Consider the following 57,671-nt stretch of genomic DNA (forward strand, 5'->3'; position numbering starts at 1 on the left):
CATCGCCTGGAATGGCTATCAAAGGTGCGAGGGGGCTTGCCCCCGATAGCGGTGCATCAGCTAAAAAATACACAGGCTGACACTCCGCCATCGGGGGCTTGCCCTCTCCCACCTTTAGATCAGTTGCTTACATTTACATCAGCGCAAGGCGCGACGTAGGACCTTGCCCACGGTGGTCTTGGGCAGTTCGGTGGTGCGGAATTCCACGTAACGCGGCACTTTGTAGCCGGTCAGGTATTCCCGGCAGTGGGCAAGGATTTGCTCCTGGGTCAGGCTCGGATCCTTGCGCACCACGACAATCTTGACCTTCTCTCCGGTCACGCCGTCTTCCACGCCAATCGCCGCCACTTCGGCCACGCCGGGGTGCAGGGCCACCACGTCTTCGATTTCGTTGGGGTACACGTTGAAGCCCGAGACCAGGATCATGTCTTTTTTACGATCCACCAGGCGGATATAGCCGCGCTCGTCCATCACGCCGATGTCGCCGGTGGCCAGCCAGCCCTCGGCGTCCAGCACTTCGGCGGTTTCCTTGGGGCGCTTCCAGTAGCCCTGCATCACCTGTGGGCCGCGTACTTGCAGCTCACCCTGCTCGCCGATGTCAGCCACTTCGCCGTCCTCGCGCATAAAACGCACCCAGGTGGAAGGCAACGGCACGCCGATGCTGCCGGTGAATTCCATCTCGCGCATGCGCGAAATATCGATGGGGCTGATGCTCACTACCGGCGAACACTCGGTCAGGCCGTAGCCTTCGATGATCGGCAGCCCGGTGACTTCCTTCCAGCGCTTGGCGACTGCGGTGTGCGTGGCCATGCCGCCGGCGATGACCATGCGCAGATCGGAGAAGTCCCGCGCGCAGAATTCCGGGTTCTCCAGCAACCCGTTGAACAGCGTGTTGACCCCGGCGATGCCGTTGAAGCGCTCCTTGCGCAGGATCATCTGCACTCGCTTCACGTCCCGTGGGTTGGCGATCAGGATATTACGCCCGCCCAGGCACATGAACATCAGGCAGTTCACCGTCAGGGAAAAGATGTGGTACAGCGGCAGCAAGGTCACGTTGGTTTCCTGCTTGTCCTGATCCAACTGGTCCCCGACCCACGCCTTGGCCTGCAACAGGTTGGCGATGATGTTGCGATGGCTGAGCATCACGCCCTTGGCATCCCCCGTGGTGCCGCCGGTGTATTGCAGAAACGCCAGATCATCCAGTTGCATGACCACCGGCTGCGGGTAAAGCGCCCGGCCCTGTTTCAACGCTTGATTGAAGCGCACCGAGCCGCGCAGGCTGAAGGCCGGAACCTGCTTTTGCACGGAGCGCAGGATGAAGTTCATCGCCGCGCCCTTGAAGGTGCCGAGCAGGTCGCCGATGGCGGCGATTACCACGCGTTTGACGCTGCTGCCTTCGATGACTTTTTCCAGGGTGTGGGCGAAATTTTCGAAGATCACCACAGTTTCGGCGCCGCTGTCCTTGAGCAAATGTTTGAGCTCATGGGCGGTGTACAACGGGTTGACGTTGACCACCACCGCCCCCGCCAGGATGGTGCCGAGCAAACAGATCGGGTACTGCAAGCAATTGGGCATCATCAGCGCCACGCGGTCGCCGCGCTGCACGCCCTGTTCCTGCAGCCAGGCAGCGAACGCAAAGCCTTGTACCTGCCAGTCGGCGTAGGTCATTTCGGTGCCGATGCTGACGTAGGCGACACGCTCGCGGAATTTTTCCAGGTGTTCCAGGAACACCTCCCGCAGCGACGGGTAGTCCTCGATGCCGGCGTCGATATCCGCCGGAACGCCGGGCAGATAAGCGTCCAACCAGATGCGTTCGCGTTGTTCCAGGCTGATAGCGTTCATGGCAGTCTCCTTGTTGTTGTTTTTGACAGCGCTATTTTTCGACGATGGCGGTAATGCCCAGCCCGCCGGCGGCGCAGATTGAAATCAGGCCACGACCGCCGCCGCGTTCATGGATCGCCTTGGCCAGCGCCGCCAACTGCCGGCCGCCGGTAGCGGCGAACGGGTGACCGCAGCCGAGGGAGCCGCCGTTGACATTCATCTTGGCCCGCTCGATTGCTCCCAGCGGTGCCGCCAAGCCTAGCCGCTCGCGGCAGTAGTCGGGGTCTTCCCAGGCTTTGAGCGTACACAGCACCTGAGCGGCAAACGCCTCATGGATCTCGAAGAAATCGAAGTCGGCAAAACTCAAGCCTTCACGTTGCAACATGCGCGGCACCGCGTAGGCCGGCGCCATCAGCAAGCCTTCGCTGCCGTCGACAAAATTCACCGCCGCCGTCTCGCCGGTGCGCAGGTAGGCCAGCACCGGCCAACCGTGCTCGGCCGCCCAGGCTTCGCTGGCCAGCAGCACCACCGAGGCCCCATCGGTGAGCGGCGTGGAATTGCCGGCGGTAAGCGTGCCGTTCTGGCGGTCATAGGCGGGGGACAAGCCGGCGAGTTTTTCCAGGCTGGCGTCGGCACGCAGGTTGTTATCCCGGGCCAGGCCACGATGGGGGCTGATCAGGTCGTCGAAGAAACCGCGCTGGTACGCCGCTGCCAGGCGCTGGTGACTGGTAAGGGTCAGTTCGTCCTGGGCCAGGCGTTTGATCTGCCAGCGCTTGGCCATTTCTTCGCAGTGCTCGCCCATGGACAGGCCGGTGCGCGGCTCACCGTTGCGCGGCAGCAGCGGCTTGAAGAACATCGATGGGCGCACCTTGAGCAGCGCCTTGAGCTTGTCGCCCAAGCCCTTGGCGCGGTTGGCCGCCAGCAAGGTGTGACGCAGGGACTCGTTGATGCCGATGGGTGCGTCGGAGGTGGTGTCGGCGCCCCCCGCGACACCCACTTCGATCTGGCCAAGGGCGATTTTATTGGCCACCAGCAACGCCGCTTCCAGCCCCGTGCCGCAGGCTTGCTGCACGTCGTAGGCCGGGGTTTCGGGCGACAACGTGGTAGACAGCAACGACTCGCGCGCCAGGTTGAAATCCCGTGAATGCTTGATCACCGCACCGGCGGCGAACTCGCCCAGGCGCTGGCCGTGCAGGTTGTAGCGGTCTACCAGGCCCTGCAGCGCCGCCACCAGCAAATCCTGGTTGCTGTCGTGGGCGTACACGGTGTTGGAACGGGCGAACGGAATACGATTGCCGCCGATGATCGCCACGCGACGGGTCGGCGCCGGGTTAAAGCTGTAGTGACTCATTGAAGGTTCTCATAGATGGACAGCAGACCGCGCAGATGGGGCTGGTCGCCCGCACCGTTGCGCACTTCGAAGGCGCGACGCGGGCCGCTGGCGGGTAAGTTCCACAGCGCAACCTGGCCGGGCAACAGGATCGGCAACTTGAATTCGCACTGCACCTCGGCGCGCTCCAGGCCACCCGGCGGTTGCTGGGCGGCGAGCGCGCGGCCCAAGGTCCACATGCCGTGGGCGATGGCGCGGCGAAAACCGAACAGTCTGGCGCCGATCACCGAGGTGTGGATCGGGTTGAAGTCCCCGGAGACTTTGGCAAACCGTCGCCCCAGGTCGGCCGGCAACAGCCACTTCTGAGTGCGTACCAAACTGTCTGAAGGCAGCGCCAGCGCTTCGTCCCAAGGCGCGCCGACCGGATCGGCCACGCCCCGGCGCAGATACAGACTGTCGCCCTCCCACACCAGTGCGCCAGCGCTATAGGCACGGGTGGCGATGCTCAGCGCCTGGCCCTTGGGGTGCGCGACCCAGCGTCCGGCATACACTTCCAGCCGCAACGCCTGGCCTTCCTGCAAGCGCTGATGCTGCCGGATACGGTTGGCCAAGTGCACCATGCCACTGGCCGGGTACGGAAAACTGGGGCGGGTCAACAGCATCAAGTGCAAAGGAAAAGCCAGCACATGGGGATAGGTCAACGGCACGCCCTGCTCACGGCGAAAGCCGCAGGCGCGGCCATACGCGGCGATACCCTCAGCCGACAGCTCCACCGCCGGGCGCACCAGGCGCGCCTTGGGCAGCAGCGGCGCGCCGTCGAGCTTGGGTTTGCGCAGTGCGCGCACACCATGCAGCAGCAGTCGCGTGCGTGACGGCGGCGGGTCGATGATCTGCGTCAGGTCGTCCATGGCATCAGGCTCCCAACAGGCTTTGGCCGCACACGCGCACCACTTGGCCGTTAACCCCGCCCGACGCCGGATGGGCCAGCCAGGCAATGGTTTCGGCCACGTCGATCGGCTGCCCGCCCTGGGACAGCGAATTCATGCGCCGCCCCGCTTCGCGGATCATCAACGGAATGCGGGCAGTCATCTGCGTCTCGATAAAGCCCGGCGCCACGGCATTGACCGTAACCTGCTGGGTCGCCGCCCGTGGTGCCAGCCCTTGCACCAGGCCGATCACCCCGGCCTTGGAAGTGGCGTAGTTGCTTTGCCCGAGGTTGCCGGCGATGCCGGAAATCGACGACACGCACACAATGCGCCCGCCGGGATTCAGGCCCTGGCCGTCCAGCAACGCATTGCTCAGGCACAGCGGCGCTTGCAGGTTGACCGCCAGCACGCTGTGCCACGCCGCTTCGCTCATCTTGGCGATGGTTTTATCGCGGGTGATCCCGGCGTTATGCACCACCACATCGAAGGCACCGTACTGGCTGACATGGGCCTGCAACGATGAGGCGGCGTCGGGCGCGGTGATATCCAGCGGCAATGCCGAACCGTTCACTGAGTCGGCGGCCTGTTGCAACGCAGCCTGGGCCTGGGGCACGTCCACGCACACCACGTGCGCGCCGTCGCGAGCCAGTACTTGAGCGATCGCCAGGCCGATGCCGCGGGACGCGCCGGTGACCAACGCACGGCGGCCAGCGAAGGGTTTGTCCCAATTGACCGTGACGTGACCGTCCACCGGGGCTTCCACGCGCACCACCTGCCCTGACACATAGGCCGAACGGCGTGACAGAAAAAACCGCAGGCTGCTGTCCAGCGCGTCTTCAGCCCCCGGCGCAACGTACAGCAACTGCACGGTGATGGCCCGGCGCAGTTCCTTGGCCAAGGACCGCACCAGACCTTCGAGGGCGCGCTGGGCGACGGCTTGGGGCAGGTCCGCGCAGTGCTCCGGCGCCGTGCCGAGCACCACCACCCGCGCGTGCTGGCCGAGGCGTTTGGCGTTGCAGTGGAAGAACGCGTACAGCTCGTCGAGTTGTTCCAGGTTGGCCACGCCGCTGGCATCGAACACCGCGCCCTGCACCTTGACCGTGGAGGGCGCCTTGAGCGTCGCTGCAGTGGCGGCCACCGTGTCGGTGGCGCTGAAGATCCGTTGCACCTGGGCGGTCAGGCGCCCTGCCCCGGCGACGATCACCGGATTGACCAGGCCCTGCTGGCCACTGCGATGGCGCTGCAGCGGCAAGGGCTGGGGCAAGCCCACCGCCTGGGCCAGGCGACGGCCCCAGGGGGAATTGACGAAGGTTAGGTAGCTGTCACTCATATCAGCAATCACTCTCAACACATTCTGACCGTGTAAACCCGATCCAATGCGGGAAGGGCTTGCTCCCGATAGCGATCTAGCCGTCACCGGCTCATTGGCTGAACCACCGCTATCGGGGGCGAGCCCCCTCCTACACTGACCGGGGTTTTCTTAGTTGACCGAGGCATTTTCGCCCTGGGTCGTACGACGCTTGGCGACCGGTTCCAGCGCCTGCTTGCGTTGCTGCAACGCCTCCAACAATCCGAAGTCCTGAGGGAAGTCATCCACCTGGATGCCGTGATCGGCGTATTCCACATAGCGGGCGAGCAAGGTGTCTTCGTCGTCGCTGATCAAGTCCAGGGCCCGGGCCTTGACGCGCCAGGCGGTAAACGCAGTGGTCGACACCGGCAGCGGTTCGAGCAGGCCCTGCTTGATCGCCGGCTTCAGGCGCGCTTCGATCAGCTCGACCTGGGGCAGCAAACGGAAACCCAGTTCGCCGTAGGCCAGCTTGTCGATTTCCGGGCGCGGGATGTAGGAATCGGCCAGCAAGCGGTCGCGGGTGGCGCCGGGGGTCTGCACCGCATCGGCGACGTCGGCTAACAAGCGGTCCGACGGTTTGCGCAAGGGCAGACCGAACGGAAAACTCAAGGCCCGCACCACACGCGCGACGGTTTTGGAGGGGTAATTGTCGAGCACTTCGTCCAGGGCTTCATGGGCGCGCAGCAACGCGTCCTGGGCCGACCAATGCACCAGCGGCAGGTCCGCCTGGGGCCGGCCATCGTCCTCAAAGCGTTTAAGCACGCAGGACAAGATGTACAACTGCGACAGCACATCCCCCAGGCGCCCGGTGAGGCTTTCCTTGCGTTTGAGCGCACCGCCCAGCACGCCCATGGAGATATCCGAGATCAACGCCAACACCACCGACAGCCGGTTGGCCTGGCGGTAGTAGGACGCCAGCGCCGGTTCAGTCTTGGCCGGTGCGGCAATCAGCTTGCCACCGGTCAGTGCATGCACCGCCGCGCGTACGGTATTGGCCAGCACAAAACTCACGTGGCCGAACATGGCGCTGTCGAAGGCCTCCAGGGCCTGACGCCGGTCCGGGTTGCGCGCCGCTTCCATCTCGCAGAACACATAGGGATGGCAACGGATCAGGCCTTGGCCAAAGATGATCAGGCAGCGCGTCATGATGTTCGCGCCTTCCACGGTGATGGCGATGGGGCTTTGCTGATAGGCGCGGGCCAGGAAGTTATTGGGGCCCATGCAGATGCCCTTGCCGGCGACGATGTCCATGCCGTCGTTGACGATCATCCGCGCCCGCTCGGTAACGTGGTACTTGGCGATGGCCGAGATCACCGAGGGTTTCTCACCAGCATCCAGGGACGCCACCGAGACTTTGCGCACCGCGTCGCAGGCATACAAATGCCCGGCCATGCGCGCCACCGGCGCCTGCACCCCTTCGAACTTGCCGATGGGCAGGCCGAACTGTTTACGCATGGCGGCGTAGGCCGTCGTGCCCCGTACCGCCACCTTGCCCAGGCCGACGTTGGCCGACGGCAGGGAAATCGCGCGGCCGGCGGCCAGGCATTCCATCAACATGCGCCAGCCATTGCCGACCTGCTCGCGGCCGCCGATCACCCAATCCAGTGGGATAAATACGTCTTTGCCGGTGGTCGGGCCGTTCTGGAACACCGCGTTAAGCGGCCAGTGCCGCCGGCCGCTGTTGACGCCGGGGTGGGAGGTGGGAATCAACGCACAGGTGATGCCCAGGGAGCCGGCCGCGCCGAGCAGGCCGTCAGGGTCTTCGGCGCGGAATGCCAGGCCCAGCACCGTGGCGATCGGGCCGAGGGTGATGTAGCGCTTGTCCCAGGTCACGCGAAAGCCCAACACCTCCTGCCCTTCATGCACGCCTTTGCAGACGATGCCGACATCGGGAATCGCCCCGGCATCGGAGCCGGCATAGGGGCTGGTCAGGGCGAAGCACGGGATGTCTTCGCCACGGGCCAGGCGCGGCAGGTAGTAATTGCGCTGCGCCTCGGTGCCGTAATGCAGCAGCAGTTCGGCCGGGCCCAGGGAGTTGGGCACCATCACCGAAATCGCCGCCGCCGAGCAACGGGTGGACAACTTCATCACCACTTGGGAATGGGCGTAATGGGAGAAGCCTTTGCCGCCGTATTGCTTGGGAATGATCATGCCGAGAAACCCGGCGCTCTTGGTGTACTGCCAGCCTTCGGGCGACATGTCCTGCCAGACCTGGGTGGTTTCCCAATCGTTGGCGATGTCGCACAGGGTTTCCACTTCGTTATCGAGAAACGCCTGTTCCTCGGCACTCAGGCTGGCCGGAGCGGCCTGTAACAGACGCTGCCAGTTGGGCTTTCCGCTGAATAGTTCGGCGTCCCACCACACCGTGCCGGACTCGATGGCTGCGCGCTCGGTATCAGACATGGCCGGCATGATCGTACGAAACAGGCCGAGGGCTTTGCTGGTCAACAACGCGCGGCGCAGGGGCTTGATCGTCATCAGCAGCGCGGGCGCCACCACCAGCAGCGCCGCGACCGTGACGCCAACGCCGGCGACCACGGAAAACAGGTAACCGCATGCCAGCCACACCAGGCTGACCCCCAACCACTGGGCCGCCGCCGCTTGTCGATACGCCAGGGCAAGCGCCGCTACGAAACCCGCCAATAACCAGATAACCATGGGATACCTCTACTCGATTCAGGGCACGGCACCTACGCAGCTCGCTCAAACGCGACAGCGGCGTAACGCCACACTACAAACTGGGAAACACAAATTCAAATTTTGTTTTGAAATTTTTATTTAATGCTCGAGCCAAAAAAATAGCGGCTGAGCGGGCTCAGCCGGATTGTCGGAAAAAGGGTCGAACGAGGCAGCCAGATGCGCTGACTGCCCTGACCGATCAGCTTCGAATCAGAACGCGTACGTGGCCGACACACTCACTACATCACCCGACGACTCGGCTTTACCGTCCAGACGCGCGCCGCCCAGGCGATCAACGTTTTGAGTCTTGAGCTTGACCTCCTGAACGAACTGGTGGGAATACGCCAAGTCCAGGCTCAAGCCTTTGACGGCTTTGACGTCGTAACCGGCGCCCAAGGACAGGAACGTACGGTCGCCGTCGGGGATCCGCGGGTCGCGCGTCGAGTTGCGGGTGGGTGTCTGGTCAAGGGCCACCCCGGCGCGCAGGGTCAATTCATCGGTCAACCGATAGTCACCGCCCAAGGAATACATCCACGTGTTCTTGTAGTTGTAGGGAATGGAGACAACGGTGGTGCCTGCGGATTCGAGGGTCAGGTCCTTGAACGATGACCACTCGGTCCAAGTGACGCTTGCGCCCATGGTGAAGCGGTCACTGAACTGATGCACCCAGTCCAGGCCCGCTGTGGCGGGAATGTCCAATTGCACGCTGGCATGGGCACCGTTCGGGTACAACTCAAGCCCTGGATAGGCGGTATTGACCAGCGTACCGGTGCCGCCAAACGGGCTCGGCTGGGTCATCAGGTTGTTGGAGAACTGATCGGCACGGACAGTGTACTTGCCGGTCATCTTGTTCTTGATCTTGGCGTGGTAGTTCAGGCCCAGCGTGTCGCGGTCGGTGGGTTTCCACACGATACCGGTAAACCAGCCGGTCGAAATATTGTCGACCTTCACCCGCATCAGGGCGGTGCCCACATCCGACGGGAAGTTGATGCCGCCCAGCACCGAATCGGACACGGCGGCGGCGGACAGCAGGTCGACGTTCTGACTGACGAAGCCCTTGCTGTGCTGCACGATCAACCCGCCGCCAAGGGAGAACTGATCGTTGACCTTGAAGGACAAGGAGCCTGTGAGCCCCACCGTTTCGATTTTGGTGTCCACGGCAAAGTCGCGCAGTTTGGAGTTTTCATCCCAGGTGGAACGCATGCCTTGTGGGACGACCTGGCTCAAGCCAAACGCGAACCGGTCCCCAAGGGGCATAACCATAAAGCCGGTGGGTAACCAGGCGGTAAAACCGCCCTCGCCGCCGTCGTTGTTATTCTGCGTGGTCGCAGCCACGTCAGGGAAACCGTTGGCGTCCAACGGTGTGCTGGAAATCGGGTTGCCGGCGTAGTCGAAGGCATCACCCTTGTACTTGATCTTGATGCGCGCGTAGTCGACGGTGAGTTGCGCCACATTGCGGTCGACGAAGGCCATGGCGGCCGGGTTGTTATACGCCGAGCTGGGATCGTTTTTAAACAGCGAACCGCCGGCAAAGGCCCGGCCCCAGCCTGGTGCGCCATAGGTGGGTGTTGAAAAACCGCCGGCCTGAACAGGTGCGGTCATCACCACGCCGCCTATCAATGCCAGCCCCAGCAAAACCTGCATCTGTTGTTTCTTATTATTCATGCGGCACTCCTTATTATTATCGCTCTGAGCCGGCGCTGCCGGTTCGTCTTGCTGCCTGGCCCTGCTTGAACCGGCGCCCGGTCAGGGCGCCGGTTTTTTTACGGGTGATCAGCCCTTCGTTCTCAACCGACCATCAAGGCACGATGGTCAGCGCTGGGCTTGGGGTGACGCTCAGACTGACGACGGTGCAGCTGCCGCTCAGGGTCTGGTTGGCCGCCGTCAGCACCCCACCGCTGTAACCCACGGCGATGGTGGACGGGCCGCAATTGGAAGCCGGGTACAGAACCGAGGCAGCGATGGTGTAGCCGACGTTGGTTACTGAACCCGCCGACGGGCCGGTGGCGGTCAGGGTCCAAGGCAGCCCGGTGATTTTCGGCAAGGCGCAGAGCCCGCCACCGGTGACCGCTACGCCGGTGATTTTGGCAACGCCAGTGGCGTCGACATTCCCGGTGAAAGTGGCACCGCAGTTAACGGTGGCCTGGAACGAAGAAGGTGATTTCACCGAAATCGTGCCTGGCGCGGTGAAGCTGGTATTGACCGGAGCGATGCTATAGGCATTCGCCATCGACGCAGCACCCATGCAGACAGCCAAAGCAGACAACGATACGAGGGTTTTCAAGCTTTTCATTGTTTTTCCTCACATGTTATGGCGAATTCATTTCGCCAGGGGGTAATGGCCATGAACGAGAGGTCACGGTGAAACTGCAGAACTTCCCTTTCCAGCCAAATCTCAATGTAATTACCGCTATTAACCTGTGTTGCTATTCAACGACTTTGAAGTTAGGCGGCATCTTGATCGACACCGTTTTAATCTTGCAGTCTTCGCCAATCGGCACATTGGCCGCTTCCAACTTGCCGGTGGCGTTATCCCAGGTGCCGTCGGCGGTAGAAGGGCCGCACTTACCGCCCAGGCCGAAAGCATGTACGTCGACACTGATTTTCGACATAGACCCACTGCGGCTGTCTTTAGCCACCAATACCCACGGCAAGTTAATCGCTTCGACCCGGCTGCACTTGAGGCCGCCGTCGAATTCGACTTTGTCGACATTGACCGATGAACCATCGGCCGCCACTTTTCCCGCCACTTTGATGGTGCAATCGGCGCTGATCAGCGCGCCCTTGGAAAAACTGATGGGCCCCTGAGCCGTAAAGGCGCTACCGGCCGGCTCGATACGGGCAGCCTGGGCCTGGTGGTAGGCGATCAGGCCCAACGCGGCCAGTACGACATGGGCAGTGAATTTGGTATGTGCTTGCATGATGGACGTCCTTCCCTTTAATTGTTTTTGTTCGGGTCAAACACAACTTGCTGACAACTTGAGCGGTAAATCGAGGGCGACAAAACCCCCACGCTGGATATATCTGGCGCCGTTAACGCTCGCTTTAATCACATTAGAACGGGGTCGCGTTATTCCCGTATTTTTCCAGGTACTTCAAACGCTGTGACGGCTGCAAATTGGTCAGGGTGATATCCCCGGCATAATGCTTGAGTACCCGATGGTCCATGCGTCGGCGCCACAAGTACGGCACATAAGCCCAGACAATCATGCTCGCATAACCGTAGGGAAGTTGCGGCGACTCATCGAAATGACGCAGCGACTGGTAACTGCGTGTGGGGTTGGCATGGTGATCGGAATGTCGCTGCAACTGGAACAGAAAGATATTGGTGACAATCCGATTGCTGTTCCAAGAGTGCCGTGGCGAGCAGCGCTCATAACGACCGTTGGGCAACTTCTGACGTTTAAGGCCGTAGTGTTCGACGTAGTTCACCACTTCCAGCAGCGAGAATCCGTAGATGCCCTGGATAATCAAGAATGGAATCACCGCGGCACCCAGCCAGGCGATCATCGCGCCCCACAGCACCACGCTGTACATCCAGGCACTGAGCACGCCGTTTTTCCAGTGCCAGGCCGGCAGGCCCAGTTTGCGCAGGCGTTCACGCTCCAGGTTCCACGCCGAGCGTGCGCTGAACCACACCGAGCGCGGCAGGAAGGCCCAGAAACTCTCGCCCAGACGCGAGCTGGCCGGGTCTTCCGGGGTGGCCACGCGGACGTGATGGCCACGGTTGTGTTCGGTGTAAAAGTGCCCGTAAAAGGTCGGCGCCAGGGTGACCTTGGCCAGGAACACTTCCAGGGGTTTGGGTTTGTGCCCCAGCTCATGGGCGGTGTTGATCGCGATGCCGGTGGCGGCGCCGGTCGACATGGCCATGCCCAGGTAAGTGAACCAGCTCGGTTCGCCATGCAATTGCGTGCGGGCGGTGACGTAAGTGGCCAGCTGGGACATCCAGTTAGCCGGGTCGAGATGGGCTGTGGCCCGAATCAGCCCGCCGTCGATGATCCAGGCGATACCGCCCGCAGCGAGCCAGCCGGTGATCACCACCGAGGCGATGACGAACAGCACGCCGGTGTAGACGATCCAGCGGTAATAGCGTTGGGATTCGAGGTGGCCGACGGCGGATTCCGGCGGGTTGCTGACGTCTTCGCCGAGCAGGCCGTCGATCAGCGGGATCAGGCCGAAGATCACCAGCACCCCGACCCACCACAGTTGCTGGATGCCGGTGCTGATCGCCAATGCCCCGGACAACAGCGGTGTGGCCAGGGGCATGATGCCCAGCCACCACAGGTGGCGTTTACCGTCGGCCCATACGGTCGGTGCTGTAAGGGTCTGGTTCATGGCAGCCTCCGGGCGACACGCGCCGACAGAGGGGCACACACCAGGTGCAGGGAGCGCAAAAGGCTGCGGGAACATAAACGGGCGTCAAAAGGCGTTTTTTTCATTGTTATTCGCTCTTAGGCACTTCAAAAAATTCATTTCAAAATAAATATTGAAATATTTTTTTTAAATAGATAGCGCGGAATCGTTAGGTCGTCAACTACTTTGTCGAGGGCTTTTTGATGTGACTGCGCAGTCTGTTTTTCTGCTCGGCAGTCAGGTCTCTAAAACAACCTTTTGCCTCGCCCTCGCCCACGACCCACCTCACGATTATTTATTCGTCAGCGCAACGGGCGGGGGTAGATGCGCGACGTTTTGCAGCGGCCGCACACGCTTGGCCACCTGCTGCACCAGCTCCACCACCCGCGCCGTGGCGGTAATCGGCAGCATGTGGCCGCGCCCCTCCACCAGTTGCAGTTTCAGGCCCGGCACCGCGTCGGCGAGGGCCTGACCGTGCTTGCGAAAGTCCAGCACGCGGTCCTGGGCGCCGTAGATCAGGCCAATGGGCAAGGTCAGGCGCGGGTAGCGCTTGACCATCTGCGGCAGGTCATCGTTGACCAGGGCAATTTCACTGGAGGCGGCATAGAAGTTGTTCGGCCGCATGCCTAGCAACCCCCCGCCGCGGGTGGCGAAATCGTCAGGGGCGGCGTCCGGCGCGAAGACGCCCTTGACCACCGTGCGGCGGGTCAACAGGCCAATGGGCACTGTCAGCGTGTGGGCGACCCAGCGGCGCAGCCAACCGGGACGTACCGCCAGTGACCAGAACACCAGCGGCAAAGTCGGTTGGGGATGAGTCAGCGGCGCCACCAGCACCAGGCCCGCTACCGTCTCAGGATGATCCAGGGCCAGCGCCAGCGAAATCGCACCGCCCAGTGAGTGCCCCAACACCAGGGGTTTGTCCAAGCTCAGCGTCTGCATAAACCTGGCAATCTGCCGCGCCTGCCCCGGCAAGTCGGCTGCGGTGCCTGCCTGGCGCGTGGAATAACCCGAGCCCGGACGATCAAGGGTGATCACCCGAAAGTGCTCGCGCAACTGCGCGGACAAGGCGTAGGTCAGGTTGCGACTGCTGCCCATCAGCCCGTGAATCATCACCAGCGGCGGGCCTTTGCCCTCGTCCCTATAGTGGAAGCGTTCGCCGTCGACCTCGACAACACACCCGTCGCGCGGCACCGCCGCTTCAATGCGCCGCGTCATCCAGGCGCTAAAGCCCCAGGCCAGCACACACGCCCCCACACCCGCAGCCACCACCCATTCCATCGTCATGCGCTCGGTCCTCTGCATTCCCTGCCGCCGCGCACCCCACCGGAATTGGTCGGGCTTCGGCCACCGTCCACACCCTGGACCCGAACCTCATGCACAGCGTGCGCGTCCGTCGGACAAATCGCACATTTGAGACAAGGACCTAGCGTAGGCGATATTTTCAGGTAGATTATTTAAAATCTTTTTTAAAATAATTAATTAAATTTTCCTTTGCAATGGCGTTCTCTCCACACGACAAAACAAAAACAGGAGCACCTGCGATGCCCACCAAGGACAGCCTATGAATGCCCACAGTGACTCGATCGACATCGCCATCATCGGCTCAGGCTTTGCCGGCCTGTGCATGGCCATCAAACTCAAGGAAGCCGGGGTTCGCGACTTCTTCGTCGCCGAACAGGCCGACAGCCTCGGCGGCACCTGGCGCGACAACCACTACCCCGGTTGCGCCTGCGATGTGCAGTCCCATGTTTATTCGTTTTCGTTTGCACCCAACCCGAACTGGACGCGGCAGTTCGCGCCGCAGGCGGAAATCCGCGCTTATCTGGAGCAGTGCGCCGCCCGTTTCGAGCTGGCGCCTTACCTGCGCTTCGGCATGGGGCTGACCCGTGCGGTATTCGACGAAGCACAGCAACGCTGGCAATTGAGTTTCAGCAATGGTCGCCAGGTGAGCGCACGGGTGTTGGTATCCGGGATGGGCGGCCTGTCGCGTCCGGCGCTGCCGGATATTCCGGGCCTGGACAGCTTCAAGGGCAAGCGCTTCCACTCCCAGCAGTGGGACCATGAATACGCGTTGAAAGGCAAGCGCGTGGCCGTGATCGGCACCGGCGCCAGTGCGATTCAATTCGTGCCGCAGATCGCTGCGCAGGTGGCCCACCTCGACCTGTTCCAACGCACCCCACCGTGGATCATGCCCAAGCCCGACCGCGCGATCTCGCCGTTCGAACGCTGGCTGTTCAAGCACCTGCCCTTCACCCAGCGCCTGGTGCGCGGCGCGTTTTACTGGGCGTTGGAAGGTCGCGTGGTGGGCTTTGCGCTGCACCCGCGGCTGATGAAGACGGTGCAACGCATCGCCCTGCGCCATCTGCATAAACAAGTGGTGCGCCCTTCCCTGCGCAAAACCCTCACCCCGAACTACACCATCGGCTGCAAGCGCGTGCTGATCTCCAACGACTATTACCCGGCCTTGTCGCGCAGCAATGTGGAGGTGGTGACCGAGGCCGTGCAGCGCATCGAGCCGGACGGGGTGATCACCGCCGACGGCATCAAGCACCCGGCCGATTGCTTGATCTTCGGCACCGGTTTCCAAGCCAGCGCCCCCCTGCCCCGTGGCTGCATCATTGGCCGCGACGGCGTGGACCTGATGGACACCTGGCGCGACGGCGCCCATGCCTATAAAGGCACCACGGTGCCGGGCTACCCGAATCTATTCCTGATCATCGGGCCCAACACCGGGTTGGGGCACAACTCGATGATCCTGATGATCGAGGCCCAAGTGGCCTACATCCTCGACGCGCTCAAGCAGATGCAACGCCAGCGCATTGCTACGGTGGAGGTCAAACCGTCGGTGGAGCAAGCCTATAACGCCCACCTGCAAGACAAACTCAAGCGCACCATCTGGAACACCGGCGGTTGTCAGAGCTGGTACCTGGACCCGCGCACCGGCAAAAACACCACGCTCTGGCCTGGCTCGACCTGGCGCTTCAAGCAGGTCACCCGCCAGTTCGCGCTCAAGGACTATGTAGCGGGCGTGGCGACGGCCAACGCCACGCCGCGCACAGTCGCGGTGGCCCACGCCAATATCGAAGGGAGCCTGTCATGAAGTCATTCAACGGTCGCGTCGCGGCCATTACCGGCGCCGCTTCCGGCATGGGGCGCGCCTTGGCCCTGGCCTTGGCTCGCGAAGGTTGCCACCTGGCGCTGGCGGATAAAAACGCTCAAGGCTTGGAGCACACCCAGGAATTGATCAAGACCTCCACCCTGTCGCCAGTGCGGGTTACCACCCAGGTGCTCGATGTGGCCGACCGCCAGGCCGTGGAGGACTGGGCCGCGCGCTGCGTGGACGAACATGGCCAGGTCAACCTGGTGTTCAACAATGCCGGCGTGGCGCTGTCGAGCACCGTGGAAGGCGTGGATTACGCGGACCTGGAGTGGATCGTCGGCATCAATTTCTGGGGCGTGGTCCACGGCACCAAGGCGTTCCTGCCGCACCTCAAGGCCAGCGGCGAGGGGCATGTGATCAACACCTCCAGCGTGTTCGGGCTGTTTGCCCAACCCGGCATGAGTGGCTACAACGCCACCAAGTTCGCCGTGCGCGGTTTTACCGAGGCGCTGCGCCAGGAACTCGATCTGCAACGCTGCGGCGTGTCGGCCACCTGTGTCCACCCCGGCGGCATCCGCACCGATATCTGTCGCAGCAGCCGCATCGACGCAAATATGACCGGCTTTCTGATCCACAGCGAGCAACAGGCCCGCGCCGACTTCGAAAAACTGTTTATCACTGATGCCGACCAGGCCGCCAAAGTGATCCTGCACGGCGTGCGCAAAAACAAGCGTCGCGTGTTGATCGGCCGCGACGCCTACGCCCTCGACCTGCTCGCCCGCTGCCTGCCGGCGGCCTATCAGGCGCTGGTGGTGTTCGCCAGCAAGCGCATGGCCCCCAAGCCGCGCACGCCGGTTTTCGAAACCAATGACGAGTCCCGTCTCTGAACAGGAGCACAGCCCATGCTACCCATCCGTCGCGATGTCCGTTTTGCCCTACCCGCCGAGCGCATCAAGGACTGGCACGCGCAAGGCCCGTTCGTTACGCACTTCTTCAACGCCCTGTCGCTGCTGTTTCCCCAGGGTGAGCTGTTTTTTATGGACAGCGTGCGCCACTACCGTCAGTGCATCGACGACCCGCTGCTGAAAAAGGAAATCCAGGGCTTTATCGGCCAGGAAGCCATGCACAGCCGCGAACATGTGGCCTATAACGATCTGCTGCAAGCGGCGGGCCTGCCGGCGCACACCCTCGACCGGCGCTTGAAATTCATCCTCGACTGGCAGAAAAAACACCTGCCGCCGGCCTTCAACCTGGCCGTGACCATCGCCCTGGAGCACTACACCGCCATGCTGGCCGAGATCCTGCTCAGCGACCCGTCGCGCTTCGGCCACTCTCTTAAGGGCTACCAGCAAATGTGGTACTGGCACGCCCTGGAAGAAACCGAGCACAAAGCGGTGGCGTTTGACGTGTGGAATACGGTGATCAAGCCTGGGCCCGCGCGCTACCTGCTGCGCACCGGGACCATGTTGACCACCACGCTGTTGTTCTGGCTGGTGGTGTTGGATTTTCACGTGCGCCTGCTGGTGGCCGATCGCAAGGCAGGAGACTTTTTCAAAGGTTTCTGGCGCATGCTCAAGTTTCTGTACGGCCCCAAAGGCGTATTCCCGCGCATGCTGGTGCCGTGGCTGCATTACTTCAAACCGGGCTTTCACCCATGGGATCACGACAACCGCGCGCATCTGGCCGGTATCGACGCGTTGGTCGAGGATATCGAACAGACCCGACGCCGCTACGAATCCGCCTAGGTCTGCGCCAGCGCCGCACGCTCGCGCACAAAGCCCTGCAATTGATCGCCCGGCAGCGCCTTGCTGAAATACCAGCCCTGGATAAACAGCTCGCTGCCGGTGTTCAGGAAGGCCAGTTGCTCGGCGGTCTCGACGCCTTCGACCACCACGCCCAGGTTCAGCGCTTCACAGAACCGCAGCATGCCCGTCAGGACCTGGGCGCCCTTGGGGTCGTGCTGGGCGACTACGAAACTGCGGTCGATCTTGATGAAGTCCACTGGAAACTGGTGAAGATAACTGAGGGCCGAAAACCCGGTGCCAAAATCATCGATGTACACCTTGGCGCCAATCGCCTGGAGTTTCTGAATGGTCTGGCGGGTGGCCTGGATATCGCTGACCAGGGCGTCTTCGGTGATTTCCACGGAAACCAACCCGTGAGCCTGGGCCAGAATGCCGACCAGGCGTTCGCCGTAGGCGGCATCGGTCAAGGTCGCACTGGAGATATTGATAGTCATGGGCAGCGTGAATCCGAGCTTTTGCCACTGCTGGTATTGGCGCACGGCTTGGGACGCTACCCACATATCCACGTCCGGCATCAACTGCGCCTGAGCCAGCCACTGCAGAAATTCCCAGGGCGAATGCACCGTCCCCTGGCCATCGCGGGCACGCATCAAGGCTTCGCAACCGGTGCACAGGCCGGTGCGCGTCGAGACTTGGGGTTGGAATTCCAGATAAAAATCATAGTCGCTGATCTGCTGGATGCGGCTCAGCTCATTGGCCTGGCGTGCCAGGGTCTTGTGGGAGGCCAGCACCGGGTCGAGCTCACGCAGCCGGCCTTTTTCTTCCAGGCCACGGAAGGTCATGTCCAGAGACTTGAGGTACACCGTGCCACCTTCACTGGCCTGGCGATGGATTGCCCGAACATACGGCGTGTAAACCAACGTACCCAGGCCCAGCAACGCCACCTGCAATCCGACCGCCGCCAGGTCGCCATGGGTGCTCAGATAAGCATTGAGCAGCACCGGCGAGGTGAACGGCACGCTGGCCACCGCCGGCGACACCCAGCCCATATGCACCACACTCAGGGCGAGCATCGCGTTCAAGGCAGGTACTAACAGAAACGGGATGAACAGCCGCGGGTTGAGGATAATCGGCAAGCCGAACAACAGTACCTCGCTGACGTTGAACAGCGACAACGGCAAACTCGCCATCGCCACCAGGCGCATGGACTGACTCTTGGAAAACAGCAGAATCGCCAGCAATAGGCACAACGCACTGCCAGAGCCACCGATAAAGGCAAAACTGCCGAGCAGACCGCTGTTCAACAGGTACTTGATCGGCTCGCCGGCCGCCAGTGCCGTGCCGTTGAGCACCACGGCCTGATCCAGCACATCGAACAGCGGCTGCATGGCGTACACGCCGTGAATCCCGAAGAACCACAGCAGCGAGTTCATCAACGTCACAAACAAGCCGCTGCCGTAAGGCGACTGCAGCGCATCCAGCACCTGCGGCCCCTGCAACTGCGCCACATAAGGCACCTGTAGCAGCAGAGACAGCACTATCACCAGAACCAGAGCGGTGATGGCGCCGGGCACCACCATATTGATGGTGCCGCGCAGGTTATGCCCTACCAGGTCCTCATTGACCAGACGGGTCCAACGATAACGGTGCAGCCAGGCCACTGCCGGCACGTTCAATAGCGGCGAGGCGATGGCGATAAACAACACAAAGGTCGCCGAGGCTCGGGGGAAGTCACGCAGGATGAACGTCGCCACCACCACATGAGCCAGGCACAGAAAGGCAACCGGCAACTGCGGTAGGCGATGCTGGATCGCCAACATGTAGCCAATGGACGCCGCCACCAGCAACGGGATGACCGAGCTGATCTGGTTATGCAGCCCAGCGAGGAACGCCACCACCGAGGGCTCAAACCCCAGTACCCGTGCCAACTCGGACAGAATCAAGAAACCGGCCGACACCAGCAGGCAGGGCAGAATCCACAACAACCCTTCGCGGATCGCCCGTAATGACTCAGTGCTGGCCAATGCGGCCAGGCGCTGGGTGAAGAAAAGTTTGGAGAGCGTTTGCACCATGACCCATCCCTCTGCCCATCGCATACGCCCTTTAAGGCAGGGCCCCGGAAACACGGGCTAACGCTACACGTCCTGGCATCGGGAGCGAAAGAGATTTGAAGGCTGGGCCTGCAATTTTATTGGCTGGCTGTCGCAGCATCGGTAAGTTTTCGCTGACGATTTATTGAACTTTCGGACAGGCAAAATTCCTAATCTTTCTTGAACGGGTACTATTGCCGGCTTTTGAGGCGTTATGGGCAGCCCGGTGAGGTCTCAGGCTGAGGTGCCCGTTCAGGGAACAGCGCCTGAGTGGTATCAGGTACCAAGGAGGTAAGCTCGAAATGCAACATAAGTTGTCGAATGCGATGCGCCCACTGCTGCTTAACGCAGCGTTGTGGTTAAGCGGTGTAGCGCTGCTGTTTTTGATCAAAGATGTCATCGAAGAGGTTTCGGGCCCCATTGGCGGAACCTGGATTGACCTGACGCTGGTACTGACAGCTTACTTGCTGTTCTTTATTCTCGATCCACTGCAATCCCGGGTGAACCGACACTTGCGCAAACGTGCCCGGCGCAGAAAGGCGCATCTGGAGGCGGGCTCCCGTGCTTGAATCCGGCCCCGGCGATAGTCACCGATTAGCCCTCGAACGCTTTCAGGCAGCGCACCCGACGTTGGTCGCCGAGCTGGACGGGTTGAATCCTCTGGCCGCCCGTGCCAGAGGCGAAACCCTGGCCGAATACCGCGCCGAACGTTTGCACGAGGCCTTCGAAGCCGAAGCCGAGCGCCTGGGCCTGTTTGCCTGGGAGCTGACGCTCAAGCTCACCAGTGACTCTCCCGAAGCGTTCGAAGCCCAGCGCCTGGAAGTGCACAAGGAAGTGGCGCAGATGGCGGGCATGAGTTGGGCCGATTACTGCCAGTTGCACGACCTGCCCGGTTAAAGCCGTCACTACACGAACCAGCACCGTCTGACGCCGGCCATGGCCTCGCGCAGCTGTGCCACCGTGACCTTTCGCTGCTCCGGCGTCCAATGCAAGGCCGAGCGCAACGCTGGCCAACACCGCCTGGGTAAGCCGCGCGGTCGGGGCAGCGGCTGGTCGGGCTGACGTGGCGCCGAGCGGCGGCCCTGGGCGAGTTCATAGACGACACACGCCGCGCCGTACAGGTCAGCCAAGGTCGACAGTTCCCCACCCGTCATCAGCTCCGGTGCCGCGTACGCAGGCGTCCAGGCATTCAGACGGCTACGGCTCAAACCAGGCAACCCCGCCGCTTCCTGTGCCTTGCCGTGGCCCAGGCCGAAATCGAACAGGCGCAACCCCTCGTCGCCCAACAGGATATTCGCCGGTTTTACATCGCCATGCAGAACGCCCTGCCGGTGGGCGTAGCTCAAGGCATCTAACAACTGCAGCGCCAGAGGCTGCAGTTCGCTCCACGGCAAACCCTCCGGACACTCCAACAGCAGGCGATCGAGGGTCACTCCCTGCAACAGCTCCATGGTGAAGAACGCCACTTCACGGACGGTGTCGACGTCGAAGGCGAACATCCGCACGACATGCTCATGTCGCAGGCTGCGGGTCAGGGCGAATTCGCTGTACAGCAACACATGACCATCCGGGGACTGGGCCAATGGCTCGCCCAGCAGTTTCAGGGCGACCCAAGCGTTGGCGTCGCCGAACGCCTCATGCAACAGGTCGCGAGCCCGATAGACCACGCCCATGCCGCCGGAACCCAATACGCGCTCAAGCTGATAACGCCCTGCCAGCACATCAGTCGGCCCCACCCCGGCGGTCATGGCTGAACCACCACGGCCGTCAAGTCATCCGCTGCCGGCCCACGCAGCACCTCGGTGAACAGCCGATCCACCACCTGACCGGGTGCGCCCCTACTCAGCGCGCGTCCCAAGGCGTCAAGGCCGAGGCCCTGATACAAACCATCGCTGCAAAGCAAAAACACATCGCCAGGACGAGTACACAGCTCCAACACCTCCAACATCAGCGGTTGCCGCCCGCCCAGCGCAGGGGTCAGAGACCTCGCTGCCGGGTGGGACTGCGCCTGTTGCCGGGTCAAGCGTTGCGTGTCCATCAGTTGCTGCTGCAAGGAATGGTCTCGCGATAGCTGATACAAGCGCTGCCCGCGCCACAGGTAGCAACGGCTGTCCCCTGCCCAGATGCAGGCCGCCCGATTGCCCTCCAGCAACAACGCCACAACCGTGCTGCCCATGATTGCGTACGGCGCGCGTGCATTGAGGGGCAACGCTCGGCCCAGCCGGCTGTCCAGTACCCGCAGACAATGTCGCACGGCCTTGAGCCGCTGGTCGAAATTGCTCTGGCGCGGCAGCGCGGCAAGGCTGCTGATCACCCACTGGCTGGCCACATCACCGGCGCGATGCCCGCCCATCCCATCGGCCACGGCCCAGCAACCGTGTTGCGGGCAATCGAGAAATGCACCCTCATTGCGCGCACGCGTCCTGCCTCGCTCGGTGCGCCCGGCGCTGCGGCACGGGTCGCGCAGTTGGTTCACAGCTGCTCCGGCAGACGGAAAGTGCGCCATGCCGCCATCTGGAACGGGCCCGGGTGGCGTGCGCTGCTGAGCAGGAAGTTGGCGCGCAGCCCCGCAAGATCGGCCTTGAGTACCTGGGCATTGCGACCATTGGCGGGCTCGCTTTGCATCAGATCCAAGAAGCGGAAGAACGACCAGGGCCCGCTGTTTTTCTCGATACCGAACGGCCGCTGGGCGCCACGCTCCAGCACCAGACTGCTGCGGCCGTTGTCTGCCTCTTCAGGCCAATGGAACGTCGTCGGCACGATCGGACCGTGGCGGTACTCCAGTTGCTTATCGCCGATACGCAGGACCGCGCGACTAACCGTCGGGTCCAGGCTGTAGGGTGCCAGTGTGAAACGAACGGCCCATTCGCCCTGCTCCTCACTGAAAAAACCCAGGCGAATCAGTTGAGCTTTGGCCAGTTGCTCCAGGGACGAGCGCGACATCGGCAGGCTGCGGCCATCCAAGCCGCGCAGCCGGAAGCGGCTGCCTTCGGTGCTTACAAAAGGCTTCAGGTAGGTCTCGTAAAAACGCGCCATGGCGCCCCTTGGCTTGAAGAACTCCTGAAAATCCCCCAGCGCGACCTCGCCCGCGGCTTGCGCATTGAAGGGGTATCGACGCTGGATAGCCTTGGCGTAGAAGCCATAGACCTCACTCTGATAACGCTGATTGACGTGCACATACGCATCATCGAGCAGCAATCGCCAACTGTCGTCAGCGATAGCTTCGAGCCAGCCTTTGAGGGGCAGCGGCAGGCGCGCCGCTCTGTCGCGCAGTTGGCCTAACAGCGGCTGCTGTCCCTCCATGCGCTGCTTGACCAACTTGAACGCCGCCTGTTCCGTCGCCCCTTCGCGGTTCAGGGCGACCAATTGCAAGTGCCACTCGTGGAGCAGCCGCAAGGCCTGCAACCATTCGCCGTCGGGGTTGCGCTCGGCATCCAGCAACTGGTGCAAGGGCTCGAAGCGACGCAGCAACGCACGGCGAGCGGAGTCCGGCACCGCTTGCGCCTGGAGGCCGCTAAGCAACCCTGCGGCCGCCTCGCTCTGAGTCGAGGTACCGCGCTCGATGGCCTTCTGTACGCCACCAAGGCGCTCATGAGCCGTCGGAAAACGCGTGTGCTCATGCACCTGCTGCAACAAACGCACCAGCGGTGATTGCATCGAGGAGAGGCCCGCGAGTGTATCGACATGCTCTCGGAGGGTTTCGCTCGGTTCCAGACGGACGCGGCTCAAGGCACGGCTCCAAGTATCGGCGTACTCGCTGAAATAGCGTTGTTCCAGCTCCTGCATCAACTGCCGCATATCCATCGGACTAAGATCGCCGCCTTCACCGAGTACCCAGTTGTCCTGGACAATCCCATTGACCAGACGCTGGCCCTGCTTTTCAAAGTGCTGCACGTACTGTTGGGTAAAGAACCCCGGAATGAGGGGCTCGCCCACCGTCACCCCTGCCCCCTCCGCCAAGCGATAGGGTTCCAGATTGCGGGCCTGATCACGCAATACCCGATAGATCACACCCGCCAGCGACTCTCCGCGCAGGGCCTGGCGAGCCGCTGCCACCCGTTCGGCATTCAACGGCGATTCAAAAGATAGCCTAAGCAAATATGAGAAATGCGCGTTCAGCCTGTTCTGCGCCGAGCTATCCCCGCCATATAGCGCGGCCCACTGAGCCGCCACGCGCTCGGCCAGCCAGGTCGCGTCCCGACGCTCGGGCAAATTGAGCATCAGGTAGGCCCGCAGGTTGTCCATCAACTTTTCGCGGTCGTTCAGCGTGGCCTGCACCTGCGCTTCAAGCAACGCCGCGACCTCGGGCAATAATTGTTGGCGCAGCGCGTCCTCATAAGCCGTCACCAACACCGGGCGACTGCTCTCGCCCTGATACAGCCCAGCCCGTTCGACCCGGCGCGCATCCGTCACCGCGGGAAACACCTGGGTGGCAGCCAGCCGGCTGTCCAGCAGTGGCAGCAACGCCAGAGTGGCGTCCGAACCTGGTGTCGCCGGGGGTTGAGGCGCGATCAGCTGCGCCAGTTGCATCAGGCGCTGATGATTGGCCGAATAACTGTGCGTCCACAATGCCCCACTGCCGACCACAACCCCTGATGCCGCCAATATCAGCAAGCCCTGACGAAGATGGAGGCGACGTCGCTCCGAGGTCTGCAACCCCGCAAGGCCGGCCTCGGCAAAAATCACCTGTTTGAACAAACCTTGGACAAAATGGCCGCGCCTGTCAGCGGTTTCCGTACTCGTCAGATAGAACCCGCGCAGTCCAAAGATACGTTGGAAGCGATGAGCCGAAAACCCGGACTCCACGAACAGGCACAACCGCTCGGCGATTCGCGCGGCCTGCCGAGGAAAATCAAGCATGACGCCGCGCCGCTCGGCACTGCGCTCCTGGTGCAATCGCGGAATCAGCTCCGTGCCCAGACGCTTGAGCAAGGCTTCAAAGGCATCGCGTACCTGGGCCATCTCGGTACCGGTTTTACTGGCGGGCAAACGCTCTCCCAATACCGCTTGGGCGCTGTCCCCCTGAGGCGTATCGAAGAATTCGGCAAACCCCGGCAAGCGGTCAGCCTGGGTCAACACCAGATAAATCGGCACATCCATATGCAGCGTCTGGTGGATGTCCTGCAAGCGCGCATGCACATGACGGGCATGCAGATCCAAGTCGTGTTCGTTGCCGCCGAGCAAGGTGTCCACCGCCAGCGTCACCACCACGCCATTGAGCGGACGTGCCCGGCGCCGCGATTTGAGCAAGCCCAGCAACGTCGCCCAGCCTGCTTCGTCCACTTCACCATCGGGCTGCGTCAGATAGCGCCCGGCGCTTTCGACGATCACGGCCTCATCGGCCAGGAACCAATCAAAGTAGGCGGTCGTGCCTGAGGGTGGGTCGCTCCGGTCGAGCGGAAACCGCACGCCGCCGGCGGCCAACAACTGGCTTTTGCCACTGCCCTGTTCGCCGATCAGAAGGTACCAGGGCAAGTCATTGCGCCAACGTTCGCCATGCTCCCCATAACAGCGTGAGGTTTTCAGGGTTTGCAACGCCTCCTTGAAACGCCCGCGCACCTGCCGCCGCTCTTGGTCGATCAACACCTGACGTTGATGTCGCGCCTGGTGGTCCGGCCTGTCGAGCCATGCCGCGCGCCGCCCTCCCACTACCACCATCGCCAGGCCCCACAGCAGAAACAGCACGCTGATGCTCAGCAGACGTGCCGTGGCCCCTTGCCAGAATCGATAATCGTCCACCGCCAACAACGGCCCGAAACACCACACCAGCGCCGCCAGGCATAACACCAGCAGCAGGCTCCAGACCCAACTCTTGCGCAGCACTCTGCCCACGCCCGTGAAGAATGCGTTCATTGATTGCTCCCAGCGTTACATCGGCGTCCGCGTCTGATCCGGCGCCACGGATTGAAAGGGTTGCAGGACGGTCATGCGCTCGTTGCGCAAGACCCAGGCAAACCCGGAGTACACCACCAGCAAGCAGGCGACGGTCAGGACAACAACCCAGGTCGCCGAGATCATCCGCAACCGTGTGTCGCCTGCTCGCCCAGGCTCAACCGACGCCGCCGACTGCAGGCGTTCACCGCGCACGTGCCGGATCTGTCGATATAAACCATCGCGTACCGCTTCCAGTTGCGCCGCTCCACGCTCCATGACGCGATACTGGCCTTCGAACCCTATCGATAAGCACAGGTACATCAGTTCAAGCATGGCCAGGTGCTTGATCGGGTCGCGGGACAAACGCTCCAGCAACTGGAAAAATTTCTCGCCGCCGAAGGTTTCCTGATGAAAACGGCTCAGCAGGCTCATGGTCGACCAGTCACTGCGGGCACCCCACGCCGTCGTCACCACCGCCTCGTCAATCACACTGCACAGCACATAGCGGGCAGACATGACCTGACTCTTTTCCGCCCCCTCATGGGAGGCCCGCATTTCAAATGCCGAGACCCCCGCCGATAATCGATCGTTGAGGCTCTGCAAGCTCTCCCGGCCGGAACTGGCCTTGAGCTGCACCACCTGGGACAGCAGATCCCAGGCCGCCGTTACCAAAGTGTTGGGCCCTATATCGAAGCTCTGCACGCCCTGCAGGGCGGCCGAGTAGATCATGCGGTCTTCCAGCTGTTCGAAGCGTGGGGGCGTCGGGAAGTCCGTCAGCGCCCCCTGTGCCGGTTGGTTGCCCTCGCGGTCTAGCAGGACGGTTTTTTCGTCCTGCGGGTATTCACTGTCCATAGTCATGATGTTCAGTTCCTGATGGCCCAAAAGTTGAGTTCCAGTCCTGCGAACTCGCCGCTGGCGTGGAAGGCGAAACCACCCGACTGCTCCAGGTGTGTGATGTCGCGGGCACTGAGATCGAGCATGAAATAGGTTTTGCCGGCATGGAACGGGATCTGCCGCGGCGCCACCGGCAGCGGCTTGAGCTTGATACCCGCCAGGTGCAGGTTGACCAACTCACGGATGCGCTCCACAGGGCCGATCTTGAGGTGCGCCGGCAGACGGTGGCGCAGTTCTTCCGAATCGCACTGGGCCTCGGCCGCCAGAATGAAGGTGGCGCAACCCAGCAGTTTGAGATCGCTGACCGGGCAAACCAGCACGCCGTATTGACGCGGTTGCAACGCGAGCTGGGTCGCATGCTGCTCCAACACCCGCGACAGCGCCGTTCGAATGCCGTCCATCAAGCCTCGGAAGCTCTCACCCTGGTCGTCATGTCGGTACCGCCCCTGCGACTGCGCGCGCTTGTTATCGGTGCCGTATGTCGATAGCTCGCCGAGCAACGACAGCAACTGGCGATACACCGCTTCTGGACGGACCTGGGGCTGGCTCAAGTAGTGTTGCAAGAGCAGTTCCGTACGGTTGATCAATTGCAGCATGAGGAAGTCACCTAACTGAGCGCCCGCCGATCCGCCATTACCCTGGACGCGCGTGGCAATCGCATCGCCCCGGGTAGCGAGTAGGCTGATCACCTCCTTGACGCACGACGCCACGTAGCCAGAACGCTGCAGATAGAGGAAGGTCGGTACGAAATCCGCGTCCAGCGTCACGCCCCCTTCCCGCGTCGATTCCACAACCTGGGCCACCTGGAGTTTCACCAGCAGCGGATCATCGCGTTGCTCTCCCAACACCAATCGCAGGTCCGGGCGCGCGCAATGAATCTGGCAGCGCGAATCGGCACCCGCGTTGGAGTCGCCGACTTGAAGTTCACAGCTGACATACCGCGCAAGCACGTCGCCCTGCTCCGGGAGCCGCGCTTCGACCTGATTGCCGATCGCCAGCGGTAACGCCAGGTACACGGCCTGACCGCCGGCACCGACGGGAACCTGCAATACCAGCGGTTCGTCGGCACTGTCCAATGCAAACAGACTGCCGTCGGGAAACATCCCGCTGGCCTGGGTAAGCACCACCTTGCCCAGGTTGAGGTGCTGGGTATCGACGTGCAGCGTCAGGAATCCCCAACCGTCACTGCCCAACAGGCGTGTCTGATTGAGTTGCTGCTGGTAATAACGGTCGTTGTGCTGCAAGTGCTGAGGACGCAGCAGCATGCCTTCCTGCCAGATGACTTTATAGGCCTGCATTTGAGTTCCCCGACCGGCTGGCGAACGGATCCACAAGACGAATACCCGATTCGTCCAACGTCACTTCGACACGCGTGCGCTGTTGCGGGGCCACGGGCAACGCCAGCCGCCATTGCACATGGGGCAAATCCCGATAAGCGGCCAGCACGCCGACATAACGGCTCTGTGGCTCGATGCTGAGTTTGAGCGCCACCTGTTCACCGGGGCGTAGTTCCAGCTCCTCGGAGTTCACCCAGTCCTTAGGCAATGCTTGTTCAGCTCGGGCATACAGGCTGAAGAAATCGGCATTTTCGAACGCGACCGGATGGCGCAGCTCCAGCAGGTGCACCACCACGGGGGAAGGCCGACCGTGCAGGTCCGGGTTCAGCGCTTCGCCGGCCGTCAATGTCAGGTCCAATTTGGTCAGGGTTGAAAACGGTCCCACATGACTGCAACCGCTCGACAGGCTCAGCGCCAACAGCATCAATGCAATAAAGGTTCGATACATAAATCTCATCCTGGGTACGCCGCATGCAATGTGGAAACCAAGCGCACCTGCTCCTCGTAGGCCTTGGAAAAATCGCTATTGAACAGCTGTTCATCCAGGGGGAGCCCATCGACCAGATGTCGGTAGTGACGCTGATAGGCGCGCCAGCACGCGCCGTCGGTGGTGAACCTGGCCGGTTTACCTTCTCGCTCGAAGCACAGCATCAAATGGCTCGGCGCGAACGCCGCGAGCGCGCCGCGCACCGCCGCTCGACAAGCCACCACCAACGCCAACTGATGGACTTGTATCTCCCGACAGGCTTGAGCAAGCGCCAACTCGGCGGACAATTGACCCAGCTCGCCCGCGCCCAGCAATGCCGTTATGGTCGCCTGGGTATCGAGGCAGTCTTTCAGCGGGTTATGGCTTTTGAAGCCAGGCATGGCTGCGCCCAGGTTCAATTCATTGTTCAGCTCATCTCGAGTGCGCAGGCATTGCTGCATTCCCTCGACGGTTTGTCTGAACAGGCCCGCCACTTTGATCGCCAGCGCTTCGCAGGCCACGCTATCGAGCCCATCCATCCGCAGGCCCAGGGCGTCGCCAAACTGCGCCCAGAAGGCTGCCGGCAGCTCGGGCACGCTTCGGTCAGGTGGAGGGGGCGGCATGCGCTTGGAAGGTTGCGCCCATCTCGGCAGCGTCAGGTGATCGCGCTCCACGGCGCTATGGGCAAACGAACAGGTGGGCGTTTCTACACTGTGCGCCAGCGCATCCAGCTCCTCGCAAGACTCATCGCGCCGTTGCTCATGCGCCAAGGCGTGCATCGGGTCCAGTCCAAGAAATGCGTCATCTGGAATGGTGTCGGCGCAGGCCAGCGCCTGCCGGTCGTCCTGCGTCATCCAGCGCGGTCGCAAGTGCGCCCGAATGTCCAAGGCGCCCAGCTGATAGACCTCGCCGTCGGCGATCAGCCGCGCCTGCCCCTTCCTCAAACGCTCCATGCCGCCTGCCACGCCAATGCCATTACTGCTGACATCCGTCAGAAAGTACTGCCCATCTCGGTAGCCGATCAACGCATGGTGGCTGGAGAGCAACCGCGTCGCATCCGGAATTACCCAGTCGCATCCTGCGCCACGACCGATAACACCCCCGACGCGGTCAAACACCTTGCGCAGCGGCGCCTCACCGCTGGCGGTGTCACATACCTCGAACACTAATTGCATCGCTCGGCACTCCTTGCTCACTGACCACGACGCGTCGTTTGGGGGTCGCCCAGCGGACGGTAATCGGCATCATCAAAAACGTAGTTGGCGTTACAGCCGCTCAGTAGACACAGCACAAGCCCCCAGGCTTGCCACGGACGTAGAAGCATCAGGTTTCTCCCGGAAAATTCAGGTACGCGGTCGGACAACACATTCTTGATCGGCTCATTCAGCACTCCCCGCCACATCGCCACAGGGAATGTTCAGACGCGCAAGTCGATACAGCAGCGTGCGACGTGCCACGCCCAGCTCCCGGGCGGTACGGGTCCGGTTACCACGGTTCTTGTGCAGGCAATCGAGCAGAAATACCCGCTCAACCCGCTCCAGGCGCTGGCGTAACGTCGCATCGACACAGGGCACTACCGGCTTCGGCTCCAGGCACAAGTGCGCCGGCAGGATCAGGTTCTCGTCACACAGCAATACCGCGCGTTCGACTCGGCATTTGAGTTCGCGAACATTGCCGGGGAACGGATGACCGGACAGTTGATCGAGCGCCGCACTCGACCATTGCACCGTTGACCGACCCAATGCGACACAGGCCTTTTCGGCGAAATGCCGCGCCAACAGCAGTACATCGCCATCTCGCTCGCGCAAAGGCGGCAGCTCGATGGGGAATTGCGCCAAACGGTAATAAAGATCCTCGCGAAATGTCCCCTCGGCCACCATGGCCGTCAGGTCGCGGTGGGTCGCGGCAATGATGCGCACATCCACCCGATGGCCCGCGCTGGCGCCCAGCGGACGGATTTCACCTTCCTGCAGCACCCGTAATAGCTTGGCCTGCAGCGACAACGGCATGTCGCCTATTTCATCCAAAAGCAAGGTGCCGCCATCGGCGGTATCGAACAAACCGATGTGGTTGCGCTCGGCGCCGGTGAAGGCGCCTTTGCGGTAGCCGAACAGCTCACTTTCCAGCAAGCCTTCGGGGAAGGCGGCACAGTTCTGCACCACGAACGCCTTGCCGTTGCGCGGGCCGGCGCTATGGATGGCGCGCGCCACCACTTCTTTGCCGGTGCCGGTCTCGCCGCTTAGCAGCACGGTGTAGGGAGCCTGCAAAACCTTGTCGATCAAACGACAGGTATCGGCCATCGCTTTGCTGGTGCCGATCAGGCCGTGAGTGCTTTGAGGGGCTCGCGCGCTGACCTGGTTCGTCGCGCGGCTGGGGGCAGGACGCACGCGGCGCAGTAAACCCAATTGCGTCAACGCAAAGCTGCCCAATTGCCCCAATGACCGGGCATAGTCCTGCAAGGGTCTGGGGCGCAGGCTGGCGCACAACAGCAAGCCTTCGAGGCATTCACGCCGACCGAACAGCGGTATACATGACAACGACTGCCACGGCGTCGCCATCGCCGGTAAGAAGCCGCTCTCGTAAACGCTACCACTCAGGTCATCCAGGTTCAGAGGGCTGGCTTGCTTGAGGACATACTGCAACAGCGGCTGATGCTGAACGTCGTCGCCGCATAGCCGTCCGCCTGGCGGCAAGGTACCCGCTAGGTGCTGGGCAATCAGCTCAAGCCGACCCGTCGTCTCGTCGTACTTATACAACTGGCTCAGTTCGCACTGGCTAAGCTGCGCCGTCGCCGCGGCACACAGCTCGGGCAAGCTCGCCTCGTCACTGTCGGTGCCCAGGCGCGTGAACCAGCCCAACAATGCTTCGGCATAAGCCAGGGGATGGGGCAGTTGGCTAAAGAGATTGTCCGTCATTGGCTGAACTCGCAGATCGGTTGTCCACGGTGGTCAAGATCGGCATGGGCGCGCGACAGCGATTCACCGACGGCCATCGCCTCCAACAGACGGTCGACCATCTGTGGCATCAGATGGGTCTCGATCCATTGGTCGATATAGCGCGCGCCACTGTCGCTATGGCTGCAACGGTCAGCCATATGCGCGACCAGTTCCGCTGTATAGCTGAACGCCAGCCGGCGTCCTTCCAACCGCCGCCCGAGGCACTCCAGCTTGGCCCTGGCCAACTGCTGCAACACATCGCCCGCGATCGGGTAATAGGGCAATACGCGCATGCGCGCCAACAGCGCCGGTTTGAAATAATCGCGCAACAGCGGATAGATCGCTGCGTGCAGCGCCTGCGCATCCGGCCGCTGGGCGCCGGAACACAGGTCGGTAATGCAATCGCTGCCCAGGTTGGACGTCATCAGGATCAGCGTATTGCGAAAGTCGATTTCCCGACCTTCGCCATCGTTGGCCAGGCCCTTGTCGAAGATCTGATAAAACAGGTTCAGCACCTCCGGGTCGGCCTTTTCCACTTCATCCAGCAGGACGACCGAGTACGGTCGTTGACGCACCGCCTCCGTCAGCACGCCGCCCTCGCCGTATCCGACATAACCGGGCGGCGCCCCAATCAACCGAGATAGCGCATGTTTCTCCTGGTACTCGGACATGTTCAAGGTCGTGACAAAGCGCTCACCGCCGTAGAGCAAGTCGCCCAGGGCCAGGGCCGTTTCTGTCTTGCCTACGCCGCTGGGTCCCACCAGCAGAAACACACCGACCGGCGCGTCGGGCTTATTGAGGCCAGCGGCGACCGCTCTTAGATTACGATCCAGTGCCTGCACGGCAGGCTCCTGACCGAGGATGCGTGCACGCAGTGCCTGGGCAAACCCAGTGACCGCATCACTGTGCTCAAACGCCAGGCGTTCGACCGGAATCCCGGTCCACGCGCTGATCACTTCGGCCACCAGGCGTGGGCAAACCTCAAGATGAACCAATGGCTGCGGGCCTTGCAGTGCAGACAATGCGCGTCTCTGTTCGCCAAGTGCCTGTTCCAGGGCGTCGACGCCCTGCCCTACACGGCGAGCGTCCTCCAGGTGCCGGCGCAGAGTCAGTGCCTGTTCCGCGCACGCGCGCTGTTCGAGCCAACGCTGCTCCAATGAGTGCCGCTCGCTCTCTACTGCCGCCAAGCGAAGATCCAGCGCGTGCAAAGCCTGCGTATCCACCGGCACCCCGGCATCCCTGTCGCGAATCCATGCCAGGCGTTGTCGGGCGCCTTCGGCCAGATCCGCCTCCAGACGCTGCAACGCCTCAGGCGCGCAAACCCGGCTGATCCGCGCACGCGCGCAAGCGGTATCCAGTACATCCACCGCTTTATCGGGTAGCTGTCGACCCGCCAGATAACGGGCACTCAAGTGTGCCGCCGCCACGACGGCGTCGTCACGCACGTAGACCCCATGGCTGGTTTCGTGCACCGGCACTAGCCCACGCAGGATCGAAACCGCCTGTTCGACGCTGGGCTCACCGACATGGACAGGCTGGAAGCGCCGCGCCAGGGCCGGGTCTTTCTCGAAGTGACGCTTGTATTCGGACCAGGTGGTCGCGGCAATGGTGCGTAGCTCACCGCGCGCCAGCGCCGGCTTGAGCAGGTTGGCGGCATCAGCCCCACCTGCTGGGCCTCCCGCTCCCACCAGGGTATGGGCTTCATCGATAAACAGAATAATCGGGCGTGGGGATGCATTGACCTCCTCGATCACCCCCTTGAGGCGCCGCTCGAATTCACCTTTGATGCTGGCCCCGGCTTGCAGCATGCCCATGTCCAGGGTCAGCACGCGCACATCCTTCAACAGTTCCGGCACTTGGCCGCCGACAACGCGCAGGGCTAGTCCTTCGACAATTGCGGTCTTGCCCACTCCGGCTTCGCCGACCAATAGCGGATTGTTCTTACGTCGGCGCACAAGGATGTCGATCAACCGGCGAAGCTCATCATCCCGACACAGCACCGGGTCGATGCGCCCGGATTGCGCCTGGTGTGTCAGATCGTGGGTAAACCGTGCCAGGCAGGACTCGTCAGCCAATGCAGGCGGGGTTTCAACGGCGCGACTCGACACAAACTCAAGCACACGCTGCGTATCCACACGGCTCAACAGCTCTTGGTAAGCACAGCCGGCATGCTGCTGCGGATGCTGCAGCAGCGCCAATAGCAGCGCGGCGTGATCCACCTCGGTTTGATGCAATTGCAAGTGGGCAACGAGCAATGCCTGCTGCAACCATTGCACCAGCGCCTGGGCGAATACCGGATTACGTGACGCGTTTGCCTGCGCTTTTGGTTGCAAGATGGCTTGCAGCTCGCCGACCTCGACACCAACGTCGGCCAATGCCCGTGCCAGAAGGCAATCGCTGTGCTCCAACCAGGCCAATAGGTAGTCCTCTACCAAGACCTCATGGCCACCCCGTGTGACACATCGCTCGGCGGACCGCTCCAGATCTCGCCGTGCCTGTGGGGCCAATGTGCGGATAAGTTGTTGCAGGTCTACATTTATCATCTTTGCTGATCCCCTAATGTGCGTCGCTGGCCACGATGAGCACACCGTCAGCACAGTCGTGCGCGAGCCAGCTGGTCCATCCCAGCCGGCAGACGTTGTGTTCGCCGATGTGCAGCGGCCTGATCTCTTCTTTCGCAAGCACCAGGCGCAAGTCGTATTCCAGCGGATCGCGCGCAGTCAGCCGTATCAACGAGCACAGCTGCGGATAGTCCGCGCCAGTGGGTAAAAAACCGTGAAAGCGCTGCCAGCCCAGGTTGTGCACATGCACCCTGAATTTGCCGCCACGGTCGGCGACACGACTGCCCAGCACGTTGTCCTGGCCCAGCACACTGTTGGCGACGCCTAGCTGGTTTGTCTGGCATTGAGCGATCGCCACCGAGCGCTCAACCCATTGCTCGATCCACAAGCGGCTGTGCTTGAAGTAGTAACGCAGCACCGTTTCGATCAAGGCCGCCGAATGGGCTCGCAAGCCAAGCAGTCCCAGGTAGGGCAACAGCCGCTTGCAGTCCAGTTGGGCGGCAGCGCGAATCGGCTGGCCCCTCAAACCGATCAACGCAAACATCTGCTCGGAAAAGGCGTCCCGTGCCCCTGTCTCGAAACAGGTGCGGTAACGATATTTACGCCAGATCCCCAGCATCAGTCGCTGCAATCGATGGTGAAACAGATCCAGAAAATCGCGGGTTGCATCAGCGCCTTCGGCGCATGCCTGTTCCGCGTAAAACGCAGGCAACGGCGATCCCGCGCCACATAGGCCCATGACGTTGAGGCGAAGACGGGCGCGCAATTGACCCTGCTCAACAAAAAACTCCAAGCGATCAATATCGTGAGCGGGAAACCCCAACCCTGGATTGGCCTGAAACTCCAAGCGCTCATACAACGCGTCGTCATCCAGCAGCGGGTGCACATCGCGCAACTGCTCGATCACCCGAGCGATCGCCTGGAACAGCGAGTACTCACGGATGACTCGGCTCAGTTGCTTTAAAGCAGGGGCTGTTGGCCCATCCGGATTGGCCATTGGTACACGTCTCCTTGTGTGCTGATGACTCGTAGTTCGTGGTAAGCATTGAGGCTGGCGTACAGCGTGAAGAACTCATTGAGTACCGACGCGAACATAAAAATCTCGCCGGGCCCCAAAAAGCCCTGGGCGTCGACGGTCAAGTCGATTCGCACGCCGCGAAACGGCATGCCGCGATGCAATCGGTCGCCCCCCGTGTGCTGGATGGAGCGCAATGCGTCCAGCTTTCTCTGACTGATTTTTTGCGCCTGCCGATCGTGGTAACGCGGCAGGTCGTAGGTTTGCAGGACGACCTTCAGCGCACTGATGTCGCTCAACGACAGGTAGTTGAGCGACATGTTGCTGATCAACCGCCAAAGAAAGTCCTGATCCAGCGGCGGCGCAAAACTCTCGGTCGGCGCGCAGATATTGCGAAACGACAGGCCTTCGGGAGTTTGTTCGCAGGGCTGGTTGATTGCCCCCGCCTTGAGCGACCGAGGCACGTTGTGATTGGTGCACGTCAGCTCGACCGAGAGGGTTTCCTGGCTTTGCCCCACGCCATTGCCAAACCCCAGCCAGGTATCGAGACCGCCGTGATGTGCGGATGCGCGTTGGCGAATGCTGTAGCAGGGTGAGCCCTCGTTGGCGTCGTGCTCGAAGGATTCAAACGGCACGTATGCCTGATATCCCAACCCTCCGGGGCGCCACCCGGTCACCCGGTCAACGGAAAACACGTCGGCATTGCCCCGCTTGTATTCTCCAGGGATCAGCAAGTATTCATCCTGTTTGCCATCCAGGCGGATCGGAACCGCGTCATGTTCAAACAGGTTGACGATGGGCGTGCAGTACAGCTTCACGTTATCCAGCGTAGGTTGCTGGAGTTGCGGGCAACGACCACTCAGCTCAAAACGCAGCGTCACACCGCACGCTTGCTGGAGGGCTGCGGTCGGCAACGTCTGCAGTACATCCAGCCCAACCAAATCGACAAACAGATACTTGTCGGGAAAGGCAAAATATTCCTGCAGGTGACGGTATCCGCGAAAGGTATTGGGCGGATAAGGGATCAGTGCATGCTCTTCAGCGAAGCCTACGGGTTGTACGCTCTGCGCGCTAATTCGCAGCGACAGATCCTGGCCATTGCCGCCATCGATTCCAACGCCGTCGCGACCGAACGGCCGTAACTCGATGCCGTCCAAATGACGCAGCAACCCCAAATACAGGCCTTGACTGATATACCGGTCCCCGGCCAGATGCAGGCGCAGTCGGTCAAATACGCACGCGTTGAAATTCCCCTCGGCGCTCATGTCCAAGCGCAAGCTCAACACCGCCCGCTCGCCCTGAACGTTGTACTCCAGGGCGCTCAGTTGAAACGGCAGAACCTGAGTGGCGTAACAAGTTCGGAAACGGCAGCGCTCACCGTCGACCGGTTCGCTCTCCACAGGTGTATCCCGCGCAACGGTCACGCCGGGGCCGGCATGTCGCAGCGGGTCGAATTGGAGGATGCTGAACGCCGGCAGCGGTCGCATATAGTTGGGCCACAGCAAGTGCATCAGCGAATGCGTCAGCTCGGGTAACTCGTCATCCAACTTCTGGCGCAGGCGACCGGTGAGAAAAGCAAAACCCTCCAGCAAACGCTCCACGTCCGGGTCCTTGCCGGTCTCTCCCAGAAATGGCGCAAGCGCCGGGTTGCGCTCGGAAAAACGCCGGCCTAACTGACGTAGCGCGCTGAGTTCGCTCTGGTAATAGCGGTTAGCGGACATCGGCATGGACCTCGCTACGACCGGCGTCGCCAAGCCGCGCAGTGAAGGTGACGGGCTTCGTGACACCGTCAACACTCAGCGTGGCTTCAATGGAAAATGCCAGGGCCAATGGTTCCTGATCACGGGGCAAGACGCGCACCAGGACATTCTGCAAGCGCGGCTCGTAGGTCCGGATAAAGCGCTCGATCAGTAGTCGCGACCGGCTCAGGGTTTCGTGCAGGCTCTGGTTCATATCGTTGAGGTCAGGCAAGCCGTAATCCGGCAGCGTTTGGACGCTGCCGGCGCGGATGCTGAGCATCTTGCCCAGATGGGCCGCGACAGAACTCGCACAGCATTTTGAGTGAGGTGCGGAGCGATCAAGACGCTCGAAAAGGCGTTGGTTGCGCATCATCCCTGGCCCCCGATTCATTCTTTGTCGAGCTTGCCGACCAGGGATAAGGTGAAGTCCGCGCCCATGTATTTGAAGTGCGGTCGCACGCTTAGATTGACCCGATACCAGCCGGGCTCGCCTTCAACGTCACTGACAACGATACGGGCCGCGCGCAACGGCCGCCGGCCACGCACTTCGGCACTAGGGTTTTCCTGGTCTGCGACGTACTGGCGAATCCACTTGTTGAGCTCCAGCTCCAGGTCAGTGCGCTCCTTCCACGAGCCCAACTGCTCGCGTTGCAGGACCTTCAAGTAATGAGCCAGGCGGTTGACCACCATCATGTAGGGTAACTGAGTGCCAAGACGGTAATTCAGCTCGGCTTGCTTGCCCTCGGCACTGATGCCGAAGTGCTTGGGCTTCTGCACGGAACTGGCGGAAAAGAACGCGGCGTTGTCGCTGCCCTTGCGCATCGTCAGAGCAATGAAGCCCTCTTGCGCCAGCTCATATTCTCGACGGTCGGACACCAGTACTTCGGTGGGAATCTTGGTCTCGATTTCGCCCATGCTGTGGAAGTGATGCAACGGCAGATCCTCCACCGCGCCGCCGCTTTGTGGGCCAATGATATTGGGGCACCAGCGGAACCGCGCAAAGCTGTCGGTCAGGCGCGTGGCAAACGCATAGGCGGTATTGCCCCACAGGTAGTGCTCGTGGCTGTTCACCACGTTTTCCCGATAAGCAAAGGTCTTGACCGGGCATTCGAGGGGATCGTAAGGCGTACGCAGCAAGAAACGCGGGACGGTGAGCCCGATATAACGGGAATCCTCGCTCTCGCGAAAGCTCTGCCATTTGGCGAACTGCGGGCCTTCGAAATGATCCTTGAGATCCTTCAGGTCAGGCAGGCCGGTGAAGCTCTCAAGGCCGAAGAAGCCCGGCCCGGCCGCGGCGATAAACGGCGCATGGGCCATGCAGGCCACACTGGACGCGTATTGCATCAGTTTCACATCGGGAGCGCTGGGCGCCAGGAAGTAATTGGCGATTATCGCGCCCACCGGCTGGCCACCAAACTGACCGTATTCCGCGCTGTAGATATGCTTGTAGAGCCCCGATTGCGTCACCTCAGGCGAATCTTCGAAGTCGTCGAGCAGGTCCTGGCGCGAAACGTTCAACAGTTCGATTTTGATGTTTTCGCGGAAATTGGTGCGGTCGACCAACAGTTGCAAGCCCCTCCACGCGGATTCCAGTGCCTGGAATTGCGGATGGTGCAGAATCTCGTCCATTTGCAGGCTGAGCTTTGTGTCGATCTCGGCAATCATTCGATCGACCAAGCGCTTCTTGACCGGTTCTGCGCTGTTCTGAGGCTTGATCAGTTCTTCGATGAAGGCCGATACCCCGCGCTTGGCGATGGCATAGGCTTCGTCGTCGGCGCTGAGTAATGTTTGGGCAATAATGTTGTCGAGGATGCTGTGTTCTTCGGTGGCGTTGACCGAGGTCTGTATCGCTTGGCTGTTCATGGCGTCAGTGTCCTTTTACTGAAAATGTCAGGCGGGTTGGCTGCTCAAGCCCAGTTCCGCCAATACCCGTGCGCGGGACTCGTCATCGGCCAGCGCCTGTTCAATGGCTTTACGAAAGCTCGGCGTGTTTCCCAGAGGTCCCTTGAGCGCCACCAATGCCTCACGTAGAGCCATGAGCTTCTGCAACTCCGGAATCTGCTCCACCAGATGGGCGGGGTTGAAATCCTTCATCGAATGGATGCGCACCTGAATCCCCAGCTCCTCGACATCGGCGTCGTCCTGAAGACGATTAGGGACGTTCAGCGCCAGGCTCAGCGCCTGGTTGGCCAAGACTTCGTCAAGGCTGTTTTTGTCGATCGCGATAGGCTTGCGATCTTCGAGCTTGCGCGCGTCTTCGCGCTGGGTGAAATCTCCCAGCACCAGCAGTTTCAACGGCAGTTCGACTTCTTCCTGGGCAGCGCCGATGGCAGGTTTGAAGGTGATGTTGATGCGTTCCTTGGGTGCAACCGAACCTTCTTTGGCCATGGTGTTTCTCCTTTTTTCGAGTGGCTCGAAAGCCTATTCAAGTACCGCTTCGAGATCGAAGAGGCACAGCCTGCGGTGGGTGTCTTCCTTGCGCTCGCGTACGGCATGGCTCTGTGGCAACAGGTCACAGCAGCGGTGCAACAGCTGCGTGACGTGGACAGCGAGTTCCGGCTCCCAGCGCTCCAGCCCCGTTCGTTGTAACTCGAGGTCCAGATGGTCGAGCTGGATCTTCGCCAAATCATGTTTGCCCGCCTGCACGCACAGCCGGGCCTGTGCCAGGCGCCAGTGAAAGCGCTCGCGGTCGCTGCGAGCCCCATGCAACCCCCGCTTGAGTTCATGCACGACGGCCTTGAGCCCGTCTTTGCGCAGCCTGGGCTGCAGGGCCTGCAAGGCGACTTCCCAAGGCGCCTCCTCGACGGCCTCGCACGGCGCCTCGGGCGGCCGCAGGTGACGTAAAACCTGCGTGGCGATCCAGTCCCGTGTGCCCGCATCGGCAAATGGACTACCGTCGTGGAAGCGAAACTCAGGCAGGTTCGGCAGGCGCTGCAGCAGCAGGGCAAAATTCACTTCCAGTTCAGTCATGGCCAGCTCGGCCTGCAGGGCTTCCAGGCATTGCCAGACCATGTGTAAGCCGTCGAACCAGAACATCGCGCCGGCCAGACTGGCCTCAAGTTCCAGCAGCAGATCGGCGTAATGGCCTTGGGCAAAGCGTTCGTGATGGCGTTTGAGCTTGTCCGGTGCTGGGCCGCGCAGCGCGGTGATACGCTCACTGTCCGCGTCCGGATAGCTGAGCAGGGAGAGCCACATCAGCGTGCGATTAAGGCGCAAGGCACGCAGGTCGGTAGCGTTCTGGCGCAACCACCAGGCGCAGAGCGGACGGGCCTGCTCCTGCAATGCTCGCAGCCATTTGTGCGCATCCTTCTCACTCTCCAGCACCGGCTCAGGCTTGATCAGTTGTGTCGTGGCCTGCTTCACCTGGGCCATCACGCCGGTCAATCCTGTGGCCGGCGGTTGGCTCTGCGCGGCGCGCTCCAACTTCTGGGTCAATTGCCTGCAAATCGGCAATAGCAAAGGCGCGTCCTCTTTCAGATGACGGCTCAACAGCTCATCCAGGCCCTCCAGCTCCTCAACGACCGCACGAAAAAGCGGCTGTTGGTCCTGGAGGGCCAAGTGGCGCGCGAGCAATGCCTCCAGGCGCAATACCAACCACTGAAACGCAGCGGCACGGGTGCGCGTTTTTGGGGGATACACCTCCGACCAATGGCACTCACAGAGAAGACGCAATAATTTCAATCCGGCCAGCAGGCCAGGAAAGGACTCACGCTGATGCAGCGCCCAGGCCAACCAGACAGCCACGCGAAGATCCTTGGATTGTTCCCTTAGCAGAACCTCGGCGGTTGCCACGACTTTCTGCCAGTCCGGCTGGCACGCACCATGTATGGATTGGGCCTTGCCCAGCTCGAATTCGAGGGTTTCATACTCAGTTGAAAACCGCACATCGCCGCCCGCAAAATTCGACTGCGAGCAGGGAGTTTGCGCAAGCTCCAAATAATAAGTACAAAACTTTCCTGAATAGACCATTTAGGACCATACGCAACTAAGCATTAGATTCAAGACAAGACAATAACAACTAGACCAACCTATCAACTTGCCATCCTGGCTTCGCCTTAACTTCCACGAAGTTCGCAAACCTTAGTCATGCCAAGACCATTGAGCAAGCAGCCACCCAATACTTAAGTCATTTCCTACAAACCTCTGAATGAGGGGCCTGCGCAGCTTTTTGCGCAGTTGAATACTCACACGCTGTACAGCCAGGCCGTAGAAACCTAGATAATTAAAGGAAGATAATAGCGAGCAATTAAATGCGCACTTATGCGCACATATTCTCCAACTTATCTGCATTTCAAGGCGTTTTTTTAGATAAACACAGACGAAGATTCGGCGCAGAGCGCGGCCCTATTGGTCATCACAGTTTTCGGCACGTTTTTTGTTATAGGCATTTGACCAACCGGCAGCATTGCGGGTTGGAACTACCTCAATAACCAGGCAAGGAAACCCGTCATGCCAACACCCGCGTATCTTTCAATCACCGGTGTCAAACAAGGTTTGATTACGGCAGGCACGTTCACTCAGGACTCGGTAGGCAATATTTATCAGGAAGGCCACGAAGACCAGATCCTGGTACAAGCCTTCTCCCATCAGGTCATCATTCCCAGGGACCCGCAATCCGGCCAACCGACCGGTCAGCGGGTGCATAAACCGCTGATGATCAGCAAGGTCTTCGATAAATCATCGCCGCTGCTGTTCAGCGCGTTGACCAGCGGCGAAGAGGTCAAGTGTCGACTGGAATGGTTCCGTACCTCTTCGGCTGGTACCCAAGAACACTACTTCACCATTGAACTGGAGGGCGCGACCCTGGTGGATATCCAATCACGCATGCCCAACTGCCAGGACCCGGACAATGCGCATTTCACCCATCTGGAAGACGTGTATTTCACCTATCGCAAGATCGTGTGGACCCATGAGGTGTCAGGTACGTCGGGGTCGGATGACTGGCGCAGCCCGGTAGCGGGTTAAACCGAACCGCAGAAACGGCGGCCATGGACGGCGCCGTTTCTGTCGTCAGCTAGACCATCGCCAAGGGATGCTTGCGTTTGGGCGCGCCGAATACACGGTCGATGGCATCGAGGTCGTGCTCATCGAGCACCAGCGCGGCAGCGGCGGCATTGAGCCGCACATGCTCGGGCGTCACCGCCTTGGGAATGGCGATCACGCCGTCCTGGCGCAGTACCCAGGCCAACGCAACCTGGGCGGGAGCTACCTCGTGACGCAGGGCGATCTGCTTGAGCGTCGGACTCGACAGCAGTGCTCCGCCCTGGGCGATGGGGCAGTAGGCCATGAGCGGCAGATGATGTTGTTGCCACCAAGGCAGCAAATCGAATTCGATGCCCCGTTCCTCGATGTTATAGAGCACCTGATTCGTGGCACACGCCGGGGCTGCCAGTTCCTGCAGGTCCGCCACATCGAAGTTGGACACACCCCAGCGGCCAATCTTGCCGGCCTCGCGCAGGCGTTCGAAGGCTTCTACGGTTTCTTCAAGGGGGTACTGGCCACGCCAGTGCAACAAATACAGATCGATATAGTCAGTGCCCAACCGTTGGAGACTGGCTTCACAGGCACGGGGCATGCCCTTCTGGCTGGCATTATGCGGATAGACCTTGCTCACCAGAAACACTTGATCGCGCCGGCCGCGAATGGCCTCGCCGACCACCGTTTCGGCGCCGCCCTCACCATACATTTCGGCGGTATCGATCAGGGTCATGCCCTCGTCGATCCCCAATTGCAATGCCGCGATTTCAGCGCGGCGATGGTTCGGGTCTTCGCCCATGCGCCAGGTGCCCTGGCCGATGACGGGAACGGGAACGCCCGCCAGATCGATACTGCGCATGACAACCTCCTGATGAGTTCTTGGGTTAACCGTGTGGCATTGACCGGACAAAAGGGTTCAATCGAAGTATGGTTGGGCCCTGCCCAATCGCCAGGAAGGATCTGCAATGCTGTTTGTCGTGATGCTCGGGGGCAAACACCCTCGCGCCAGGATCGAAGTTCATGATGTGGTATTCGCCGCGGCCGATACGCTGCAAGGCACTTACCCGCAACTGCGCGAGGCGTGGTTCGGCAGCGCCAAGGGCGTGCATATCGATTCGTGGATGGCGGTCGATGGCGTCGACGGTTGGAAAGTCGAACTCAGCCACCTGGCCCCCCACGCTGACGCCCATCGCCTGTATTTCATCAACCTCGGCGGTTACGAAGCCGAGAGTTTCGGCGAGGCCCACCATTATCTGCTGGTGGTTGCCCGCAACAAACAGGAAGCTAAAAGCCAAGGCAAGCAACAGATGCGCCGGCACTGGTCCCAGGCGCATACCGACGCTGTGCTGGACGTGGATGACTGCCTGCCCATCGACCTGGTGGATGGCCGCTACGTGCATCTGGTCCAGGGTGAGCACCTTCCGATCGTCAAGCGCAACGATTACATCGTTCTATAGTGAAACATCAGCCTGCCTGCGAAAGGCATGGCCCGCCGCCGTACCGCTCAGGCAATCCCTGGGAACTTTGCCGGGAAATAACCGCCTGAATCCGGTACGCTCACCCTTTTCATTCAAGGAGTTACTCTCATGGCCAAAGCCACCGCCCGCCACATCCTCGTGTCCACCGAAGACAAGTGCAACGAACTCAAGGCCCAAATCGAAGGCGGCGCTGACTTCGCAGAAATCGCCAAAGCCAACTCCAGCTGCCCTTCCAGCCGCGATGGCGGCAACCTGGGTTCGTTCGGTCCAGGCCAGATGGTTAAAGAATTCGACACCGTGGTGTTCAGCGCTCCAGTCAACACCGTGCAAGGCCCGGTCAAGACTCAGTTCGGCTACCACCTGCTGGAAGTTACCAGCCGTCAGGACTGATTTGTCCTGCGCTGATGCGTGAAACAACGGCCCGCCATTCGGTGGGCCGTTGTGCATCTGATCACTGGCGACGCTGCCGCCGTTAGCGTACAAATCCCTATTCTTTTTATCCGGCGTTCAAGGCTGACAATGCGATTGGCTTTTTTCACACCCCTTATCAGTACTGCCCTGGCCTTTGTACTGGCGAGTACCGCCGTGATCGCGGCGCCACAAACGTACCTCACGGTGTACGGAGAACCGGCCAAGTACCCCGCCGGTTTCACCCATTTCGACTATGCCAACCCCAAAGCCCCCAAGGGCGGCAGCCTGCGGCGTTCGGCCATTGAGATCGGGCGCTTCGATCATGTGTTGCCGTATATCGATAAAGGCATTGGCGTGTCCCAGGTCGACGGCTGGCTCTACGCGCCGCTGGCCCAACGCTCACTGGACGAACCCTACACGGTGTACGGGCTGGTAGCCGAGAAGATGGAGCGCGCCGAGGATGGCCTGTCGCTGCGCTTTTACCTGAACCCCAAGGCCCGCTTCGCCGACGGTAAACCGATCACCGCCGAAGACGTACGCTACAGTTTCGATCTGTTGATGACCCAAGGCAGCCTGCGCTTTCGTACGCTGTTCGCCGACGTCAAGCACGTCGAAGTGGAAGGCGAACGCCAGGTACGCTTTGACTTCTCCAGCAATGAGAACCGTACCCTGCCCCTGGATATCGCCACCCTGCCGGTATTTCCGGAGCACTGGTGGAAGACCCGCGACTTTGCCAACGGCGGCGGCTACGAGGCGCCACTGGGCAGCGGCCCGTACAAAGTCAGCAAGATCGACTCGGGCAGCACCATCACCTTTACCCGCGACCCCGACTGGTGGGGCAAGGACCTGCCCGTCAGCCGTGGCCTCTACAACTTCGATCACCTGAGCCTGGAATACTTCGGCGACACCGAAGTGGCGCGCCAGGTATTGCGCGGCGGGGCCTATGACTTCAACCGCGAGTTTTCCGCCACCGGCTATTCCATCGGCTACAACGGCCCTGCCCTCGACGATGGCCGCCTGCAACGCGCGCATTTGGCCAAGGAAATGCCGCAACCGGCGCAAGGCTATGTGTTCAATGTGCAAAAGCCGATGTTTCAGGATCGCCGCGTGCGCCAGGCCTTGGCGATGCTGTGGGACTTCGAGTGGGCCAACCGGCAGATGATGCGCAACATGTACATCCGCCAGCAGAGCTTTTTCTCTAACAGCCCGCTGGCCGCCACCCAACTGCCAAGCCAGGAAGAGCTGGCCATTCTGGAACCGCTGCGCGGGCAAATACCCGCTGAGGTATTCACCCAAGTGTTCAAGGCGCCAGTCACCGATGGCAGCGGCATGATCCGCGACAAACAATTGCAGGCCCTGGCCCTGCTTGAGCAAGCCGGCTGGAAACCCGACGGCGACAAATTGGTGAACGCCCAGGGCGAGCCGCTGGAGTTCACCTTTCTTAACGCCCAGGCCGGCCTGGAACGCCTGCTGTTGCCCTACAAACGCAACCTGGCGCAGATCGGCATCACCCTCAATATCCGCCGCATCGATTCCTCCCAATATGTAAACCGCCTGATGAGCCGGGATTACGACATGATCGTCACCGGGTTCCCGGTCACCACTTCGCCGGGGATGGAGCTGTACAACTACTTCGGTTCCGCCGCCGCGTTCGATCCGGGCGCCAACAACTACATGGTGCTCAAGGACCCGGCCGTGGACAGCCTGATCAAGGGTCTGGTCAAGGCCAACACCCAGGCCGAGATGCTGACCTACGCCCATGCCCTGGACCGGGTGCTGCAATGGAACTACCTGTGGATCCCCAATTATTACCCGCCGGGTACGTCGGCGGCGTGGTGGAACCGTTTTGGCCGCCCCGCTATCGAGGCCAAGAACGACGAGGCCCTGGAAACCTGGTGGGAAATCAGCCCCACACCGCTGACGAATGAACAAATGAAAGCCGAACTGGAAAAACGCGGGGAGGCCCGCTGATGTTTGCCTATATCGTGCGGCGCCTGCTGCTGATCATCCCCACCCTGGTGATCATCCTGCTGGTGAATTTCGTGATTGTGCAGGCCGCCCCCGGCGGCCCGGTCGAACAAGCCATCGCCCATCTGCAAGGAATTGGCGGCGGTGGCGTCGGCGGCTCGTCCGCCGAAGGCATGGGCAGCGGCTCCCGCGCCAGTCGCGGTCTGGACCCGAAGCTGATCAAGGACATCGAAAAGCAATACGGCTTCGATAAGCCCGCGCCGGAGCGGTTGTGGCTGATGCTCAAAAGCTATGCCCAGCTGGACTTCGGTAACAGCTTCTTCCGTGGCAAAACCGTGATCGACCTGATCCTGGAAAAAATGCCCGTGACCATTTCTCTTGGGCTCTGGGCAACCCTGATCACTTACCTGGTGTCGATCCCCCTGGGCATTCGCAAGGCCGTGCGCCATGGCAGCAGCTTTGATGTCTGGAGCAGCACCGCCATTGTGATCGGCTATGCCATGCCGGCGTTCCTGTTCGCGATGTTCCTGATCGTGGTGTTCGCCGGCGGCACTTCCCTGAACTGGTTTCCGGTGCGCGGCCTGGTGTCGGAGAATTTCGAAGAGCTGAGCACCGTGGGCAAGGTGGCCGATTATTTCTGGCACCTGGTGCTGCCGGTGACCTCCCTGGTGATCGGCGGGTTCGCCACCTTGACCATCCTGACCAAAAACTCATTCCTGAATGAAATCACGCGTCAGTACGTGGTCACCGCGCGCGCCAAGGGTTTGAGCGAGCGCCGCGTGCTGTACGGTCATGTATTTCGCAACGCCATGTTGCTGGTGATCTCGGGGATTCCCCAGGCGTTCATCAGTGTGTTCTTTGCCGGTTCGCTGCTGATCGAAGTGATCTTCTCCCTCGACGGCCTGGGGCGCATGAGCTACGAAGCCGCCGTCTCTCGGGACTACCCGGTGGTGTTCGGCTCGCTGTTTATCTTCACCTTGTTCGGGCTGCTGATAAAACTGATCGGCGACCTCTGCTACACCCTGGTGGACCCGCGTATCGACTTCGCCGCGAGGAACGCCTGATGCTTAATCTGTCTCCGGTGGCCCGCCGACGTTTCGAGCGGTTCAAGAGAAACCGTCGCGGCTGGTGGTCGCTGTGGCTGTTTATCGGCCTGTTTATCCTGACCCTGGGCGGCGAGTTGATCGCCAACGACAAACCCTGGGTGCTGAGCTACAAGAACGAGCTGTATTTCCCGGTGTTCAAGCGCTACACCGAGCAACAGTTCGGCGGACAGTTGCCGTTCCAGGCCGACTACCGCAGCGATTACGTACAAAAGCTGATCCAGCAGGATGGCGGCTGGATGTTGTTCCCGCCGATCCCGTTCAGCGACGATACCCCCAACTACGAACTGACCCGCCCTGCCCCCAGCCCGCCCTCGGCGGTGAACTGGCTGGGCACCGACGATCAGTCGCGGGATGTGCTGGCACGGGTGATCTTCGGCGCGCGGGTGTCGATTCTGTTTGCCCTGGCGCTCACCGCGATCAGCGCGGCCATCGGCATCGCGGCTGGCGCGTTGCAGGGTTACTACGGCGGCTGGGTGGACTTGATCGGACAGCGCGTGCTTGAAGTGTGGTCCGGTTTGCCGGTGTTGTACCTGCTGATCATTCTGTCGGGGTTCGTGGAGCCGAATTTCTGGTGGCTGCTGGGGATCATGGCGCTGTTTTCCTGGCTGGCGCTGGTGGACGTGGTGCGCGCCGAGTTCCTGCGCGGGCGCAACCTGGAATACGTCAAGGCCGCAAGGGCCTTGGGCCTGGGGGACGGCAAGATCATTGGCCGGCACATCCTGCCCAACGCCATGACTGCGACCTTGAGCTACCTGCCGTTCATTTTGACCGGGGCAATTTCCACCTTGAGCGCCCTGGACTTCCTCGGCTTCGGCATGCCGGCGGGCAGTGCGTCCCTCGGTGAATTGATCGCCCAGGGCAAGCAGAACCTGCAGGCGCCGTGGCTGGGCCTGACCGCGTTTTTCACCTTGGCGCTGATCCTGTCGCTGCTGGTCTTTATCGGCGAGGCGTTGCGTGACGCCTTCGACCCACGCTCATGAGTGATTGCAAATGAACCTGATCGAGATCCGCGACCTGTGCGTCGCCTTCAACGGCCAGACCGTGGTACACAACTTGAGCCTGGATGTGCGCCCCGGCGAATGCCTGGCACTGGTGGGTGAGTCGGGCTCGGGTAAATCGGTGACCGCCCATTCGATCCTGCAACTGTTGCCCGAAGCCGGCACTGCCACCACCGGCTCGGTGAAGTATCGCGGCAAAGAGCTGGTGGGCGCTCCGGCGGCGACCTTGCAGAAGCTGCGCGGCAACCGTATCGCCATGATCTTCCAGGAGCCGATGACCTCTCTCAACCCACTGCACAGCATCGAAAAGCAGATCGGTGAAACCCTGTTGCTGCACAAAGGCCTGGGCGGCAAAGCGGCGCAGGCGCGTATCTTGGAACTGCTCGACATGGTGGGCATCCAGAAACCGAGGGAACGCCTCAAGGCCTATCCCCACCAATTGTCCGGCGGCCAACGCCAACGGGTGATGATCGCCATGGCCTTGGCGTGCGAGCCGGAACTCTTGATCGCGGACGAACCTACCACCGCGCTGGATGTGACCGTGCAGCGCAAGATCCTGCTGCTGCTCAAATCCTTGCAACAACGCTTGGGCATGTCGCTGCTGCTGATCAGCCATGACCTCAACCTGGTGCGCAGCATCGCCCAGCGGGTGTGCGTGATGCATGCCGGCGAGATCGTCGAGCAGGCCGAATGCCAGGCTCTGTTCAGCGCGCCGCAGCATCCTTACAGCCGCCTGCTGCTGGATGCCGAACCGGCGGGCGATGCACTGTGCAGCGAGGAACGCGAGACGGTGCTGCAAGTGGAGGACCTGAGCGTGCAGTTCCGTCTCGGTGGTGGGCTATTTCAACGCAAGACCTACCTGCGCGCGGTGGACGGTATCAGCCTCAGCGTGCAACGTGGCAAGACCCTGGGCATCGTTGGTGAATCCGGCTCGGGTAAATCCACCCTCGGTCAGGCGATCCTGCGCCTGCTGGACTCCCACGGCAGCATCCGCTTCCAGGGCCAGGCCCTCGATACCCTCAACCATCACCAGATGCGACCATGGCGCAAGCAGATGCAGGTGGTGTTCCAGGACCCTTATGGCAGCCTCAGCCCGCGCATGTCGGTGCAGCAGATCATCAGCGAAGGCCTGGAGGTGCACGCCCCGTGCAGCCTGGCCGAGCGCGAAGCGCAGGTGATCCAGGTGCTCAAGGACGTGGGCCTGGACCCCGCCAGTCGGCATCGTTACCCCCACGAGTTTTCCGGCGGCCAGCGCCAGCGCATCGCCATCGCCCGCGCGCTGGTGCTCAAGCCGGCGCTGATGCTGCTGGACGAACCCACCTCCGCCCTTGACCGCACCGTACAAAAGCAAGTGGTGGCGCTGCTGCGTGAACTGCAGGAAAAATACGGCCTGACGTACCTGTTTATCAGCCATGACCTGGCCGTGGTGCGGGCCATGGCCCACGACATGATCGTGATCAAGGAGGGCAAAGTGGTGGAGCGCGGCGCCAGCCACGATGTATTCGAGTCGCCGCAACACCCCTACACCAAGGAACTGATGGCAGCGGCGCATATTCCGCTGTAGGACGTTATGGAACTTCACTCACCCTTTTGCTGGCGGCATGGGCATGAACCTCACCGATAACCTCACCGATTACCAACAGGTACGCGGCCTGGCCATCCAGTCGCTGTTCGAAATCATCGAGCAGTCCAGCGAAGGCACGGTGATCGTCGACCGCGACGCCAATATCGTGTGGATGAACGAGCGCTACGCCAAGCGCTTCGGCCTGAACAGCGCGGATGAGGCCATCGGCCAACCCTGCGAGCGGGTGATTTCCAACAGCCTGCTGCGCCAGGTGGTGCGCACCGACCGGCCGATCCTGCTGGATATCCAGGACACTCCCAAAGGCCCGCTGGTGGTGATGCGCCTGCCGATTCACAACGATGCCGGGGCGGTGATCGGTGCCATCGGCTTCGCGCTGTTCGATGAGCTGCGCAACCTGTCGCCATTGATCGAGCGCTACATGAGCATGCAGCAGGAACTGGCCTCCACCCGCTCGTTGCTGCGCTCACGCCAGAGCAAGTACACCTTCGCGCACTTTATCGGTACCAGCGCCGCGAGCCTGGAAGTCAAACGCCGGGCGCGGCGCAGCGCCAAGACTGAGTCGCCGGTGTTGCTACTGGGGGAAACCGGCACCGGCAAGGAGCTGCTGGCCCAGGCCATTCATGGCGCATCGTCACGGGCGCACAAGGCATTCGTGAGCATCAACAGCGCGGCTATCCCCCATGACCTGCTCGAAGCCGAGTTCTTCGGCACCGCGCCCGGCGCGTTTACCGGCGCCGACCGCAAGGGCCGCCCCGGCAAGTTCCAGATCGCCCAGGGCGGCACGCTGTTTCTCGACGAAATCGGCGACATGCCCCTGCCGCTGCAAAGCAAACTGCTAAGGGTGTTGCAGGAAAAGGAGTTCGAACCGGTCGGCTCCAACGAGATGCTACACAGCGACGTACGGGTGATTGCGGCCACGTCGATGGACCTTGAGGCGGCGATCAAACGTGGCGAGTTTCGCGCGGACCTGTATTACCGCCTGAATGTGCTGCCGATCCAGGTCCCGCCCCTGCGCGAACGCTTGGAAGATATTCCGGCGCTTAGCGAGGCGATCCTCGAAGAACTGCGCAGCCATCACGAACTGGACCGCGAAGCCCTGGACTTATTGGCCCAGCATGCCTGGCCGGGGAATATCCGTGAGTTGCGCAACGTACTGGAGCGCGCGGCGCTGTTAAGTGATGACTTGATATTGAACGCCCAGGAAGTCCGTGCGGCCATTGGCACCTTCAGCCCGGTGGTACGTAGCACTGCCGTGGCGGCGGAGGAAGGTGAAAGCTACAACGCGGCGCGGGAGCGGTTTGACCGGCAGGTGATTGTGGCGGCGCTCAAAGCCTGTGATGGGAGTGTGGTCGAGGCGGCTAAGCGGTTGCGGCTGGGGCGGTCGACGTTGTACAAGAAAATGGTCGCGCTAGGTATCACCTGATCTCAAATAAGAGACTTAATTCTTAAAAAATAGACAATCACTGTGGGAGGGGGCTTGCCCCCGATAGCATTGGTTAAGGCACCCTATTTCAGGCTCATACACCGCAATCGGGGGCAAGCCCCCTCCCACACTTGATCCGCACCTGTCTCCAGATTGAGACATTAGCCGAATCCAATTGAAAAATATTCATATATTTCAACAAGTTAAGTAATTGGCACGCATCTCGCTATAGCCCTTCCCCACCGCGTCACCACAAAAATAACAATCCTATCTGGAGACACACCATGAGTGTGATCATTGCCCTGGCAGCCCTCGCGCTGCTGATGCTGGCTGCCTACCGTGGCTATAGCGTTATCTTGTTCGCCCCCATCGCTGCGCTAGGAGCGGTGCTGCTGACCGACCCCTCCGCCGTCGCCCCTGCCTTTACAGGGGTGTTCATGGAAAAAATGGTCGGCTTTATCAAACTGTATTTCCCGGTGTTCCTGCTCGGTGCGGTGTTCGGCAAGCTGATCGAACTGTCGGGGTTTTCCCGTTCGATCGTGGCCGCGGCGATCCGTTTGCTCGGCACGCGCCAGGCGATGCTGGTGATCGTGCTGGTCTGCGCTCTGCTCACCTACGGCGGCGTCTCGCTGTTTGTGGTGGTGTTCGCGGTATACCCGTTTGCGGCGGAGATGTTCCGCCAGAGCAATATCCCCAAGCGCCTGATCCCGGCGACCATCGCCCTGGGTGCGTTTTCGTTCACCATGGACGCCCTGCCCGGCACGCCGCAGATTCAGAACATCATCCCCAGCACCTTTTTCAACACCACCGCCTGGGCGGCGCCGTGGCTGGGGCTGATCGGCACGATTTTCGTGTTCTGCGCCGGCATGCTTTACCTGGCGCGCCAGCGCAACAAGGCCCAGCGCGCCGGTGAAGGCTACGGCACCGAACTGCGCAACGAGCCGGAAACCGCCGAGAACCTGACATTGCCCAACCCGTGGATCGCGCTGTCGCCGCTGATCCTGGTGGGGGTGATGAACCTGCTGTTCACCCACTGGATCCCGCAGTGGTACGGCAAGACCCACAGCCTTAGCCTGCCGGGCATGAGCGCGCCGGTGACCACCGAAATCGCCAAGCTCACGGCAATCTGGGCGGTGCAGGCGGCGTTGCTGGTGGGGATTATCGTGGTGCTGGTGTTCGGCTTCTCGGCGATCAAGAGCAAACTCGCCGAAGGCAGCAAAAGCGCGGTCAGCGGTGCATTGCTGGCGGCGATGAACACCGCGTCGGAATACGGCTTCGGTGCGGTCATCGCTTCGTTGCCGGGCTTTCTGGTACTGGCGGACTGGCTTAAGGGCATCCCCAACCCGTTGGTCAACGAGGCGATCACTGTGACGTTGCTGGCCGGTATCACCGGTTCCGCCTCGGGCGGCATGAGCATCGCCCTGGCGGCGATGTCCGAGAGTTTTATCGCGGCGGCCCACGCGGCCAATATCCCCCTTGAAGTGCTGCACCGGGTCGCGGCCATGGCCAGCGGTGGCATGGACACCCTGCCCCACAACGGCGCGGTGATCACCCTGCTGGCGGTCACCGGCCTGACCCACCGCGAAGCCTACAAGGACATTTTCGGCATCACGATGATCAAGACCCTTGCGGTGTTCGTGGTGATCGGTACTTTCTATGCCACTGGCATTGTGTGAGGTGAACATGACGACATTGAACGGCAAGACCGCCCTGGTCACCGGTTCCACCAGCGGCATCGGCCTGGGCATTGCACTGAGCCTGGCCAAGGCCGGCGCCAACCTGATCCTCAACGGCTTCGGCGACGCCAGTGCGGTAATCGCCCAAGTGCAAGCCTATGGCGGCCAGGTCGGCCACCATCCGGCGGACGTCAGCGACCCGGCGCAGATCGCCGACATGTTTGCCTATGCCGAGCGTGAGTTCGGCGGTGTGGACATACTGGTGAACAACGCCGGCATCCAGCATGTGGCGGCGGTAGAAGACTTCCCGGCCGAGCGCTGGAACGCCATCATCGCGATCAACCTGTCGTCGGTGTTCCACAGCACGCGCTTGGGTCTGCCGGGCATGAAGGCCAAGGGTTGGGGGCGTATCGTCAATATCGCCTCGGTGCATGGCCAGGTCGGTTCGGTGGGCAAGGCAGCTTATGTGGCGGCCAAGCATGGCGTGATCGGCCTGACCAAAGTGGTGGGCCTGGAGACCGCCACCAGCAACGTGACCTGCAACGCGATCTGCCCCGGCTGGGTGCTGACGCCGCTGGTGCAGAAGCAGATCGACGATCGCATCGCCCAAGGCGTGGACCCGCAGCAGGCGCAACACGATCTGCTGGCGGAGAAACAACCGTCGCTGGAATTCGTGACCCCGTCGCAACTGGGCGAGCTGGTGCTGTTCTTATGCAGCGAGGCCGGCGCCCAGGTGCGTGGCGCGGCGTGGAATATCGATGGGGGCTGGCTGGCCCAATAGATCAAACACAGCGAAATGCTGTCGTTTGCAAGACGTGCATAAGAACAAGAGACCCTGCTGATGTCCGAGATCCTCTGGCAACCCTCCCCGGAACGCATCCGTACGACGCGCATGGACCAGTTCCGGCGCTTTATCAATGATCGCCACGCCCTGCAGCTTAGCGACTACCCGGCCCTGCACCAGTGGAGCATCGACCAGCGCGCCGAGTTCTGGCAGGCCATCGTGGCGTTCTTCGATGTGCAGTTTCGCAGCCCGCCCAGCGCCGTACTGATCGAAGGGGATGCTATGCCCAGCGCTCAGTGGTTCCCCGGCGCGACCCTGAACTTTGCCGAGCATTTGCTGCGTCGCCGCGACCATCACCCGGCCGTGATCGCCATCGGCGAAGACGGCCAGCGCGAACAACTGACCTACGCCGAACTCACCGCTCATGTCGCCGGCCTGCAAAACAGCCTGCGAGCGGCGGGCGTTGGTTTGGGTGACCGGGTCGCGGCGTGCATGCCCAACACCTGGCAGACCCTGGTGGGTATGCTCGCCACTACCAGCCTTGGCGCGATCTGGTCGTGCTCCTCGCCGGATTTCGGCACCCAAGGCGTGATCGACCGCTTCGGCCAGATCGAACCCAAGGTGCTGATCACCTGCGCCGGTTATCGGTATGCCGGCAAAATCATCGATCAAAGCGCCAAGCTCAATGAAATCCTCGATCGCTTGCCGTCCCTGGAACAGTTGATCGTGGTGCCGTACGCACGGCCCGAGGCACGGGTCGAGGACTATCACACCCAGGCCCGCGTCACCCTGTGGCAGGACGCCTACCAACCCGGCGGCGAACCGGCGTTTGTCGCAGTGCCGTTCGATCATCCGCTGTACATCCTGTATTCCAGCGGCACCACCGGGGTGCCCAAGTGCATCATCCATGGCACCGGTGGTGTGTTGCTCACCCATCTGAAGGAACATGGCCTGCATGCCGACCTGTCCCGCGACGATTGCCTGTTCTACTACACCACCTGCGGCTGGATGATGTGGAACTGGCTAGTCTCGGTGCTGGCCCTGGGCGCCACGGCGGTGCTGTATGACGGCTCGCCGTTTCATCCGGGGCCCGAGCGCTTGATCGACTTGATCGATGCCGAACGTATCAGCGTGTTCGGCACCAGCCCCAAGTTCCTCGCCACCCTGGAAAAGGCCGGGCTGCAACCGCGTCTGAGCCATGACCTGAGCAGCCTCAAGGGCTTGATCTCCACCGGCTCGCCGTTGTCGCCCCAGAGCTACGACTACGTCTACCGCGAGATCAAGGCCGAACTGTGCCTGTCGTCGATGTCCGGCGGCACCGATATCGTCTCCTGTTTTGTGATCGGCAACCCGGTGCTGCCGGTGCGCCGTGGCGAAATGCAATGCAAGAGCCTGGCGATGGCCATCGAGGTGTGGGACGAGAAGGCCCAGCCGTTGATCGGCGAAAAAGGGGAACTGGTGTGTACCCGTCACTTCCCGGCCATGCCCATCGGCCTATGGAACGACCACGACGGGCAGAAGCTGCGCGCGTCGTATTTCGCTCAGTTTCCCGGCGTGTGGGCCCAGGGCGACTACGCCGAGGAGCGCGCCAATGGCAGCCTGCTGATCCATGGGCGCTCGGACGCGGTGCTCAACCCCGGCGGCGTGCGCATCGGCACCGCCGAGATCTATCGCCAAGTGGAGAAGGTGCCCCAGGTGCTAGAGAGCCTGGCCATCGGCCAACGCTGGCAGGACGATGTGCGGGTGGTGCTGTTTGTGCGTCTGGACGATGGCGTCGAGCTGGATGACGCGCTGCAACAGCAGATCCGCCAGGTGATCCGCGCCAACACCACGCCACGCCATGTGCCGGCGAAGATCCTCGCCGTCCATGACATTCCGCGCACCATCAGCGGCAAGATCGTCGAACTGGCGGTACGCAATGTGGTGCACGGCGAACCGGTGAAGAACACCGATGCCCTGGCCAACCCCCAAGCACTGGAGGCTTTTCGCGACCGTCCCGAACTGGCGTGAAGATGAAAGGTTTCAGCCCTGAGCAGCTGATTTGCAAGACAAAACGCCAATGCGTGCTATTTTTCCCGGGTAGTCACCCAGGGCCGACTCACGGGATAATGGGTGTTTTCATCTTTCAAGGCGTTACGCTCAGGGCTTTTTCATGAATGGAACATCCACCGGTAGCGAAGCCGCTGCATTGATCGCGCGGCTGGACTGGGCACACAGCCCGCTCGGTGAGGCCAATGACTGGCCGCAAAGCCTGCGCACAGCGGTCGACATCGTGATCAACTCTCCGATGCCGATGCTCCTGTTGTGGGGCCGCCAACTTATTCAGCTGTATAACGATGGCTTCGCCCGACTGGCGGGCAACAAGCACCCCGGCGCCATGGGCCAGCCGGCACACCAGGCTTGGCCGGAACTGGAGAGCTTCACCGCACCGATCTACAACGCCGTGCTGGAGGGGCAGGTGCGCACCTTCAGCGAGCAGCGCTTTGTGCTGCAGCGCAACCAGCGCGATACCGAGATCTGGCTGGACCTCACCTACAGCCCCATCCGCGACGAAAGCGGCGAGGTCGCTGGCATCCTGGTCACCGCCATCGAAACCAACGAGCGGCGCAGCAAAGCCCTGGAGCTGCAACAGCGCTCCGAGGCCAGCCTCAAGGCCCAACACAACAGCGAGGAACGCCTGCAACTGGCCCTGGCCGCCACCGACGCGGTGGGCACCTGGGATTGGGACATCGGCGAAGACCATTTCATCGCCGACGCCCACTTCGCCTACCTGCACGGCGTCGATCCGGCGGACGCCGGCCTGTTGCCCATCAGCGATTACCTGCAAGGCGTACACCCCGAAGACCGTGGCACGGTGACGCGCAGTATCAAGTATTGCATCACCAACGGCACCGAATACGCCGAGGAATACCGCCTGTTGCAGCCCGATGGCGAGGTGCGCTGGGTGTTCGCCCGCGGCCGCTGCTACAAGGATCAACAGGGCCGTCCGGCGCGCTTCCTCGGCGCGGCGCTGGACCTGACCGAACGCAAGCACACCGAACAGGCCCTACGCCAGAGCCAGACCGAGTTGCAGCTGATCATCAATGCCATGCCAGTGCTGATCGGTTATGTGGACCACGACGAGCGCTTTCGCCTGAACAACAGCGCGTATCTGGAGTGGTACGGCAAGACGCCCGAGGAACTGTACGGAAAAACCATCCGCGAAGTGCTCGGCGAGGAGGTGTACGCCGGGCGCGCGGACAAAATCGCCGCCGCGCTCAAGGGCAAGGCCTGTAGCTTCCTCACCGTTACGCCGCACCGCGATGGGCGGCCGCGGCACGCACTGATGAAGTACCTGCCACGCTTCAGCAACGACGGTTCGGTCAATGGTTTCTACATCTTTGTGATCGACGAGACCGAACGCAAACTCACCGAGGAGGCCTTGCGCCACCTCAACGAAAACCTCGAAGAACGGGTGGCCCAGCGCACCCAGGCCCTGGCCGAGGCCAACCAGCGCCTGCAAAACGAAATGTACGAACGTGAACGTGCCGAAGACGCCCTGCGCCATGCGCAAAAAATGGAAGCGGTGGGCCAGCTCACCGGTGGCATCGCCCACGACTTCAACAATATGCTCACCGGCATTATCGGCAGTCTGGACCTGATGCAGCGCTATATCGCCGCCGGGCGCAGCGATGAAATCGGCCGTTTTACCGACGCCGCCGTGGCCTCCGCCCATCGCGCCGCCGCCCTCACCCACCGGCTGCTGGCGTTCTCGCGCCGCCAGTCGCTGGACCGCCGCCCGCTGGACCCGAACCAATTGGTGGCATCCCTGGAAGACCTGTTTCGCCGTACCAAGGGTGCGCACATCACCCTCAAAGTGAAGCTGGGCCAGGACATCTGGCCGGTCAACACCGACGCCAGCCAGTTGGAAAACGCCCTGCTCAACCTGGTGATCAATGCCCGTGATGCCATGCCCGATGGCGGCGAGCTACTGATCGAAACCGCCAACAGCTACCTGGACGGCACCGACATCACCACCCTCGAACCGGTCAAGGCCGGCGATTACGTGATGCTCGGGGTGTGCGACAACGGCACCGGCATGGCGCCGAAAATACTCGCCAAGGCGTTCGACCCGTTCTTTACCACCAAACCCATCGGCCAGGGCACCGGCCTGGGGCTGTCGATGATCTACGGCTTTGCCCAACAGTCCGGCGGCCATGTGACCATCCAGAGCGCGCCGGGCCAGGGCACCTGTGTGCGCCTGTACCTGCCGCGCCTGCACGGCACGTCCCTGGAAAGCAGCCTGCCGGCCAGCCTCGGTGAAGCGCCGGTGGCTTTGGCGGGCGAAGCGGTGGTGGTGGTCGAGGATGACCTGGCGGTGCGCATGCTGGTGGTGAACCTGCTGGACGAATTGGGCTACACCGCGCACCAGGCGGCGGACGCCCGGACCGCCTTGCCGTTGCTGGAATCGGACCTGCGTGTGGACCTGCTGGTGACCGACGTCGGCCTGCCGGGCATGAACGGCCGGCAACTGGCGGAAATCGCCCGCCAGCACCGTCCGGGCCTCAAGGTGCTGTTTATGACGGGCTACGCCGAAACGGCTGCCGAGCGCCAAGGGTTTCTGGAGGATGGCATGGACATGGTGGCCAAGCCGTTTTCCATCGACCTGCTGGCCACCAAAATCCGCGGCATGATCGGCGTCGACGAAGGACTTCAGGCATAATCGCGCGCCGTCGCACACCTGGTAGAGATCAATGAAAGCCCAAGCCCGTCATATCCTGGTGAAAACCAGCGAAGAAGCCGAACAACTCAAGCAGCGCATTGCCAAGGGCGAAGCCTTTGATGTGCTGGCCAAGAAGTACTCCACCTGCCCGTCGGGCAAACGTGGCGGCGATTTGGGCGAGATCCGGCCGGGGCAGATGGTGGGGGCGATCGACGCAGTGATTTTCAAGAAGCCGCTGCGGGTGGTGCATGGGCCGATCAAGAGCAAGTTTGGGTATCACTTGGTGCAGGTGTTTTATCGCGATTGAGGGATGCCTTTAGGGTCCTATCGGGGCAAGCCCTCTCCTACA

Annotated in this window: 46 protein-coding genes; 18 read left to right on the top strand and 28 right to left on the bottom strand. The window is 61.6% G+C overall.

Annotated elements, in window-relative coordinates:
- Window positions 1-138: 138 nt before the first annotated feature.
- The 10 genes from QRN41_RS06165 to QRN41_RS06210 form a co-directional block, all read right to left on the bottom strand.
- Window positions 139-1,842: an AMP-binding protein gene (locus tag QRN41_RS06165; protein WP_285421315.1), complete on the bottom strand. Its 1,704-nt coding sequence runs from the start codon at window positions 1,840-1,842 to the stop codon at window positions 139-141.
- A gap of 31 nt (window positions 1,843-1,873) precedes the next feature.
- On the bottom strand, window positions 1,874-3,172 hold the full coding sequence (locus tag QRN41_RS06170; RefSeq protein WP_285421316.1) for an acetyl-CoA C-acetyltransferase: 1,299 nt from the start codon (window positions 3,170-3,172) through the stop codon (window positions 1,874-1,876).
- A complete protein-coding gene (locus tag QRN41_RS06175; RefSeq protein ID WP_285421317.1) occupies window positions 3,169-4,059 on the bottom strand; it encodes a MaoC/PaaZ C-terminal domain-containing protein in 891 nt (296 codons plus the stop codon). The genes QRN41_RS06170 and QRN41_RS06175 overlap by 4 nt, the downstream gene beginning before the upstream one ends.
- A 4-nt stretch (window positions 4,060-4,063) precedes the next feature.
- The gene (locus tag QRN41_RS06180; RefSeq protein WP_123479942.1) at window positions 4,064-5,407 is read right to left on the bottom strand and encodes a 3-oxoacyl-ACP reductase; all 1,344 of its coding nucleotides are present in this window, start codon (window positions 5,405-5,407) and stop codon (window positions 4,064-4,066) included.
- Between the two features lie 150 nt (window positions 5,408-5,557).
- A complete protein-coding gene (locus QRN41_RS06185; protein WP_285421318.1) occupies window positions 5,558-8,083 on the bottom strand; it encodes an acyl-CoA dehydrogenase in 2,526 nt (841 codons plus the stop codon).
- Window positions 8,084-8,314: 231 nt separating this feature from the next.
- Window positions 8,315-9,769: an outer membrane protein transport protein gene (locus tag QRN41_RS06190; RefSeq protein ID WP_034138372.1), complete on the bottom strand. Its 1,455-nt coding sequence runs from the start codon at window positions 9,767-9,769 to the stop codon at window positions 8,315-8,317.
- 133 nt (window positions 9,770-9,902) lie between these two features.
- Window positions 9,903-10,397 carry an alkane oxidation protein activator PraB gene (praB, locus tag QRN41_RS06195; RefSeq protein WP_034138373.1) on the bottom strand — a complete coding sequence of 165 codons (495 nt, stop codon included), beginning with the start codon at window positions 10,395-10,397 and terminating at the stop codon, window positions 9,903-9,905.
- A 133-nt stretch (window positions 10,398-10,530) separates the two neighbouring features.
- On the bottom strand, window positions 10,531-11,025 hold the full coding sequence (gene praA / locus QRN41_RS06200; protein ID WP_167417705.1) for an alkane oxidation protein activator PraA: 495 nt from the start codon (window positions 11,023-11,025) through the stop codon (window positions 10,531-10,533).
- Window positions 11,026-11,158: 133 nt separating this feature from the next.
- Window positions 11,159-12,439 (bottom strand): alkane 1-monooxygenase, encoded by a 1,281-nt coding sequence (locus tag QRN41_RS06205; protein ID WP_034113922.1) that lies wholly within the window; start codon window positions 12,437-12,439, stop codon window positions 11,159-11,161.
- 309 nt (window positions 12,440-12,748) lie between these two features.
- On the bottom strand, window positions 12,749-13,741 hold the full coding sequence (locus QRN41_RS06210) for an alpha/beta fold hydrolase (RefSeq protein ID WP_285421319.1): 993 nt from the start codon (window positions 13,739-13,741) through the stop codon (window positions 12,749-12,751).
- Between the two features lie 277 nt (window positions 13,742-14,018).
- Here QRN41_RS06210 and QRN41_RS06215 point away from each other — a divergent pair, with 277 nt between their 5' ends.
- The 3 genes from QRN41_RS06215 to QRN41_RS06225 are packed head-to-tail and all read left to right on the top strand — an operon-like array spanning window position 14,019 to window position 17,302.
- Entirely contained in the window at window positions 14,019-15,557 is a 1,539-nt protein-coding gene (locus tag QRN41_RS06215) for a flavin-containing monooxygenase (protein WP_285421320.1), read from the top strand.
- The gene (locus QRN41_RS06220) at window positions 15,554-16,444 is read left to right on the top strand and encodes an SDR family NAD(P)-dependent oxidoreductase (protein ID WP_034113925.1); all 891 of its coding nucleotides are present in this window, start codon (window positions 15,554-15,556) and stop codon (window positions 16,442-16,444) included. Before QRN41_RS06215 ends, QRN41_RS06220 begins: the two co-directional genes overlap by 4 nt.
- Window positions 16,445-16,459: 15 nt before the next feature.
- On the top strand, window positions 16,460-17,302 hold the full coding sequence (locus tag QRN41_RS06225; RefSeq protein ID WP_285421321.1) for a metal-dependent hydrolase: 843 nt from the start codon (window positions 16,460-16,462) through the stop codon (window positions 17,300-17,302).
- Here QRN41_RS06225 and QRN41_RS06230 read toward each other — a convergent pair.
- Window positions 17,299-19,374 (bottom strand): PTS sugar transporter subunit IIC/EAL domain-containing protein, encoded by a 2,076-nt coding sequence (locus tag QRN41_RS06230; protein ID WP_285421322.1) that lies wholly within the window; start codon window positions 19,372-19,374, stop codon window positions 17,299-17,301. The two genes, QRN41_RS06225 and QRN41_RS06230, sit on opposite strands and share 4 nt — an antisense overlap.
- 320 nt (window positions 19,375-19,694) lie before the next feature.
- Between QRN41_RS06230 and QRN41_RS06235 the strand changes: the two genes are divergently transcribed.
- Window positions 19,695-19,961 carry a hypothetical protein gene (locus QRN41_RS06235; RefSeq protein ID WP_034138379.1) on the top strand — a complete coding sequence of 89 codons (267 nt, stop codon included), beginning with the start codon at window positions 19,695-19,697 and terminating at the stop codon, window positions 19,959-19,961.
- Window positions 19,954-20,289, top strand: a complete 336-nt coding sequence (locus QRN41_RS06240; protein ID WP_236218905.1) for a DUF6388 family protein — start codon at window positions 19,954-19,956, stop codon at window positions 20,287-20,289. Before QRN41_RS06235 ends, QRN41_RS06240 begins: the two co-directional genes overlap by 8 nt.
- A gap of 8 nt (window positions 20,290-20,297) precedes the next feature.
- Here the strand turns inward: QRN41_RS06240 and QRN41_RS06245 are convergent, their stop codons facing one another.
- Genes QRN41_RS06245 through tssA form a run of 16 tightly spaced genes read right to left on the bottom strand, consistent with a single transcriptional unit; the run spans window position 20,298 to window position 40,183 of the window.
- Window positions 20,298-21,140, bottom strand: coding sequence for a serine/threonine-protein kinase (locus QRN41_RS06245; protein ID WP_285421323.1), 843 nt, complete (start codon window positions 21,138-21,140; stop codon window positions 20,298-20,300).
- Window positions 21,137-21,868: a PP2C family protein-serine/threonine phosphatase gene (locus tag QRN41_RS06250; RefSeq protein WP_285421324.1), complete on the bottom strand. Its 732-nt coding sequence runs from the start codon at window positions 21,866-21,868 to the stop codon at window positions 21,137-21,139. Before QRN41_RS06250 ends, QRN41_RS06245 begins: the two co-directional genes overlap by 4 nt.
- Entirely contained in the window at window positions 21,865-25,245 is a 3,381-nt protein-coding gene (gene tssM, locus QRN41_RS06255) for a type VI secretion system membrane subunit TssM (RefSeq protein ID WP_285421325.1), read from the bottom strand. Before tssM ends, QRN41_RS06250 begins: the two co-directional genes overlap by 4 nt.
- 15 nt (window positions 25,246-25,260) lie before the next feature.
- On the bottom strand, window positions 25,261-26,124 hold the full coding sequence (icmH, locus tag QRN41_RS06260; RefSeq protein WP_285421326.1) for a type IVB secretion system protein IcmH/DotU: 864 nt from the start codon (window positions 26,122-26,124) through the stop codon (window positions 25,261-25,263).
- A gap of 5 nt (window positions 26,125-26,129) precedes the next feature.
- Window positions 26,130-27,458 (bottom strand): type VI secretion system baseplate subunit TssK, encoded by a 1,329-nt coding sequence (gene tssK / locus QRN41_RS06265; RefSeq protein ID WP_285421327.1) that lies wholly within the window; start codon window positions 27,456-27,458, stop codon window positions 26,130-26,132.
- The gene (gene tssJ, locus QRN41_RS06270; protein WP_034138384.1) at window positions 27,445-27,945 is read right to left on the bottom strand and encodes a type VI secretion system lipoprotein TssJ; all 501 of its coding nucleotides are present in this window, start codon (window positions 27,943-27,945) and stop codon (window positions 27,445-27,447) included. Before tssJ ends, tssK begins: the two co-directional genes overlap by 14 nt.
- Window positions 27,946-27,950: 5 nt before the next feature.
- A complete protein-coding gene (tagH, locus tag QRN41_RS06275) occupies window positions 27,951-29,138 on the bottom strand; it encodes a type VI secretion system-associated FHA domain protein TagH (RefSeq protein WP_285421328.1) in 1,188 nt (395 codons plus the stop codon).
- A gap of 17 nt (window positions 29,139-29,155) precedes the next feature.
- On the bottom strand, window positions 29,156-29,287 hold the full coding sequence (locus tag QRN41_RS06280; protein ID WP_080758744.1) for a type VI secretion protein: 132 nt from the start codon (window positions 29,285-29,287) through the stop codon (window positions 29,156-29,158).
- 55 nt (window positions 29,288-29,342) lie between these two features.
- Complete coding sequence (locus tag QRN41_RS06285; protein ID WP_285421330.1) at window positions 29,343-30,878, bottom strand: sigma 54-interacting transcriptional regulator; 1,536 nt, start codon at window positions 30,876-30,878, stop codon at window positions 29,343-29,345.
- Entirely contained in the window at window positions 30,875-33,442 is a 2,568-nt protein-coding gene (gene tssH / locus QRN41_RS06290) for a type VI secretion system ATPase TssH (RefSeq protein WP_285421331.1), read from the bottom strand. Before tssH ends, QRN41_RS06285 begins: the two co-directional genes overlap by 4 nt.
- A 13-nt stretch (window positions 33,443-33,455) precedes the next feature.
- Window positions 33,456-34,457 (bottom strand): type VI secretion system baseplate subunit TssG, encoded by a 1,002-nt coding sequence (tssG, locus tag QRN41_RS06295; RefSeq protein ID WP_123479956.1) that lies wholly within the window; start codon window positions 34,455-34,457, stop codon window positions 33,456-33,458.
- Window positions 34,421-36,196 carry a type VI secretion system baseplate subunit TssF gene (gene tssF, locus QRN41_RS06300; RefSeq protein WP_285421332.1) on the bottom strand — a complete coding sequence of 592 codons (1,776 nt, stop codon included), beginning with the start codon at window positions 36,194-36,196 and terminating at the stop codon, window positions 34,421-34,423. The genes tssG and tssF overlap by 37 nt, the downstream gene beginning before the upstream one ends.
- Window positions 36,186-36,587: a type VI secretion system baseplate subunit TssE gene (gene tssE / locus QRN41_RS06305; RefSeq protein ID WP_094066673.1), complete on the bottom strand. Its 402-nt coding sequence runs from the start codon at window positions 36,585-36,587 to the stop codon at window positions 36,186-36,188. Before tssE ends, tssF begins: the two co-directional genes overlap by 11 nt.
- Before the next feature lie 14 nt (window positions 36,588-36,601).
- Window positions 36,602-38,077, bottom strand: a complete 1,476-nt coding sequence (gene tssC / locus QRN41_RS06310) for a type VI secretion system contractile sheath large subunit (RefSeq protein WP_034138391.1) — start codon at window positions 38,075-38,077, stop codon at window positions 36,602-36,604.
- A gap of 27 nt (window positions 38,078-38,104) precedes the next feature.
- Window positions 38,105-38,602: a type VI secretion system contractile sheath small subunit gene (gene tssB / locus QRN41_RS06315; RefSeq protein ID WP_034138392.1), complete on the bottom strand. Its 498-nt coding sequence runs from the start codon at window positions 38,600-38,602 to the stop codon at window positions 38,105-38,107.
- A gap of 33 nt (window positions 38,603-38,635) precedes the next feature.
- Window positions 38,636-40,183: a type VI secretion system protein TssA gene (gene tssA, locus QRN41_RS06320; protein WP_285421333.1), complete on the bottom strand. Its 1,548-nt coding sequence runs from the start codon at window positions 40,181-40,183 to the stop codon at window positions 38,636-38,638.
- Window positions 40,184-40,663: 480 nt separating this feature from the next.
- Between tssA and QRN41_RS06325 the strand changes: the two genes are divergently transcribed.
- Window positions 40,664-41,179: an Hcp family type VI secretion system effector gene (locus QRN41_RS06325; RefSeq protein ID WP_017527976.1), complete on the top strand. Its 516-nt coding sequence runs from the start codon at window positions 40,664-40,666 to the stop codon at window positions 41,177-41,179.
- A gap of 49 nt (window positions 41,180-41,228) precedes the next feature.
- Here QRN41_RS06325 and QRN41_RS06330 read toward each other — a convergent pair whose 3' ends face one another.
- Complete coding sequence (locus tag QRN41_RS06330) at window positions 41,229-42,050, bottom strand: aldo/keto reductase (RefSeq protein WP_034098310.1); 822 nt, start codon at window positions 42,048-42,050, stop codon at window positions 41,229-41,231.
- Window positions 42,051-42,156: 106 nt separating this feature from the next.
- Here QRN41_RS06330 and QRN41_RS06335 point away from each other — a divergent pair, with 106 nt between their 5' ends.
- The 12 genes from QRN41_RS06335 to QRN41_RS06390 all read left to right on the top strand — a co-directional run bounded on the left by QRN41_RS06335 (window position 42,157) and on the right by QRN41_RS06390 (window position 57,629).
- On the top strand, window positions 42,157-42,648 hold the full coding sequence (locus QRN41_RS06335) for a DUF1543 domain-containing protein (protein ID WP_094066675.1): 492 nt from the start codon (window positions 42,157-42,159) through the stop codon (window positions 42,646-42,648).
- 129 nt (window positions 42,649-42,777) lie between these two features.
- The gene (locus tag QRN41_RS06340) at window positions 42,778-43,059 is read left to right on the top strand and encodes a peptidylprolyl isomerase (protein WP_010210937.1); all 282 of its coding nucleotides are present in this window, start codon (window positions 42,778-42,780) and stop codon (window positions 43,057-43,059) included.
- A gap of 129 nt (window positions 43,060-43,188) precedes the next feature.
- Window positions 43,189-45,051, top strand: coding sequence for an extracellular solute-binding protein (locus QRN41_RS06345; protein ID WP_167417689.1), 1,863 nt, complete (start codon window positions 43,189-43,191; stop codon window positions 45,049-45,051).
- Entirely contained in the window at window positions 45,051-46,112 is a 1,062-nt protein-coding gene (locus QRN41_RS06350) for a microcin C ABC transporter permease YejB (protein WP_123479962.1), read from the top strand. The genes QRN41_RS06345 and QRN41_RS06350 overlap by 1 nt, the downstream gene beginning before the upstream one ends.
- Window positions 46,112-47,134 (top strand): ABC transporter permease, encoded by a 1,023-nt coding sequence (locus QRN41_RS06355; protein ID WP_034138398.1) that lies wholly within the window; start codon window positions 46,112-46,114, stop codon window positions 47,132-47,134. The genes QRN41_RS06350 and QRN41_RS06355 overlap by 1 nt, the downstream gene beginning before the upstream one ends.
- A gap of 10 nt (window positions 47,135-47,144) precedes the next feature.
- Complete coding sequence (locus QRN41_RS06360) at window positions 47,145-48,716, top strand: ABC transporter ATP-binding protein (RefSeq protein ID WP_167417686.1); 1,572 nt, start codon at window positions 47,145-47,147, stop codon at window positions 48,714-48,716.
- A 43-nt stretch (window positions 48,717-48,759) separates the two neighbouring features.
- Window positions 48,760-50,160 carry a sigma-54 interaction domain-containing protein gene (locus tag QRN41_RS06365; RefSeq protein WP_285421334.1) on the top strand — a complete coding sequence of 467 codons (1,401 nt, stop codon included), beginning with the start codon at window positions 48,760-48,762 and terminating at the stop codon, window positions 50,158-50,160.
- Between the two features lie 284 nt (window positions 50,161-50,444).
- Window positions 50,445-51,836, top strand: a complete 1,392-nt coding sequence (locus QRN41_RS06370) for a GntP family permease (protein ID WP_034113959.1) — start codon at window positions 50,445-50,447, stop codon at window positions 51,834-51,836.
- Between the two features lie 7 nt (window positions 51,837-51,843).
- Entirely contained in the window at window positions 51,844-52,617 is a 774-nt protein-coding gene (locus QRN41_RS06375; RefSeq protein ID WP_285421335.1) for a 3-hydroxybutyrate dehydrogenase, read from the top strand.
- A gap of 60 nt (window positions 52,618-52,677) precedes the next feature.
- Window positions 52,678-54,630 (top strand): acetoacetate--CoA ligase, encoded by a 1,953-nt coding sequence (locus tag QRN41_RS06380; protein WP_285421336.1) that lies wholly within the window; start codon window positions 52,678-52,680, stop codon window positions 54,628-54,630.
- A 142-nt stretch (window positions 54,631-54,772) separates the two neighbouring features.
- Window positions 54,773-57,322, top strand: coding sequence for a PAS domain-containing hybrid sensor histidine kinase/response regulator (locus tag QRN41_RS06385; RefSeq protein ID WP_285421337.1), 2,550 nt, complete (start codon window positions 54,773-54,775; stop codon window positions 57,320-57,322).
- A gap of 31 nt (window positions 57,323-57,353) precedes the next feature.
- The gene (locus tag QRN41_RS06390; RefSeq protein ID WP_034098324.1) at window positions 57,354-57,629 is read left to right on the top strand and encodes a peptidylprolyl isomerase; all 276 of its coding nucleotides are present in this window, start codon (window positions 57,354-57,356) and stop codon (window positions 57,627-57,629) included.
- Window positions 57,630-57,671: the final 42 nt, after the last annotated feature.

It is taken from the genome of Pseudomonas sp. efr-133-TYG-23 (assembly GCF_030209215.1).
In the GTDB taxonomy this organism is placed as follows: domain Bacteria; phylum Pseudomonadota; class Gammaproteobacteria; order Pseudomonadales; family Pseudomonadaceae; genus Aquipseudomonas; species Aquipseudomonas rhodesiae.

Coding starts and splice junctions, on each gene's coding strand:
- QRN41_RS06165 (WP_285421315.1), bottom strand. CDS start 1,842: ATGAACGCTATCAGCCTGGAACAACGCGAACGCATCTGGTTGGACGCT.
- QRN41_RS06170 (WP_285421316.1), bottom strand. CDS start 3,172: ATGAGTCACTACAGCTTTAACCCGGCGCCGACCCGTCGCGTGGCGATC.
- QRN41_RS06175 (WP_285421317.1), bottom strand. CDS start 4,059: ATGGACGACCTGACGCAGATCATCGACCCGCCGCCGTCACGCACGCGA.
- QRN41_RS06180 (WP_123479942.1), bottom strand. CDS start 5,407: ATGAGTGACAGCTACCTAACCTTCGTCAATTCCCCCTGGGGCCGTCGC.
- QRN41_RS06185 (WP_285421318.1), bottom strand. CDS start 8,083: ATGGTTATCTGGTTATTGGCGGGTTTCGTAGCGGCGCTTGCCCTGGCG.
- QRN41_RS06190 (WP_034138372.1), bottom strand. CDS start 9,769: ATGAATAATAAGAAACAACAGATGCAGGTTTTGCTGGGGCTGGCATTG.
- praB (WP_034138373.1), bottom strand. CDS start 10,397: ATGAAAAGCTTGAAAACCCTCGTATCGTTGTCTGCTTTGGCTGTCTGC.
- praA (WP_167417705.1), bottom strand. CDS start 11,025: ATGCAAGCACATACCAAATTCACTGCCCATGTCGTACTGGCCGCGTTG.
- QRN41_RS06205 (WP_034113922.1), bottom strand. CDS start 12,439: ATGAACCAGACCCTTACAGCACCGACCGTATGGGCCGACGGTAAACGC.
- QRN41_RS06210 (WP_285421319.1), bottom strand. CDS start 13,741: ATGACGATGGAATGGGTGGTGGCTGCGGGTGTGGGGGCGTGTGTGCTG.
- QRN41_RS06215 (WP_285421320.1), top strand. CDS start 14,019: ATGAATGCCCACAGTGACTCGATCGACATCGCCATCATCGGCTCAGGC.
- QRN41_RS06220 (WP_034113925.1), top strand. CDS start 15,554: ATGAAGTCATTCAACGGTCGCGTCGCGGCCATTACCGGCGCCGCTTCC.
- QRN41_RS06225 (WP_285421321.1), top strand. CDS start 16,460: ATGCTACCCATCCGTCGCGATGTCCGTTTTGCCCTACCCGCCGAGCGC.
- QRN41_RS06230 (WP_285421322.1), bottom strand. CDS start 19,374: ATGGTGCAAACGCTCTCCAAACTTTTCTTCACCCAGCGCCTGGCCGCA.
- QRN41_RS06235 (WP_034138379.1), top strand. CDS start 19,695: ATGCAACATAAGTTGTCGAATGCGATGCGCCCACTGCTGCTTAACGCA.
- QRN41_RS06245 (WP_285421323.1), bottom strand. CDS start 21,140: ATGACCGCCGGGGTGGGGCCGACTGATGTGCTGGCAGGGCGTTATCAG.
- tssM (WP_285421325.1), bottom strand. CDS start 25,245: ATGAACGCATTCTTCACGGGCGTGGGCAGAGTGCTGCGCAAGAGTTGG.
- icmH (WP_285421326.1), bottom strand. CDS start 26,124: ATGACTATGGACAGTGAATACCCGCAGGACGAAAAAACCGTCCTGCTA.
- tssK (WP_285421327.1), bottom strand. CDS start 27,458: ATGCAGGCCTATAAAGTCATCTGGCAGGAAGGCATGCTGCTGCGTCCT.
- tssJ (WP_034138384.1), bottom strand. CDS start 27,945: ATGTATCGAACCTTTATTGCATTGATGCTGTTGGCGCTGAGCCTGTCG.
- tagH (WP_285421328.1), bottom strand. CDS start 29,138: ATGCAATTAGTGTTCGAGGTATGTGACACCGCCAGCGGTGAGGCGCCG.
- QRN41_RS06280 (WP_080758744.1), bottom strand. CDS start 29,287: ATGCTTCTACGTCCGTGGCAAGCCTGGGGGCTTGTGCTGTGTCTACTG.
- QRN41_RS06285 (WP_285421330.1), bottom strand. CDS start 30,878: ATGACGGACAATCTCTTTAGCCAACTGCCCCATCCCCTGGCTTATGCC.
- tssH (WP_285421331.1), bottom strand. CDS start 33,442: ATGATAAATGTAGACCTGCAACAACTTATCCGCACATTGGCCCCACAG.
- tssG (WP_123479956.1), bottom strand. CDS start 34,457: ATGGCCAATCCGGATGGGCCAACAGCCCCTGCTTTAAAGCAACTGAGC.
- tssF (WP_285421332.1), bottom strand. CDS start 36,196: ATGTCCGCTAACCGCTATTACCAGAGCGAACTCAGCGCGCTACGTCAG.
- tssE (WP_094066673.1), bottom strand. CDS start 36,587: ATGATGCGCAACCAACGCCTTTTCGAGCGTCTTGATCGCTCCGCACCT.
- tssC (WP_034138391.1), bottom strand. CDS start 38,077: ATGAACAGCCAAGCGATACAGACCTCGGTCAACGCCACCGAAGAACAC.
- tssB (WP_034138392.1), bottom strand. CDS start 38,602: ATGGCCAAAGAAGGTTCGGTTGCACCCAAGGAACGCATCAACATCACC.
- tssA (WP_285421333.1), bottom strand. CDS start 40,183: ATGGTCTATTCAGGAAAGTTTTGTACTTATTATTTGGAGCTTGCGCAA.
- QRN41_RS06325 (WP_017527976.1), top strand. CDS start 40,664: ATGCCAACACCCGCGTATCTTTCAATCACCGGTGTCAAACAAGGTTTG.
- QRN41_RS06330 (WP_034098310.1), bottom strand. CDS start 42,050: ATGCGCAGTATCGATCTGGCGGGCGTTCCCGTTCCCGTCATCGGCCAG.
- QRN41_RS06335 (WP_094066675.1), top strand. CDS start 42,157: ATGCTGTTTGTCGTGATGCTCGGGGGCAAACACCCTCGCGCCAGGATC.
- QRN41_RS06340 (WP_010210937.1), top strand. CDS start 42,778: ATGGCCAAAGCCACCGCCCGCCACATCCTCGTGTCCACCGAAGACAAG.
- QRN41_RS06345 (WP_167417689.1), top strand. CDS start 43,189: ATGCGATTGGCTTTTTTCACACCCCTTATCAGTACTGCCCTGGCCTTT.
- QRN41_RS06350 (WP_123479962.1), top strand. CDS start 45,051: ATGTTTGCCTATATCGTGCGGCGCCTGCTGCTGATCATCCCCACCCTG.
- QRN41_RS06355 (WP_034138398.1), top strand. CDS start 46,112: ATGCTTAATCTGTCTCCGGTGGCCCGCCGACGTTTCGAGCGGTTCAAG.
- QRN41_RS06360 (WP_167417686.1), top strand. CDS start 47,145: ATGAACCTGATCGAGATCCGCGACCTGTGCGTCGCCTTCAACGGCCAG.
- QRN41_RS06365 (WP_285421334.1), top strand. CDS start 48,760: ATGAACCTCACCGATAACCTCACCGATTACCAACAGGTACGCGGCCTG.
- QRN41_RS06370 (WP_034113959.1), top strand. CDS start 50,445: ATGAGTGTGATCATTGCCCTGGCAGCCCTCGCGCTGCTGATGCTGGCT.
- QRN41_RS06375 (WP_285421335.1), top strand. CDS start 51,844: ATGACGACATTGAACGGCAAGACCGCCCTGGTCACCGGTTCCACCAGC.
- QRN41_RS06380 (WP_285421336.1), top strand. CDS start 52,678: ATGTCCGAGATCCTCTGGCAACCCTCCCCGGAACGCATCCGTACGACG.
- QRN41_RS06385 (WP_285421337.1), top strand. CDS start 54,773: ATGAATGGAACATCCACCGGTAGCGAAGCCGCTGCATTGATCGCGCGG.
- QRN41_RS06390 (WP_034098324.1), top strand. CDS start 57,354: ATGAAAGCCCAAGCCCGTCATATCCTGGTGAAAACCAGCGAAGAAGCC.